Source organism: Halorussus litoreus, assembly GCF_003382685.1.
Taxonomy (GTDB): Archaea; Halobacteriota; Halobacteria; order Halobacteriales; family Haladaptataceae; genus Halorussus; species Halorussus litoreus.
Genome location: NZ_KZ859511.1, coordinates 1 through 49287, shown reverse-complemented (window position 1 = coordinate 49287; position 49287 = coordinate 1). Strand labels below are relative to the sequence as shown.

Sequence of the window (49287 nt, the reverse complement as noted above, 5' to 3'; positions counted from 1 at the left end):
GGACGGTCGCGCTGACGCGAATCGGTCCGAATCGGACCGATTCGCGTCAGCGCGACCGCTCGGTGGACCCGACCCCGCCGAATTCGCCGACTTAGCCGGACCTGCGCGTACGTTCTCCACGGCGATGCTCCCGCTCTCGGGTTCGACTGTTCGCGGTTGCGCCCACTCGAACCGGCACGCGTCGTTCGACATGATAAGCCTGGGCTGTGACGCCGTTACCACGAGCTAATCCTCACGTACCCTTGGTTATGCACCGGTTACGACACTTTCAGGGGTCGCCTGTGAGTGTATTCGTCGCAGCTCCGCTCGGTGTCGGAGCCATTCGTCGTGGCCCCGTCCGGCGTCGCCGCCGAGCGAAATCGCGGGGATTTTTGCCGCGGCGCGCCGCCCGACCACGTATGACCGGACTGTACTACGAGGAGTTCGAGGTCGGCGAGACCTACGAGCACGAGAAGCGACGGACCGTCAGCGAGGCCGACAACCAGCAGTTCTGCGACATGACGATGAACCAGCAGCCGCTCCACCTCGACGCCGACTTCGCCGCCGACACCCAGTTCGGCGAGCGACTCGTCAACGGCCTCTACACCATGAGCCTCGCGGTGGGGCTGTCGATCCCCGAGACCACCGACGGCACCATCGTTGCGAACCTGAGCTACGACGACGTCGAACACCCGAATCCGGTCTTCCACGGCGACACCATCCGCGCCCAGTCGACCGTCACCGACAAGCGCGAGACCAGCGACGGCGAGCGCGGCGTCGTGACGATGCGCGTCGAGGCGTTCGCGGTGAACCGCGGCGAGGACGGCACCGAGGCCGACGGCGAGACGTTGGTCTGCGAGTTCGAGCGGACAGTCCTCTCGCTGAAGCGCGAACACGCCGAGTGAACCTGTGGTCTGGTTCCCCGACTGCTCGGGACCGACCGTGAGGTAGTATCGCGGACGGCGAGAGATCGATGACCGTCGCCGCGAGTCGCATCCTTTCCAAGTCGAATCGGTCGTTACGGCGTTACTGCGACCGGTCAGAACGTCACTGGTGGACCCGAGCCTCGCTACGGACGCCCCTTATTTACCCACATACAATTTGCGAAAAAATTAACTTGTTAGAGGAGCTAACTCGCTTGTATGGATAGACGAACCCTGATGAAACGGGCCGGAACCGTCGGCGCTGCTGCCGTCGGCGGATCGGGACTCGCCTCGGCGAAGTCTTCGGAACCGACCCACGTCGCGTGGACGTTCGAGGACGGGCGCGAGGAAGTGATACCGAAGTCCGAGTTCGAGCGCCGGTCGGACACCCCGTCGTTATCGGAACTCGACACTACCGACGACCCGGGTGACCAATGTTGTTGCTGCGTGAATGGCCTACCGTGTACGCCCTGTTACGTTTGCGTGTGTTATTAGCCTGCTAACATCCCGTGCCTGACTCTCTGCAGAATCGTTCCGTTTCGTACCCACTGGCCAGCCTGTACGGCGAAGAGTACGGACATCCGGATCCAGTGTTCCACGGCGACGTCGTCCCTTCCCAATCCTGTCAGGTAACGACCGCGTACAGCGAGAGATTCACCAGCGCGGCCGCCAGCCACGGCACCGCGAGCCCCGCAGGAACCAGCAGCGCGTGTCGACCCGTGACCAGCCGTCGACAGGCGACGCCGACCCCGACGGCTCCAAGCTTCATGCCGACCATCGCCGCGAACCCGAACCGGTGGATGGCGGTTCGCGCGACCGGGTTCGACTCCGTCAGGCCGATCTGGAGGCCGTAGTAGGTCGTCAGCAGGTCGGCGAGCAGTCCCACTCCGACGAGAAGCCAGAGCGCTCGCTCGACTCGCCCGACGCCCGACAGCGTGGTGATCGCGCGATTCCGGGTGGCGGTCAGCGTCGAGGAATACTGTGGGTCAGAACTCATAGGGGATCAGAACGCACGGTCGGTCACCGTCGCGGCGCGTCGTCACGAACCGGACCACGACGGGACCGGCTATTGTTATACGGCTCTTTAGCGACCGACACGCGGGCTTACCGGCGCATACGACGTGGTTGGACGTGATGAGCCAGCCCGCATCGACCCTCTCTCTCCGCCGCGCGGACTCACACAGTCCTATTTTATTTCGCGAAAGCAATAGAAACTCTAGAATACTGGCTTTGAGCGACAGACTAGAATTTTATTATCTCTCAGTTATTGTATTTTTGTGCTATGCAACGAAGGCAACTCCTCAAAGGTATCGCGGCAGGGAGCGCACTGACCGTCGGCATGGGTTCCGCGGCCGGTCGACGGCCAGCGAGCCGCCGAACCGCAGCCGACCTCGACGCGGTCCGCGTCGTTCGTCGGGACGAAGTCGTCCGGCGAGTCGAGGATCCGAGCGAGGACGACCTCGCCCGGCTCTGGGACGAGATCGGCGAGGACGAGTACGTGAGTACGCCGGACGACTGCGAGATCGTCGAGTGCTGTAGCGACTGTTACGACTGCTGTATGTGCGGTACGTACTGCTAAGTCCGGGCACCACCTCAGTCGAAACAGTCGGAGCCGCCCGACTCCGCGTCGCTCGGGCGGACTCCGCTTACAGAATCGTTCCGTGCTTCTTGTCCGGAAGTTCCTTCTCGATGCCCTCGTAGAACGCGAACCGATTCTGCAGTTCGGTTCGGAGCGTGCTCGGCGGCACGATCTCGTCGATGACGACCTCGCTGGCCATCCGATGGACGTCGATGTCCTCGCGGTACTCCTCGCGAAGTTCTTGCTCCATCTCCGCGCGCTCCTCGGGGTCGTCGATCTCCGAGAGCTTCCGGGCGTAGACTGCGTTGATGGCGGCTTCCGGTCCCATGATGGCGATCTCGCCGGAGGGGAGGCCGAGCACGCTCTCGGGGTCGTATGCCGGGCCGCCCATCGCGTAGATGCCAGCGCCGTACGCCTTCCGGACGACGACGGTCTGCTTGGGCACGGTCGCGGAGGACGTTGCGTAGATGAACTTCTTGCCCTTCTCCAGAATCGCATCCTTCTCGACCTGCGAGCCGGCCATGAAGCCAGGCGTGTCACAGAGATAGAGCAGCGGGACCTCGTAGGCGTCGCAGGTCCAGATGAACTCCGCAGCCTTCTCTGCGGCGTCGGGGAAGATGGCCCCTGCGCGCTGAGCGGGCTGGTTGGCGACGATGCCGACCGGCCGACCGTCGATGCGCGCGAACGCGGTGATGATCTCCTTTCCATACTCGGGCTTGAGTTCGAAGTAAGAATCCTCGTCGACCACGCGGTCTATCAGGTCGGTCATGTCGTAGCCCTTGTTGGGTTTCTCGGGCACGATGGAGTCGATTCCCTCGGGGGACTTCACGGGTGGCTTGCCCTCGCTCTTCGGAGGGGTATCGTCGGCGCTGTCGGGCAGATAGCTGATGAGGTCGGCAACCAGTTCGCGGGCGTGCTCCTCGTCGTCGGCCACGAGGTCCGCGCTCCCCGACTCTCGGGCGTGCACGTCCGGGCCACCCAACTCTTCGAGTTCGATATCCTCGCCTGTGACCATCTGGACCATCCGCGGGGAGGCGATAGCCATCGCGGACATGTCCCGGACCATGATGGTGAAGTCCGCGAAGACCGGGGTGTAGGCCGCCCCGGCGATGCAGGGGCCGTACAGCACGCAGATCTGTGGCACGCGTCCGGAGAGCATCGAGTGGTTGTAGTAGTACTTCCCGATGCCCTCGCGGTTGGCGAAGAAGCCGGTCTGCTGGTCGATGCGACCCCCGGAGGAGTCCATCAGGTAGAGCACGGGTTTGCCGGTCTTCAGCGCGCGCTGTTGCATCCGGAGGAACTTCTCGACGCCCTTCTCGGCCATCGACCCGGCTTTGACGGTGAAGTCGTTGGCCATGTAGTGGACCTCACGGCCCTCGAACTCGGCCGCGCCGGTCAGGAGGCCGTCGCCGGGCAGTCGGTCGTCGTTGCCTTCCTCGACCTCCGGGCTGTCGGGGTGCCACGCGTCGAAGTTGGCGAACTTCCCGTCCTCGAACAGTTGACCGTCCTCCCCGAACCAGAGGTCCAGTCGGTCGCGCACGAACAGCTTTCCTTGCTCTTCGAGGCGCTCCTTGTACTTCTCGGGGCCGCCCAACTCGATGTCCTCGATCTCCTTCCAGAGCGCTTCCTCGCGCTCGGTCGGTCCGAGGTCGTCGGTGGTGTCGGTCCCCTCGGTTGCGGACGCTCCGGAATCGCCACCGGTCGCCGACGGCACGACCGGCGATTCGCGGACTGCGGCGGGCGAGTCGGCGTCGCCCACGAACACCGACACCTCGTCGCGGACGTGCTGGGCGAGCGCTTCCGCGATGGCGGAGGCTTCCTCGTCGGTCGCCCCGTCGCTGATGCGTACTTTCATACGCCCGAGTGCGTCCAGCGATTTCAAACCGTTTTCCCTTTGGCTCCGGCAGAAATTGATGTCGTCCGGGTGACTTCTATTGTTATCCGTGACGACGTGCGGTTGAGAACTTGCAACTCGTCTCTCGAACGGTTGATTTTCGATTCCGGCGCGCGCGAGACGAGGACCGCAGGCCGGAACGAAGTGGAGGCCGAGAACCGCAGGAGGTCGGGGAGGTGTGAGGATGCGCTGCTGTGCGGTGTCTCATATACCTCGGCAATAGCTAGCTTCACGCTGATTTTCATTGCTTCGAGTAGGCTAGCTACTGCTTGCGCCTCGGCGTGACCGCAACCGCACCGCGACCGCACAGCACGGGCAGAGCAAAGCTCTGCAGAGCCTGTCCTCGCGTCGCTCGCCAAGACGCCAGCACGCGCCGGAAGCGAAGGAGAACCCAGCGCGCGTCAAGATAGAGGAGCAGCGCACGCGAAGTAGAACGGCCAAAACCAGTACACTCCGGATGGAGTGAAAAGCCGACTCCTCTCGGGCGGTAACTACTCAGGTGTCGTCCTTCTGGACCGTCTCGCGCCCGATGAAACGGGGGCGCTCGTCGATGTCGAGGAAGTTGTTCACGTCCTCGCGGGCCTCCTTGGCCTTGCCCTTGTCCGGGTCGTAGTCTCGCGACCCCTCGCTGCCGAGCGCGTCGTGGAGCTTGTCGAGATCCTCGAAGTAGAGTTCCGCGATGCCGTCGAACTCCGCGTTCTCGGGGTCGGTCGGTAGCACCGTGGCGTACCGGACCACGCCGTCGATCTCGCGGGCGATGGGCGTGTGGTTGGTCTGCCAGTAGTCGACGAACTCCTCGTGAGTCATCCCCTCCTGGCGGACGAGGAACGCCGAGTGCTTGTACAGGCCGTCCGTGTCGCCGTCGACCTCGTCCTTCTGGACGATCTCCTCGCCGATGAATCGCGGGCGCTCGTCGATGTCGAGGAAGTTGTCCACGTCCGCGCGGGCCTGCGCGGCGACCTCTTTGGTCGGGTCGTAGTCTCGCGAGCCCGGCGAGCCCAGCGCGTCGTGGAGGTCCTCGAGGTTCTCGAAGTAGAGTTCGGCCAGCCCGTCGAACTCCGCGTTCTCGGCGTCGGTCGGCAGCACGGTCTGGTAGCGCGTGACGCCCTCGATGTCCCGCGCTATCGGGGTGTGTTCGTTCTGCCAGTGGTCGACGAACTCCTCGTGGGTCATCCCCTGCTTGCGGACGAGCAGCGCGACGTGCTTGTACATAGTTGTACTGTCGGAACGAGCGATGATAAAACACCCGGAGCGCGGTCATTTCCACGGACCGAGACGTTCGACCGGCGTCCGACCGCCGTTTCACCTACTTTCATTATCTCGCTCGAAGTACCTTCGCCCATGAGTTTCTATCAGCGCGACTTCATGGAGGGAACGCGCGGCACGATGGGCGTCGACTGGGAGGAGCGCATCGACTTCCAGCGCATGCGACGCGAGCGTAAGGAGCGGGCGCTCGAACGTATGCGTGAGCAGGAGCTCGGAAGTATGCTCCTCATCAACGACCCGAACGTCCGGTACGTGACCGGGTTGGCGATGACCGGCGGGAGCGGTGCCGACCACTACACCCTCCTGACCGAGGACGGCGACGTGGTCCACTGGGACACCGCCGACCACGCGAGCAACCAGCGATTCAACTGCCCGTGGCTCGACGACATTCGGTACGCCGCGCCGGGCCTCGGCAACGTCCCGCGAGCCTCGGGCAGCAACTCGGCCCGGAGTTGGCTGAAGGGCAAGATGGCCGACCTCGTGGTCGACGCGATGGAGGAGTACGGCGTCCAAAAGGAGCCGATGGGCATCGACGTGGGCAACGCGGCCCTGATCTCGAAGTTCGAGGAGCGCGGCGTCGACGTGCGGACGAGCGAGTGCACCCAGGCGATGGAGGACGCCCGGAAGGTCAAGACCCGCGACGAGATCGAGTGCCTGCGAATGGTCGCGGCGCTCTGCGAGGCCGGGTTCCAGCGCATCACGGAGACCGCAAAGCCCGGAATGCGCGAGTCGGAGGTCTGGGGCGAGGCCACCAAAGAGCTGTGCCGACTCGGCGCGATGGTCCAGGGGGGATACGTCACCTCCGGGCCGAACACGTGGCCCAAGCATCAGGCCAACACCACCGACCGCGTCATCCGGCCGGGCGACCTCGTGTACGCCGACTTCTACAACATCGGTTTCATGGGGTATCGCTCCTGTTACTACCGCACGTTCAGCGTGGGTGAACCGACGGAGGCCCAGCAAGAGGCCTACCGGAAGGCCCGCGACGACCTCTACGACGTGCTCGAACGCATCGAGCCGGGGGCCACGACCGACGAGATCTGTCAGGGGTTCCCGGACGAGGAGGGCGAGCATATGGACTGGTACGGTGCCGAGGACTTCTGGGAGATGACCACCAACCACTGGGCGCACGGGCTGGGCCTCCAGCTGTACGAGGTCCCACTCATCTGGCGCGGGCTCTCGCCCGACCACCCCATCGAGATCGAGGAGGGGATGACGATGGCTGTCGAGACGATGCGGCCCGCCGACCGGCAGGGCGTCCGCGTCGAGGAGATGGTCGTCGTGCGCGAGAACGGCGTCGAGATCCTGAGCCAGTGGCCGGTCGAGGAGATCACGACCATCGAGCACTGAGAAGACCTTTCAGACGAGCGGTCCGCGACTGCCGACTCACCACCCCCGGTGTTCGAGCCAGTCGGCGAGGCGCATCTTCGAGTCGGCGAGTTTCCTCGGTCCGGTGGAGACGTACGCGACTCCCGCGGGTCGTGGTCTAAACCGTTGGAGGAAACGCGTCCCGTCTGATTGCTACCCTCACTCCGTCCCCTCCTCGGGCGGCAGCACCGTCGAGATCCGGGCGTTCTCCTTCAATCGGATGCCGCCCGGAGCGACCGAGAGAGGCATTCGACCAAGTTCCGAAAGTTGCAGCGTCGGGTGGAACGCGCCGCGCTCGCACATCGCGGTACGGGTTTGGACCGTAAGAGGTCTATCTGCCGTGAGGTTCTCGTTGTACTCGACGAGGTACTGGCCGCCCTCCAGACGCCACCACTGGTAGTCGTCCTCGTCGTCGCGCCACACCTTTTCGTGGGCCGAGACGTTGGGACGTTCGAGTTCGTCCCCGCCGAAGTCGACCCGTCCGGGAGTCTCGACGCGGAGAACTTCCGCGACCGTCAGATCGAGACCGCGGTCGGTCACCTGCGTCCCCTCGTGGAGCAGTCCGTCGACGAGCGTCGTGAGCTGGCTCGGGCGCATGATCTCTCTCACGCTCGCCACCGGCAAAAGTACGGGCCTCGCGCCGATTCGATTTCGAAGCTATCGAATATCCGGCTCTGTTGAGATCCTATACTTTAGACATATTATCGCTTGAAACAGCTGGTCTCTGAGCAGTGTGTATCGTCCATTAGATATATGTGTTCACTCGCTTAAAAGAACATATGAGTACTCTGTGGCAAGTTGGATATATCATAGCCGTCGTCCTTGGCCTTACATACGCTATAATTCCGAAGAGAATTCACACGTTTGGATTTGAGTTCCTTCGGCGTTCATCTTCCGACAAATCTGAAGAATCCACCCCTGTTTGGCTTTATCGCGGATTAGGTGTGCTATTTTTGTGTATCGGCCTAACAGGATTCCTCTAAGCGGTAGTTCACCTGTACTGACCACAGCCGGTCAGAATGTATCACTCCCGAAGGATTTCAACAGAGCCGAATATCCGTATTCAGTATCAATACCATATATAAGATATGTTATAAATACGTTAATCAGGTATCGCAAGTTGGTATGTGGTAGCACGACAATCAACCTGAAACGTGACCGAATCGTCGTCGCCGCGCTCGGGTTCTCCTCGTGATGCTCGCGGCGATGTTCGTGGGCGGTACCGTGGGACAGATACTCTTCTCGTACACCATCACCTCCTTCTTCGGCCTGTAGGTCCTGTTGGGCGTCCAATCGACCGCCGAACGCAACGGGTGGCGGCCGTTTCTGCTGACGATGGGTGCGCTCGTGGGCGTGCTGGCGGTCGTGTTCGCGGCGCTGTGGCACTTCCACCACCTGAATCCGGCGTACACCGACCCGGTGTACTGGCTCGGGTTCCCGCGCGCCTAAATAAAAAATGTAGCAGGAGATGAGAAGTAGTCAGAACTCAAAGACAGTCCTGAAGCCGAACCCGTCTCCACGCTTACGGAATCGAAGCCCGTTTATCTGCCTCGCGTCTATCCCCGGCCATGAAACCGCCTGGAGCCGACACCGTCCTCGTTCGTCACGCCGACGTCGGCGTGAAGAGCGGGAAGGTCCAGACCGAGATGGAGCGTCGGCTCCGGGACAACATCGAAGCCATCGTCCGCGACCGCGGGGTCGACGCCACGGTCGAGCGCCGGTGGTCGCGCATCTTCCTCCACAGCGACGAGGAGGGCGTCGAGGCCGCGACCGAGGCCGCCAGCGACGCGTTCGGCGTCCAGTCGGTCAGCCCCGCGGTCGTCGTCCCGCCCGAGGAAGACGCCATCGTGGAGGCGCTGGCGCGGACCGCCAGCGAGTACGCCAGTGCAGGGGAGTCGGCAGACGCCGCGGACGATACCTTCGCAGGCGACACCTTCGCGGTGGACGCCCGGCGCGCGGGGACCGCGGACGCTCACCCGTTCACGAGCAAGGACCTCGAAGAGTCGGGCGGCGCGGCCGTCTTCGCGGAACTCGACGACCCGGAAGTCGACCTCGACGACCCCGACACCACATTCTACGTGGAGTGTCGCGAGGACGAGGCGTACGTGTTCACCGAGCAGCGCTCCGGTCCCGGCGGGCTCCCGCTGGGCACGCAGTCGACGGTCGTCGCGCTGGTCAGCGGCGGTATCGACTCGCCGGTCGCGGCGTGGGAGATCATGAAGCGCGGATCGCCCATCGTCCCCGTCTACCTCGAACTCGGCGACTACGGCGGCCCGGACCACGAGGCGCGCGCGACCGAGACGGTCCGGCGGCTGGCCGACTACGCGCCGAACTACGAGATGCCGCTGTGGCGGGTGCCCGCGGGCGACGTGATGGCGCTACTAGACGAAGAGGTCGGTCCCGCGCGAATGCTGGTCTACCGGCGATTCATGTACCGCGTGGCCGAGCACGTCGCCCGCGCCGAGAACGCGACGGGCATCGTGACCGGCGAGGCCATCGGTCAGAAGTCCTCCCAGACCACGCGGAACCTCGCCGCGACGAGCGTCGCCACGGACCTGCCGATCCACCGACCGCTGCTCACGATGGACAAGGCCGACATCACCGACCGCGCGCGAGAGATCGGCACGTTCCGCGACTCGACGATTCCGGCGGGCTGCAACCGTATCGCGCCGGACTACCCGGAGACGAACGCGACGCGTGAGATCGTCGACAACGCCCAGCCCGAGGAGCTGTACGACCGCGCGAAGGAGGCCGCGGAGAACGCGACGAAAGTCGACTTCTGAGGTCGCGAACTGGGTCGGTGGTCGGCGGCTCGCGCTGTAGTTCATCGTTTCACCGTGGCGTGCGCTGATGTGGCCTTTCGGCCCAGCGCGCGCTGGTTTCCCTTCCGCCGGGTACGAGCTGGTCCACCTTCCGCCCGGCGCGTGCTGGCGGACCCTCGTGGTCCGCCAAAACGCGCGAGGGAGGCGGTCGCGTTCATGCGACCGCCGAGGCTGGGGGGTCTGAGAGGCTCTCGCGGTGCGGTTGTGGTGCGGCGCAGTGCAGTTGCGGCCTCCCCTAGGTCGAGGCAGAAGCTAGCTCTACTCGTCCTCCCCAGTTCGACAAGCTACACTCCCCAGACTTCTTGGGTTCGTTCTGATGTCCCGATTCTACACTGTCGACGCCTGAGGACCCACCGAAGAACGAAATCGCTTTACCTGACTGCCCCCATCCACGAGGTGTGACTCGGGTCTGTCTCGTCGGCACGGAGGATGTGGACCTTCGCGCCGAACTCGTCTCGCGGGAGACCGCCCGCGAAGCCCTCGCGACCTACGATCTTCAGCAGCCGTACCGCAACACCGTGGCGGTCGAGACCATCAGCCTCGGTGCCGCGGTGGCGCTGTGCAACGACCTGAACTGGTACCTCGTGCGGTTCGCCGCGGACGCGCTCGTGCGCGAACCCAGCGTGAGCGACTCGGAGTGGCTCTCGCGCGAACTCGCGGCGGCGGTCCGCGACGGCGAAATCGACGCCGAGGAAACCGACGAGTACCTCAAGGTGTACGGGCTGACCGAGGACGGGGAACTCGTCGAACCGATGTACCTGACCCGGCGGGACGGCGAGATTCCGGACTACGACCTGCGGGAGGTGGCCGACACCGTGGTCGTCCGCGTCGCGGAGTCGGAGTTCGGCGGATAGATCAGACTCAACCGCTAGATCTCGGCTTCGCCGACGTACTCGGCGAGTTCGTTCACTTCCTCGCGAATCTCGGACGCTGCCTCGGCCCGGCAGCCGAAGCAGACCCACTCGCGGTACTCGCCGCCGTCGTCCCGTTCCGGTCGAGAGCGTCGTTGCGGGTCGGCGACCGGCGCGGCGTCGAGCGCGCGGTCCGAGAGGCCGGTCTCGACCGCGACGAGACCGCGGTACTGGGTCGCGTCGTCGACGCTCGTCCGCTGGATTTCGCAGTTGCGGCCCTTGTACGTCCATCGCTTCGCGGTCTGCCAGAGTAACATCGTGATATCGCTCTGGCTACGTCGAAGCGGGGACTACCAAGTACTTTCTGGTAGCTCTGGCGGAGAAAAGAACGATGATTGTAACTGATCGAGTATCCCCGGGCTACTCGAACATCCCGGTCGAGAGGTAGCGCTCGCCGCTGTCGGGGAACACGGTCACGACGAGCGGGCAGTCGTCGTAGCCGTCGATTTCCCCGCCGTCCGAGGCCAGCAGTTCCTCGACCTCTCCGGGGGCCTCCGGGCAGTTCAACTGCGGTTCGGCGATGCGCTCGGCGACCCGTTGGGCCGCGAGCGCGGCCGCGCCCGAGGACTGGCCGACGAGGATGCCCTCCTCGCGGGCGAGCCGCCGGGCCTCGCGCTCGGCGTCCTCCAGCGCGACCGTCTCGACCGAGGTGAGCAGGTCGGTGTCGAGTACGTCGCTGACGAAGCCCGGACCCATCCCCTGGAAGTCGTCCGCGCCGGACTCGCCCGTGGAGAGGACCGCGTTCCGTTCGGGTTCGACTGCGACGACCTCCATCTCGGGGAACTCCTCCAGCAGTCGGCTCGCGGTGCCGGTGATGGTGCCGCCGGTGCCCACGCCCGCGACGACGGCGTCGATCTCGCGGCCCTCGACCTGTTCGAGGATCTCCTCGGCGGTAGTCCGGTAGTGAGCCTCGGCGTTCGCCGGGTTCTCGAACTGGCCCATCTGGACCGCGCCGTCGGTGTCCGCGATCTCGGTGGCACGCTCGCGGGCGTCGTCCATGTCGCCCTCGACGAGTTCGAGGTCCGCGCCGTAGGCCTTCAGGAGTTGGCGGCGCTCGGGCGACTTCGAGGCGGGCATCACGATCGTGAGGTCGTAGCCCCGCGCTGCCGCGGCCACCGCGAGCCCGATGCCGGTGTTCCCGCTAGTCGGTTCGACGAGGCGGTCGCCGGGCGAGATGGCTCCCTCGCGCTCGGCGGCCTCGATCATGGCCCGAGCGGGCCGGTCCTTCGCGGACCCGCCGGGGTTGAACCCCTCCAGTTTGGCCGCGACGGTCGCGCCCTCCGGAGCGGCGGTCCTGACGAGGGGCGACCCCACCGCGTCGAGGATGGACTCGTCCATTGATTCTCGCTACGCACTCGGCGTATAAACGAGTGACGCCCTCCGGCAGTTCGTGCCGGGAAGTTTCCAGAACGGAACCGGACTGGCCTTTAAATGTCTATGTTACGTGACGGGGTCGATTTATGGGGGGTAGGAGGTTCGAATCTACCGATTACAGTTCCGTCGGGTGGCGAAGGTTTATAAACCAAAATCGGACAGAGTACACTGCTGTTTTCACTTTCACCGCGCGGGGCAAACCGTCTTACGTACCCGGCCCCAAACGACCGGCAAGAATGGAGGCGCGCGAGCTGTTGGCGCGCGGGGGGTTCGACTACGACGCCGAGACGGTGGCGCTCGACGACGCCGACGTGCTGGCGTCGCTGGAGCCGGAAGTCCGAGAATGGTGGATCGAGCAGTTCGGCGAGTTCGTCCCCGAGAACGGCGGCCTGTTCACGCCGCCGCAGAAGGAGACCATCCCGCTCGTCCGCGACGGCGAGAACGCGCTCGTCGCGTCGCCCACGGGCTCGGGCAAGACCCTCGCCTCCTTTACGGCCATCCTGAACGAGCTGTTCCGCCGGGAGCGCGAGGCCGATGACGGGCTCGACAACTCGGTGTACTGCCTGTACGTCTCGCCGCTGAAGTCGCTGGCCAACGACATCCACCGGAATCTGGAGGTCCCGCTGGCAGGCATCCGCGAGAAGGCCGAGTCCCGCGGGGCCGACGTGGGTGAAGTGCGCCACGCCATCCGGCACGGCGACACCGACTCCAGCGCTCGCCAGAAGATGCTCGAGGAGACGCCCCACATCCTCAACACCACGCCCGAGACGCTGGCCATCCTGCTCAACTCCCCGAAGTTCAAGCAGAAACTGGAGACCGTCGAGTACGTCGTGGTCGACGAGATCCACAGCCTCGCGGACGGCAAACGCGGCACCCACCTCGCGGTGAGTCTGGAGCGACTGGAGAACATGGCCGAGTCGTCGCCGACCCGCATCGGCTGCTCGGCGACCGTCGAACCGCTCGACGAGATCGCGGAGTTCCTCGTCGGCTGCGAGACGGACGAGCAGCCAGCCGACGAGGAGCCGCGAGCGACGCCCCGCGACTGCGAGATCGTCGACACCCGATTCGTCCGCGAGTTCGACGTCGAACTCCAGTGTCCGACCGACGACCTCATCGACACGCCCCGCGACGTGGTCAACGCCCGGTTCTACGACCAGCTTCACGACCTGATCGGCGAGCATACCAACACGCTCGTCTTCACGAACACGCGGTCTGGCGCGGAACGCGTCCTCCACGAACTCCGCGAGCGCTTTGGTGCGTACGACGAGGGCAACTCCGGCTGTCACCACGGTAGCCTCTCGAAGGACGCCCGCCAGTCCATCGAGCAGGACCTCAAGGAGGGCAGCCTCGACGTGGTGACGACTTCCACGAGCCTCGAACTCGGCATCGACATGCCCCACGTCGACCTCGTGGTGCAGATCGGGTCGCCCAAGTCGGTCGCAGCCCTGCTCCAGCGCGTTGGGCGGGCGGGCCACCAGCTCGGCGAGACAGTGACGGGACGGGTCGTGGCACTCGACCGCGACGAACTCGTCGAGTGCGCGGTGATGCTGAAGAAGGCCGAGGAGGGGTTCGTGGACCGCGTCTTCGTGCCCGAGGAAGCGTACGACGTGGCGGCCCAGCACGTCTACGGAATGGCGATAAACGACGTGCGCCCCGAGAGCGAGGTCCGCGAGACGCTCCGGCGGGCGTACCCCTATCGGAACTTCGCCGACGACCAGTTCGAGACGCTGTTTCGCTATCTGACCTCCGACTACGACGGCCTTGAGGACAAGAACGTCTACGCCAAGATCTGGCGCGACGAGAACGACCCGCCGGACGGCGAATACCACTACCCCGAGTTCGACGTTGGCGAGCCTTTGATCGGCAAGCGCGGCCGACTCGCCCGGGTCATCTACATGACCAACATCGGGACGATTCCGGACTCGTTTACCTGCGACGTGTTCACCCGCGCCGACGACGAGTGGGTCGGCAACCTCGACGAGGAGTATCTCGACACCCTCGAGAAGGGCGACGTGTTCGTGCTCGGCGGACAGAACTTCGAGTTCCGTTACCGGCGCGGGTCGAAGGTGTACGTCGACTACACGAGCGCTCGACCCACCGTCCCCTCGTGGTTCTCCGAGCGACTGCCCCTCTCGTACGACCTCGGGCGCTCGATCCTCGAATTCCAGGGCGAACTCCTCGAACGGTTCGAGAAGCGGGGCAAGCCCGCGGCCCGCGTGTGGCTCCGGCAGTTCCCGCTTGACGAGAACAGCGTCCGGGCCATCGCGCGGATGTTCGACGAACAGCGCCGGTACGCCGGTCCACAGAGCGTCAGCACCGACGACCGACTCGTTGTCGAGGTCGAACTCGACCGCGACGAGTACGAGCGCCACTACTACGTCCACTCGAACTACGGCCGGCGGTTCAACGACGGCCTCTCGCGCGTGGTCGCGTACCGGTGTGCGAACGCCGCCAACACCAACGTCTCGGTCGCGGTCGCCGACCACGGGTTCACCGTGTCGATGCCGCTCAACCGGAAGGTCGACGTGGCCGAGATACTGCGCGACGTTCCTCCCGACGAGGTCCGAAGCGACCTCCGGGCCGCGCTCGGCGGCACCGAACTCCTCCAGCGGTACTTCCGCATCAACGCCACTCGGTCGCTGATGATCCTCAAGCGGTACAAGGGCTACGAGAAGTCCGCCAGCGAACAGCAGGTCTCCAGCGAGATGCTGCTCGGGTTCGCCGAGGATCTGGAGGAGTTCGCGGTCATCGAGGAGACTTACCGGGAGATCATCGAGGATAAGCTGGCCGTCTCGGCCATCGAGGACGTGCTCGCCGACGTGCGGGCAGGCGAGGTGTCGGTGGTCCAGCACCGCGTCGACACACCGACTCCGAAGGCGTTCGGCCTCGCCACGCTGATGGCCAGCGACGTGGTGCTGGCCGAGGACGAGAGCGCCGTGCTCCAGGAGTTCCACGAGCGCGTCCTCGACGAGATCGGCGGCGAGTACGGGGACGCGGGCAGTGCGTCGGTAGCGAAGTGATAGCAATCCCTCTTCGGTGCCCGACCTCGTTCTTTCTTCGAAGCTCGGCCCCGATACTTCTTCGAGCCCCGAGAGTGTCGAACTAACGTTCCTGGTTCGCTGACGAAAGTGACTTCTTTCCGGTCCGTTTTCGTGATACCGATGACCGCTATCGAACAGGTGCGGTTTCTCGCCGCGTCCGAACACCGCGCCGAGGCGCTGCGATCACTCGTCTCGGCACCGCGCTCGCCCGCGGACCTGTGTCGGGCCCACGACGTGTCGCGCGCCACGGTCCATCGGACGCTCGACTCGTTCGAGGAGTTCGGCTGGGTTCGGCGTGGCGACGACGGCTACCGCGCGACCGCCGCGGGCCGCATCGTCCTCCGGCGGTTCGAGCAGGTCCGGGACACCGTCGCCGAGGTAGAATCGCTGAGTGACTTCCTCGGGGAGTTCGAGCGCGCCCACGACCTCCCGATGCCGCTGAACGACTACCGCGTCGAGACCTCGACGCGCACCGACCCGCACGCCGCGACCGAGTTCTTCATCGAGGCGGTTCCGACCGACGCGTCGCGGCTCGACGCGCTCCTGCCGGCAGTGGTGCCCGCGTTCAACCGAGCCTGTGAACCCCTCGTCGAACGGGGCGTCACAGTCGAACTCGTCCTCCCGGAGTCGGCCGCCGAAACCTCCCAGCAGTCGTACCCCGACGACTTCGAGCAAGCCCGCGCGCTCGACTGCCTGACGCTGTCCATCTCGCCCGAGACGTTCACCTTCGGGCTCTCGGTGTTCGACGACGACGTGTTCCTCGGCGGGTACGACGACGGGGGCCACCTCCGAACGTGTCTCCACTCGACCGACGACGATCTCCGTGAGTGGGCGCTGTCGGTGTTCAAGCGGTTCCGGGACGACGCCGTCGTCGAGCCGACCACGGACGCCTGATTCGGCTCGGCGTCGGACCTGACTCGGCTCGGCGTCAGGTGAGCGTTTGCACCGTGAAACCGACGCGGGCCGCGTTTCGGACCCTGAAACGATTCCGGTCGGTGATTACTCTACTTGTGGCGGGGAACGTGGGACTGCGCCTCGAAACCGTTACCTGACATCTTCATTTTTCTCGCCGTCGAAGAACGCAGTTCTCGTCGCCGAAGAGCCCATTGATCCCCAATAGCTGCATCCTACCCCCGCCACTTTACCCCCTCGACGAAACTCCCTATCGAAAGCTATCGGTCACCTAGATGTCCACGGCGTAGCTCTCGCGCTCCTCCGATTGGACCGCGAACTCGGCGAGCAGGTCCGCCGCCGCGTCGAGATCCTCGGTGTCGATTACTTCCACCGGCGTGTGCATGTAACGGTTTGGCAGGCCGACGTTCAGCGAGGGGATGCCGCCCTGCGAGGTGTAGAAGGCGTCCGCGTCGGTGCCGGTCGCGCGGCCGGAGGCCTGCAACTGCACGGGGAGGCCGGCCGCGTCCGCGGCCTCGCGGGCGACGCGCACGACCTTGGGATGGTTCGACGAGCCGCGGGCGACGACAGGCCCGCCGCCGAGTTCGACCTCGCCGTGTTCGTCCTCCTGATCGCTCAGGTCCGGCGAGTCGACCGCGTGGGTCACGTCCACCGCGAGCGCGGCGTCGACCGACAGGTCGAAGCCGACCATCTTCGCGCCCTGTTTGCCCAGTTCCTCCTGGACCGTGCTGACCGCGTAGACGGTGGCCGCCGTGTCCCGCTCGGCCGCGCGGCGGGCGGCCTCCGCCGCGACCCAAATGCCCACGCGGTTGTCCATCCCGCGAGCCGCCATCCGGCTGCCGGCGAGTTCGCGGATTGAGGTCTCGACGGTGATGGGGTCGCCCACGTCGACGAGTTCGCGGGCCTCGGCCTCGCTCTCGGCTCCCACGTCGACGTGCTGCTCGGTCACGTCCTCGATCTCGTCCTCCTCGGTGTCTCGCAGGTGGATGGCGGTCTGGCCGACCACGCCGGGGACCACGCCGTCGTCGGTGTGGATCTCGACGTGCTGGCCCTTCGTGACCGTACGGTCCGACCCGCCGACCCGCGAGGGGTGGACGAACCCGTCGTCGTCGACGCTACTCACCATCAGGCCGATCTCGTCGGCGTGGCCCGTGAATGCGATGGCGGGGGCGTCGTCTCCGCCGTCGATTCGCGCGACCGCGTTGCCGTACTCGTCGGTCCGCACCTCGTCGGCGAACTCGGAGACGTACTCCACCCAGCAACGCTGGACGGCCGTCTCGAACCCGGACGGGCTCGGCGTCTCCAGCAGTCGTTCGAGGAACTTCCGGTGGTTCTCGTCCATATCCGGAGGAGTCGCCGACTGATAATGAATCCCACGAACTCGGTCGTCGGTGGGGATTTCGCGGGGCTTCAGGGGCGGTTAGAATGCGTTCTCGGCGCGCGCGAGACCATAGAATTTTATCGGCTACCGGCGAACGACGAACCATGCCGTACAGCTATCGACCCCACCACTTCGAGGACTTCGAGGAGGGCCAGACGTTCGAGAGCGTCGGCCGAACCGTCACCGAGTACGACTTCGTGCAACACTCCGCGTTCGCGGGCGACTGGACCGAACTTCACACGAACAAGGAGTACGCCGAAGACGAATACTTCGGCGAGCGCGTGGCCCACGGCCCGATGACGTTCGTGCTCGCGACGGGGTTCGTCTACCGGACCGGAATCTTGGAGCGGACCGTTCTCGCGTTCCTCGGGATGAACTACATGGACATCCCGAACCCGGTCCACATGGACGACACCATCAGCCTCGACATGGAGGTCATCGAGACCAAGGACATTTCCAGTCGAGACGACGCCGGGTTGGTCGTCATCGACACGACGATGACGAACCAAGAGGACACTGTGGTCTTCGAGGGCGACATGAAGTTCCTCATCAAGAAGGAAGCGGAAGGCGAGTAGCGCCGGAGCTACGGGAACCGAGAAATTTCCGCGGAAATTGCGGTAGTTCGGTCGGTTCTGCGATTTGGTCAGTTCTGCGATTTGGTCAGTACCGTACTCCAGTCGGGGTCGCGGTTTGACCGCGATTACGGTTCGACCGCGACTACAGGAACGCGAACTGCGTCGTCCATCGCTTCGTGCGACCGTTCCTCACGTCGGTTGCGGTTCGACCCGTTCTGATCTGGGATGGTACTCTCATAGTAACACGTCATTCGACCGGGAGGTATATGAAATTTCTCCGATAGAGGGCCTCATGGGATTGATTTGCAACCGTGACGGTCGTTGTCGCCGCGAACGCTCTCTTCTCGGCGGTGTCAGTTCGGGCGATTGCATCAGTCTTGGCGGTTCCGAGACGCCCGAGTGATACCCCGGTCGCTCGGACTGAGCGGGATCGTGTCAGCCGTAAGCAATCCCCACGGGGAATACCGAATACAGTCCTACGAATAGGGCCATACATCGGATATTGTCTGACTATTTTGCTATTATACAAAATCTTATCTGTGTAGGCGAGGTCCATCGACGTATGCCCAAGGACTTTCCGCTCCCGGACGACCTGCCGGTACCTGAAGACGACGGAGCCGCCGACCATCTTCGGGGGAGGGAACTGCCGGACCTGTCACTCCCGGCGACGGACGGCACGGCCGTCACCCTCGACGATTCGCCGGCTCGCACAGTCATCTACGTCTATCCGTTGACGGGGCGGCCGGACGAGGACGTGATTCCGGACGGGTGGGAAGACGTGCCGGGTGCCCGCGGCTGTACGCCCGAGTCCCGCGGGTTCCGGAGTCACTACGACGAGCTCCGCGATGCGGGAGTCGGGGAGGTGTTCGGCCTGTCCACCCAATCGAGCGAGTATCAACGCGAGGCCAGGACCCGTCTGGACCTCCCCTTCGAGATGCTCAGCGACGCCGAGCGGGAGTTGACGAACGAACTCGACCTGCCGTCGTTCACCATCGAGGGAGACGACTATCTGGAGCGGTTGACGCTGGTCGTCACGGATGGGCGTATCGAACACGTCTTCTATCCGATCTTCCCGCCGGACGAACACGCGAGCGAGGTTCTGGAGTGGGTACAGGAGAATCCTCGCTGAGAAGACGAGTGATGGACTCGACTTCGAGACGACGATGCTAACGCGATTCGACACGCGACGCGTCCGGTGGGCGATGTGGGGCGTTCTCGCGTTCGGGTACTTGCTCATGAGCTTCACCCGGGTCTCGACGGCGGTGCTGGCGGAGTCGCTAACCCGCGCGTTCGACATCACGGCGACCGAACTCGGCCTGCTCCACTCGTCGTTCTTCTACTTGTACGCCGCGATGCAGTTGCCCGCCGGATTGCTCGCGGACCGATATGGCCCGCGCCGCGTCGCTGGGGCGGGCACGTTCGTCATGGGTCTCGGTGCCGTCGCGTTCGCGACGAGCAACTCCTTTTTCGTTGGCTTTCTCTCTCGCGCGCTCGTCGGTCTCGGCGGGAGCGTCATCTTCCTCGCTATCCTCCGGTTCGCCGTGACGTGGTTCCGGGCCGACGAGTACGCGACCGTGACGGGCATGACCATCGGCGTCTCGGCCCTCGGCGGCATCGTCGCGACGACTCCGCTCGCTGTGGCTGCGTCCGTCGTCGGCTGGCGGGCGTCGATGCTCGCCGTCGGGGCGTTCTGCGTCGTCAGCGCCGTCGTCATCCTCCTAACGGTCCGGGACCGACCAGGCGATTCGGTCGACGAGGCGTCGTCCGAACTGGCCGCCGATGGTGAGACCACGTCACTCCGCGCGGACTTGCGGTCCGTCCTCGGCGGCCCGGACGTGTGGGTCCTCGGCGTCCTCGAGTTTCTGATTCTCGGCGTCAACTTCACCGTCGTCGGCCTGTGGGGCGTCCCGTACCTCGTCCACCTCTACGACCTCTCCGTCGCGCGCGCATCGCTGTACGTCCTCGCGGGCAACGTCGGCCTCCTCGTCGGCTCGCCGCTGTTCGGGTGGGTTGCAGACCGCATCGGTGCGCACACCGGACTGGTGTTGGTCTCGACGCTCACGTTCAGCGTCGTCTTCGCCACCCTCACGGCCCTCGGGACGCCACCGCTCGTCCTCGTCGGCGTGCTCTTCTTCGCGGCAATGTTCGTCAACGGCGGGGTCTCGCTCGCGTTCACCGTCGGGCGTCGCCGCCACTCCGACGAGGTGAGCGGAACGGTGAGCGGGACGATAAACAGCGTCGGCTACTTCGGTGCCGCGGTCGTGCCTGCGGTGATGGGCGTGGCGCTCGATGCCTTCTGGACCGGGAAGACGGTCGACGGCACGCCCGTCTACTCCTTCGTGGGCTATCGCGTCGCGTTCGGTATCGCCACGGTCGCCGGCGTCGTCGCTCTCGCGTGTGCGCTGTGGATTCACCGGACGCGCCAGCCTTCGACTGGAAGGCGAGCGTGACGAACGCACACTCGGACCAGACACGGTCGTATCGCCCTCGACGATCAGCACGATTTCTTCGCACTATTTTTCACGCCACTCCACCAACAGTTTCGCATGACCGAACTCGAGGTCGTCGCCGACCACCCCGACGAGTACCCGATCATCGACACCCACTGCCACCAGCCGACCGAGGAGTTCCTCCACGACGCCGGCGGGCTGATGATGGAGGACGCCGCGGACAAGTTCGGCGCGAGCATCGAGACCGACACCTACGACAGCCTGATCGAGGAGTACCACGAGGTGGGGATCGGGAAGGCGATCCTGCTCGGCTGGGACGCCGAGACGAACACCGGTAATCCGCCGGTGCCCAACGACTACGTGGCCGAGGTCCGTGACGAGTACGAAGACTTCTTCGTCGGGTTCGCGAGCGTGGACCCGCTGAAAGACGACTGCGTGCAGGAGGCCGAGCGCGCGGTAAAGGACCTCGACCTCTCGGGGTTCAAATTCCAACAGATAGCGCAGGGCTTCGACCCGAGCGCCCCCGAACACGAGGACCTGTTTGCGACCATCGAAGACCTCGGGGTCCCCGTGGTGTTCCACGGCGGCAACTCCACGCTGGGCGCGGGTGCGCCGGGCGGACGCGGGCTCAAGATCAAGTACGGGAACCCGATGCTGGTAGACGACCTGGCCGCCGAGCATCCCGACCTCCAGATCCTGCTCGCCCACCCCGCCTTCCCGTGGGAGAAAGAGCAGTTGGCCATCTGCCAGCAGAAGGGCAACGTCTACATGGACCTCTCGGGGTGGATGCCCCGGTACATCGACGAGCAGGTGCTCCACTACGCGAAGACGCTACTTCAGGACAAGGTGATGTTCGGCACCGACTACCCGATGATCGACCCGGAGCCGTGGCTCGACCAGTTCGCCGAACTCGACTTCCCGGACGAGGTCCAGCGCAAGATCCTCTGGGAGAACGCCGAGCAGTTCCTCGGACTGTAAGCTACTGGATGGAGCAGTCTCCGTGTCGGGCAAGCCGTCACAGAAATCGGTTGGGGGCAGTACGACTGTCGGAGTCCGCCTCAGCACGGGATGGACGGGAACTCCTCGCAGGTACAGAACGGAGTCAGGCTGATCTTGAACATCTAATTCTCACCTCCGGCAGAACGTTCGACAGGGTTTTACTTAAGTATTTTCACTAGCAATATTAAAATATAACCTGAGATTTAGAAATAAAGGAGTTGTGGGTGAACCCGAACGCCGTTCGGAACGTCTAGCGACCATCGCTACTCCCACAGAGCGAGTCCAAAACAAAAATCAGTCGTCGCGCTACTTACAGAACGGCTGGGTCAGGTCGTCACAGTTCTAACCGTTCTGGGTACCCACGTCGCTGCTCGTGATCGGACCGGTCGCCGTGATCGGACTCCCCGTTATCGGCCCGTCGGCAGTGATCGGTCCGTCGGCAGTGATCGGTCCGTCAGCGGTGATCGGTCCGTCAGCGGTGATCGGTCCGTCAGCGGTGATCGGTCCGTCCGCAGTTATCGGGTTGTCGGCGGTGATGGGGCCGTTTCCGGTGATCGGTGCGTCTGACGTGATGGGTCGGTCGGCGGCGTCTGCGCCGAACGCGGTTACGGGCGACGCGGTCAGACCGAACGCGACTACGACTACTGTCGATGCGAGGACGAGTTTGTACGTTGTGTTCATGCGGGTTTCCTCCATTGGACGGCAGTTTGTGAACCGTCTTGTTTTCAACAATCGGCCTGTTGAAGAATAAGTTTAATGGCCAAGATAGTGTATAAATTATCTATTCCGTATTCGCCAGGAACATTCAGTCGTCGTGCGATCGCGTGGGCGATTCGGCCACGTAATCGCGTTCATCAGCACGCACGTTCGTCTTCCGCGCTGGCTCGGCGTTCTCCGCTCACTCGCCGTCCGACCCCTCGTCGTCGACGACGGTCGTCCCGTCGTCACGCGCGTCGTGAAGGGCTACCTCGTGGCGAGTGTGTCGGACGTGAGTCTCGGCCCACCGAATCGCTGCGTCGCGCGCGAGCCGTTCGGCCTCCTCCGGGCAGTTCCGACACTGCGCGCGCCACGTCGCAACCTCGTCGGGGAAGTGGCCCGTGTGCCTGCGGTGGTCGAGCGCGAACTGCTCGACGGCGTGGTTGCCGACGCCGAGGTCGGCGACCTCCTCGGCGAGATCCCACTCTCGGTCGCACCGCTCGCACGTTATCGTCGGGGCCGCTCCGAAGTCGTCGTCGGCAGTCGAATCGTGGTCGGACACGCACTCGCCTACTCGCCACGGACATTTCAATGGCGTCGTCGAGCGCGGGCGGCCGCGGTGGACCGCGGTAGCCGCCGCGGTCCACCGCGGCCGCCCGTAGCCGAGTGTGGTAGAACGGACGGGCCTCAGTCGAACTCGGGGTCCCGACCCTCGAGGAACGCGGCGACGCCCTCTTCGTGCTCGGGCGTGGCGTACGCCTGCGACTGGACGACGTTCTCGTAGTCCAGCGCCTCGCGCCAGCCCCGGCCCGCGTTCTCGTGGATGGCGCGCTTGGCGAGGCCGATGGTCCGCGTCGGGCGCGCTCGTAGTGTGTCGAGCAGGTCCGCGACCCGTTCGTCGAGTTCCCCTTCGGGAACCGCCTCGTTGACGAGCCCCATCTCGGCGGCCTCGGTCGCGCCGAAGAACTCGCCGGTGAACGCGAGTCGCTTGGCGGTCCGGAGCCCCACGAGCTGTGGAAGCAGGAAGCTCCCGCCCGTGTCGGGGATCAGGCCCACGCGGACGAACGCGCAGCTGAACGACGCGGACTCGGCGGCGTAGGCGAAGTCCGACACCGCGGCGATTGCGAGCCCCGCGCCCACGGCGTCGCCGTTCACCTTCGCGACGATGGGGACCCGCGCCGACAACGCCTCCTCGACCACGCGCCCGAACGTCTCGGTCACGCGCTCGTAGGCTTCCTCGGGCGTCTCCTCGCGCTCGGCCATCGACTGAACGTCTCCGCCCGCGCTGAACGCCGCGCCCTCGCCTGTGAGGACAATGGCGTCGTGGGCGTCCGGGTCTGCCTCGGCGAAGACCTCGGCGAGTTCCTCGGCGATTTCGGGCGTGAACGCATTCATGACCTCGGGCCGGTCGAAGGTGACGGTCCTGACGCCGTCCTCGTCGGTGACGTGCATACGTCCACGGTCCGGTGCCACGACGATAAGGGTAACTCACGACGGTGGCGCGCGATAGGTCGCCGGCACGTGACGGGCCGATGTCGCAGGCGACCGAGCCACCGAAACGCCGAAGTCCTCGCCCGCCGAGGTTCGACCGATGAACGTCGACCTGTTCGGTCGGACCGTCGAACTCGACGCCTCGCGGCTCGACGCGTCCGAGTCGGACGCGTCGATCCGCGAGCAGGTTCGGGAGTACGCCGCGGGCGAGCGCCGCGCGTTCGACCTCGCGGTCGCGCTCCCCGACGGGTTCACCGGCGCGGTGATGGCCGAGATGCAGGCGATCCCGTACGGCGAGACGCGAACCTACGGCGAAATCGCGACCGCGCTCGACACCGCGCCGGTCGCGGTCGGCCGCGCGTGCGGGAACAATCCCGTCCCGCTCGTGGTTCCCTGCCACCGCGTCGTCGGAGTCGACTCGCTCGGCGGCTACTCGGCGGGCGACGGGACCGCGCTGAAGGAGCGACTGCTCGCGCTCGAAGGCGCGCCGGTCGTGGAGGAAGTCCGTAACGACGCCCACCGCAGCCCGGGCAGTTCGTGACGGCCTTCGAACCACTCGGAATTCGGCCACAATAATTAAGCTAGTACTGTCGAGAAACACGAGTGCTGTCACACCGGTTGCGCCGTGGCAGGCCATGACACATCAGCCGTCCGGCCCCGTCATCCACTCTCGGTCCGTCTGCAACGGTCTGAGCCGCGAGTTCCTTGCCCTCTCTCTCATTTAATCCGGAAACATATCTGCTGAACGGTAGATTTATAATTGTTTTCGGATACGTCGTCTCACGTGAAACTCGATCGCCGCACCTTCGTCGGAACCCTAGCGACGACGCTCGGTCTTGGTTCGGGGGCCGCAGGGGCTGAATCGACGAGTCGATCGGGAAGTCGCCATCCGTGGCCGACTCACGGCGGGTCGAACAGGCGAACCAGTTACCGACCGGACCTCTCTCCGCCGATGCAGGACCTGAACGTTGAATGGGAGACGCCCATCGGGACGCCGGGCAACCAGAGCGAGGACCACCGCGAACCGATAGTCACCGAGAACTACGTCGTTGCGCCGGGGTTCTCGAAAGCGGATTCGGGAAACGAGCCGGTCGTAGTGTCCGCGCTGGACCGCGAGGACGGTTCGACCGCGTGGACGGCGCGCGACGCGAGCGAGGGCGACAACGTCTCGACGATAGAGACGCTCGGTCAGACCGTCGTCGACGATACGGTCTACGTGACGCGCACGACGTACACCTTCATGCCCTCGGTCTACGCTGGCGCGAGCGTGTATGCCGTCGACCTGTCAGACGGACGTATCAAGTGGAGCGCGTCGGGGGACAGTCAGGAAGCACCCTTCGCGGGCGCACCCCTCGTGTACGACACCGAACAGGGCGACCGCCGCAGCGAACCGCCCGACAAGGTCATCATCGGACAGTCGTATCCATTCGACGGCCCGCTACTGGCCTTCAATCGTAACGACGGGAGTCGAGTCTGGAACTCGAAAGAGCAACCCGGTGGGAAGGGGTACGCCGCGACGAGTTCGCCCGCCTTGGGTCAGGACAAGGCCTACATCGGGTCGTGGAATCGCGGCGTCCTGCAGTTCAACCCGAACTCGATGAACACGCCGACGGGAGGCGTGAACGTCGCGCCGTTCAGTTCCGACCGAAGTTCAGTCTCCCTTCGGGTGTCGGTGACCCCCTCCCAAGAGCCCGACGACCCGACCGAGATAGTGGACGCCGACGGAACTATCGTGGCAAACCGCTCGGACGTGGTCAGGGCGTACTTCGTCGCGGACCCCGACGGTACGGGCGACCCATTCACCCGTCGGTGGGAGTTCGACCTCCACGATAACGACATCCTCTCGGTCTGGGAGGGCGAACACTCCGTCCTCAACGGCGACCCGATTCAGACGAAGAACCGCGTGGTCGTCCCCGTTGCGTCGGAAGCGGGAGTCACCGGTCGTCTGCTCTGCTTCGGCAAGCGAGAGGGGGAGCTACAGTGGAAGACGGACTTCGAGCAAGCGGTCTGGTGTGCCTCTGCCGACCGCTTCTTCGTCTACGCTTGTACGGGACGGAAGTTGGTCGTCGCGGACCTCCGAACTGGAACCGTCCAGTCGGAGGTCGAACTCGGCAAGTTGGGTATTCGCGGTCCGGTTCTTACGGACGAAGGGCTCTACGTATTGGCGTCGGACGAACGGAAACTGGACTCGGATCACTACGTGCTCAAGGTCTCGGGAACGCGCACGGAGATGACCACGAGGACCACGACCACGGCGACGACGACTCGCCAGACGACCGACGGAACCACGACGGTGGAAACCACGTCGGAGAAACCGACGCTGACGTCGAACGAGGACGACGAGTCGGCGACTGGCGTGCCGGGCTTCGGAATCGGAACCGGAGCCCTCGCCACCGGTGTCGGCCTAGCGACCGCGTGGTACCGCTCCCGGACGAACGGCGACGACGAGGAGTAGGACGGCCGCGCGGCTACTCGAACTTCTCGAACGGCTGCTCGCAGGCGTTGCAGTAGTGCATCGACCGACAGAGCGACGGCCCCTTCGGGTGCTCGCGCTCGGTGTCGGTCGAGCCGCAGTAGGGACACTCCGCCCCCGACTCCTCGCCCGACGTGTCGACGCTGGGGTCGAGTCCTCTCATGGTTCGTTGTCTCTCATCGTGAGTCACACGCTCAGTCCGAACTCCCGCAGGTCGTCCTTGCCGTTCTCGGTCACCATCTCGACCGACCACTCGGGGCTCCAGACGAGTCGGAGGTCCACGGACTCGACGCCGTCGACGCCCGACACGGCCGCCTCGATTTCGTCGGTCAGCATGTCCCGCGCGGGACAGCCGGTGTAGGTCAGCGTCATCACGACCTCGGCGTGGTGTCCCTCGTCGACTCGCTCCGTGGCCTCGACTCCGTATATCAGTCCGAGGTCCACGACGGAGACGGGCATCTCGGGGTCCTCCACCTCGTAAAGGGCATCCCAGATATCGGCTTCGACGCCCTCCGCGCCCTCGCCGGTCGCGGGCACCTCGTCGGCGACCGAACCGCCGGCGGTGTAGTCGGTGTACGCGCAGGCCGACGGCTCTTCGAGGGGGTCGATCTCCGCCACGTCGGTGCAGTCCCCGTCCGGTTCGAGGCTCGGGTCGAAGTCGGTGTCGAAGCTCATGATTCGGTAGTCACTCCGCCTCGTCCGGGTCGGGCATTATCTCGTGGGCCTCGGTGCGGCCGAGTTCGCGGTACGTGCGGGTCATCTCGTCGTGGAGGTCGGGCCAGTCGTCGGTGTGGTCGCCGTCGCGGCCGCGGTGGTCGGGCAGGAACGACTCGGGGTCCTCGCGGACGCCCTCCGGCGTGTCGAGGCCGAGCGCGCGGAGGAACGGGAGCACGCGGTCGAACCACTGCTCGCGCATCGAGTCGAGCGAATCGGTCCGAATACCGAGGTCGTCGATGCGAGCCTCCACGTCCTCGTCGACCGGTTCCCAGAGCGCGAGCGCCGCGGGGAGCAGTCGGTCGACCGCGTCCTGCAAGCGGGCCAGCCCCTGCTCGTCGGCGGCGAGTCGCTCCAGCCAGTTCTGGGCGTGCTCGCGGTGATAGTCCTCCTCGCCGAGCACTTTGCCGACGCGGTCGGCGATGCGCGGGTAGGCAGTCCCGTCGAGCGCTTCGAGCCGGAGCGCTTCGGCCTCGTCGTAGAGGTACGAGCGCACGATGGCGTCGGCCCAGTCGCCGTCCTCGAACGGGAGTTCGGCGAGCGTGGCGTGTCGGAAGTCGGCCGGGTCGCGCTCGAAGATGAGGTCGGCCTCGGTCGCGCCGAAGTCCTCCAGCAGGTCGTACCAGAGCCGGGCGTGACCGAACTCGTCCTGCGCGATGTTGGCGAGCGCGAGGTCGGATTCGAGGGTTGGCGCGCGGACCTGCCACTCGGTGTAGCGCTCGGCGATCACGAGTTCGTCGTCGGCCAGCCGGTAGAGGAGGGTCTCGACCGCCTCGCGCTCGTCGTCGCTCAGGTCGTCGGGCATCCCGAGACCGGTTCGCTCCGCCTGTTCGGTCGATTCAGCTTCTTCGGCAGCCATCAGTCGTCACCTCCGCGGGCGCGCTTGGCCTCGTCGGCCTCCTCCTGCTCGCTCTCGGAGTCGGCGACCTCCTCGGCGAACGCGGCGTCGAGGTCCTTGTAGCCCATCACCCACCGATACGACTTGTCGGTGGTGCCGCCGAACTTCGCGTCCTCGGTGTCGACCTCGCCGATCTCCTCTTTGGGCGCGACCCAGAGGCTGTTGGTCGGCTTCCGGCGACCGTGCTGGATCTGGGCGAACAGCTTGGCCATCTCCCGGTCGGGCGCGTGGACGTTGCCGCAGTGGGTGTGATACTCGCCGGCGTCCTCCTGTCGGAACACTTCCCAGATCATGGTCAGTCTGCCGCCTCCGGAGTTGCGTTCGCACCGGCGCTGGCTCGCTCCCAGTCGTCCAGACTCTCGCGGACCCACTCGACGGCCTCCTGGGTGCGCTCTCGCTTGCCGATCTGCTCGTGACTGCCCGGCGAATCGTTCTTCGCGATGGTGAAGAACTCCTCCCAGTCGAGGTCCTCTTCGACGACCTCGTAGGTGCCGTCGCCGTTGTCCCGGATGCGCGGTTCGTCCGGGATTTCGAGCCCGTACTTCTCGGCCTTCGGCACGTAGGCGTTGAGGAAGGCGTTGCGCAGTTCGTCGTTGGTCATCGTCTTCAGGCCCACGTCGGCCGAGAAGTCGTGGTGGGTCGACTTATCGTCGGTCGGCCCGAAGAACTGGATGATGCGGGGCCACCACTCGTCGAAGGCGTCCTGAAGCATCTCCTGTTCTCTCTTCGACCCGGTCGCCAACTCGCGCATGATGTCCTCGCCGTGCTTGACGTGGAACCCCTCCTCGAAGCACACCTTGTCCATCGCGTGGGCGTACGGCTCCCAGCTCGTGCGTTTGAGCGTGGCCTGTCGGCGCATCGCCGCGCCGTCGACGAAGAACGCGATCATCGGCACCTCGGCCCAGCTCTCCATCGGGTAGTGGAAGCAGTTGAGGAACTTGCCCTCGCCTTCGGCCAGTTCGTCGAGCATCTGCTCGCGGGACTTGATTCCCAGCGATTCGGCGGCCCGGTACAGCAGTTGGCCGTGGCCGATCTCGTCCTGCACCTTCGCCGAGAACGCCAACTTTCGGTCGAGGCTCGGCGCTTGCCGGATGAACGGCCGTTCCAGATACGCGCCCATGATCTCGCTGTTCGCGTGGAACTGGATCATCCGCGTGGCCGCCTTCCGGTACTCCTCCGGAAGGTCGTCTTTGGGACTGAACTCGCGCGGTCCCGCGCGCTGTTTTACCGCTTCGATGTCCATGCTCGGAAACTCGTCCCCGACCGGCTTACCGATTCACCCGCCCATAGACTGCTTTTATGTACTTTGCGCGTGAAAGACGATTATGAATCCGCGTCGAGGGCTTGCCGCCACTCCCCCGCGCTCGGCCGATGAATCCATCGGGAGCGCGCCGACTAACCTACCCACCAGTAGCACTCCGGCTGAGCAGACCACCGGGAGCGCGCCACTCGGCCAACCATCCTCGGGTGGGACTGAAAGGGGGCGCTCGCTCGCGTCCAGTTTAGTCGCCTCAGCGCGGCCACTATCTGGCGTCTGCGCGAGCGAAGCGAGCGCAGGCTCGTCAGAGCTTGCCTCTGACGGCGCGCGCAGTCCTGCGCGCGCCAGATATCCCGCTGAGCGACCGCGAGCGGGCGGGGGCTTTGTGAAATACGTTCGTCACAATTTTGCTGTTCGCTTGCCGGTCAGCTCCGAATCTGAACCATCGAATTCGATCGTTCCATCATGATCGACGAATGCCTCGTCGTCGAATTCAGCGTCACGGGCGACGACTGCCCGCTCGCAGATGCGACCCGCGAGACCGGCGCGACCATCGACGCCCGACCGCCGCAGCTCCGCCGCGACGGCTACGCACTTCTCCGATTCTCGGCGGGCGAAGGTGCCGACGACCTCGCCGCGGTTCTCGACGCGGACGAGCGCGTGCGATACCTCCACGCCTCGCGGACCGACAGCCGGACCAACTTCCGCTGTCTGTCGAAACACCCCTGCGTGGTCCACGAACTCGGCGACGCCGGATTCATGGCCGAGACGCTCCAATACCGCGAGGGCGTAGAGCGCTACACCGGCGCGGTCGTCGGCCACGACGTGCTGCAGGGCGTGCTGGCTGCCGCGGCGGAGACGGTCGGGGTCTCGCTGGAGCGGGTCTTCCCGCTCGGCGACGAGGACGACGACGCGGTCGCACAGCGCTGGGACCTCACGCCGGCACAGGAGGTCGCGCTCCGGACCGCGCTGGAGATGGGCTACTTCGCGGTCCCGCGGGAGACGACCGCGAGCGAGGTGGCCGCGGCGGTCGGCATCAGCAAGTCGGCGTTTCTGGAGCGGCTTCGGCGCGGGCAGGCCACGCTGTTCGGACAGATGTTCCAGGCGTAGCTCGGGGAGTCGACGGGCGAGCCGACTCAGAAACTGCTGTCGGCGTGCTCCCAGTCGTCGTAGTACTCGCGCTGGCGCTCCGTGAGTTGGTCGATTGTGACGTCGAGCGTGTCGAGCTTCCGGTCGGCGACCGCGCGGTCGAGCCGGTCCGGGATGGCGTAGACGCCCGGCGAGAGGCGTTCGTCGGCCGTGAGCATGTCGTGTGCAGCTACGAACATCATCGCGAACGTGGTGTCCATCACCTCTGCGGGGTGGCCCTGACTGTACGGACCGGTGAGATTCACCAGTCGCCCCTCCGCGAGCAGGTCGAGCCGTCGGCCCTCAGGCAAGTGATATCTGGTGACTCCCTCCTTCGGGTGGGAGATCGACTCCGCCATGGCTTCGAGGTCGTCGACCACGATCTCCACGTCGAAGTGCCCGGAGTTGGCGAGCATCGCGCCGTCACTCATGGCCTCGAAGTGCTCGCGGCGCAGCACGTCGCGGTTGCCGGTCGTGGTGACGAACAGGTCGCCCTCCGCGGCGGCCTCGCCCATGTTCGTGACGCGGTGGCCGTCCATGTGCGCCTCCAGCGCCTGCCGGGGGTCGACCTCGGTGACGACCGTCTGTGCGCCCATGCCGCGGGCCTTTCGGGCGACGCCCCGGCCGCAGTAGCCGTAGCCCGCGACGACCACGGTCTTCCCCGAGATGATGCTGTTTGTGGAGATGGCGACGTTGGTCAGCGACGACTCACCCGTGCCGTGGACGTTGTCGAAGAAGTGCTTCATCGGCGTGTCGTTGACGCCGTACACCGGGAACTCCAGCACGCCCTCCTCGTCCATCGCTTCGAGGCGCGTGACACCTGCGGTGGTCTGCTCGCCGCCGCCCAGCACCTGCTCGGCCACGTCCGGATGTTCGGCGTGTACCTTCGCGATGAGTTCACAGCCGTCGTCGAGGACGAAGTCGGGTTCGCGTTCGAGCAGCGCGTGCTGGGCCTCGTCGAACGCCTCGTCTGACATCCCCTCTTCGGCGAACGCGGTGATGCCCTCGACCGAGTCGAGCGCCTCGACCACGTCGCCGTGCGTGCTCTGGGGTTCGCTCGGTGCGAACAGCACCTCCGCCCCGGCAGCGCGAACCGTCTCGATGAGGACGCCGGTGTTGGATTCGAGGTGCGACGCCACGGCGACTGTGTAGCCGTCGAACGGCTCGGTCTCGCCGTACTCGTCGGCGAACGAGGCCAGCACGGGCATATGGTCGCGAGCCCACGCCAGCGGGTCGGCGGCGTCGGTCGCGTGGGAATCGTCCGTCGCGTCGGAGCGGTCGTTGGTCATGCCGGAGCAATTGCGGCCGAACTGGATAAATGTTGCACGTTGGGTTGTCCCGGAACTATCTGTTGGTGGCGCTGCTGAGCTATCGATTCTTGGCGCTGCCGAACTATCGGTTGCGGTGCGAACGCCGCTCGCCTGACTGCGTCCGGAACCGCACCGCATTTGTGGACGCATTGAATCGGAGACGGTATGTCCGATTCCGAACGCCCGTCGAACGACGCCGAACGGTCGACCACGGCCTCCGGGCGTGCGCTGGCGAACGCAGAGCCCGCGGCCACCGACAGTGATATGGTCGCGACACAGCTCTCGAACATCCACCAGACGCTCGAACTCATCGCGCTCCTGCTCGCCGTCCTCCTGCTCAGTGCGGGTTCCATCGGTGCCATCGCCGGCGGCTGCGCAATCGTCCTGCTGGTCGGAAACGCCGTCTTACGGGCGTTCGAGTGATCGGGACGGCCCAGAACCCCTGCTCCCCCGACTTTCGCTACCCCGTCTTGTACACGCCGCGGGCGTCCGCGACCTGTGCAGCGTCGTCGTCATCGTCCCCATCCTCCACGGCGTAAACATCCACGTCCACGACGCCCACGTCGCTCCCGCAGCGGACGACGTCGGCCTCCGCGCGGAGATCGCCGGTCCCGGCTTCGAGGTAGTCGATGCGCATGTCGATGGTCGGCACCGGCTGGTCGACCAGCGAGACGAGCGCGGCACCGCCGACGGTGTCCGCGAGGGTGAACGTGACCCCGCCGTGGGCCATCATGCGGTCGGCGTTCCACGACAGTTCCTCGCGCATCTCGACCCGGCCCTCGGCGTGGCCGTCCTCGACGGTGGTCACTTCGACCCCGAGCAGGTCGGCGAACGGCATCTCCTCGAAGAAGCTCTCGACGTCCATGCTCTCTGGTTGTGGTTGCGACCGGCTTAAGGATACTTTTTTGCTGACGGTTATACGAATCTCTCGAAATTGGAGCCCTCGAAACCAGAGGGTGAGAACGTTCTACGAATTACTTCGAACGGAGGGGCTAGCTACTGCCGAGGCATATGAGAGACCGCACCGCGTCCGCACAGCACCGCACCTCGTCCTCCCCAACCGCTTGCGCTTCTCGGCCTTCGGCCTGCGATGCTCAGCCCTCGCGCGTTTTGGCGCGACACAAGGTCGCGCCAGCACGCGCCGGGGTGGAAGGGAAAACGAGCGAGTGCTGCCGTGAGGAGGGACAAGGTTAGCGCGCGCCGACTGACTCGTGAACCCTGCTCCACCGACCCGAACCAACCACCGAAACCCCGTGCCGACGAGTCCAGTGACGTAGGTTTAAACGCGATGACGCGCAAGCACCGGGTATGACCGACGAAGGTGTCCGCTCGACCGGCTGGTTCGCGGGCGTCGAACGGGACGACGTCGAGGCGGGCGCGAGCCGGATCCGAGAGGGCCGCGCCGACGCTCCCAACGACTGGCCACGACTGGCCGTCGAGGCGGGATTCGCCGACGACGAGGACGACTACTACGCTGCGCTCCACGACGCCGCTGTCCGAGCCGCGCGCGAGGCCGCGGCCGAGCGCGAGCGGGCCGACGACCAGCAGCTGGTCCACGCCGTCCGGGCGATGGACGACCTCACCGAGCGCGCCAACGAACTCGCCGAGCGCGTCGCCGAGTGGGCCGGGAGCCGCTACCCCGACGCCGGAACCGGAGTCGACTACGCCCGGGAACTCGCCGAGCGCGACCCCGAATCGCCGACCGACGAGCGACTCGTCTCGCTCGCGCGCCGGACCGCCAACCTCGCCGACGAGGCCGACCAGCTCCGGTCGTTCGTCGAACGCGAGACGCCCGAGGTCGCGCCCAACCTCGCCGCGATGGCCGGGCCGACGCTCGCCGCACGACTCGTCTCGCTCGCTGGCGGCCTCGACTCACTGGCGAAAAAGCCCTCCGGGACCGTGCAGGTCCTCGGCGCGGAGGACGCGCTGTTCGCTCACCTCCGGGGGCGCGCGCCCTCGCCCAAGCACGGGGTCATCTTCACCCACGAGTACGTCCGCGGGACCCGCCCGGAGAAACGCGGATCGGCCGCTCGCACTCTCGCCGGGAAGCTGGCCATCGCGGCGCGCATCGACTACTATTCCGGCGAGCGCAAGCCGGAACTCGACGAGGAGTTGCGCGAGCGCATCGAACGCATCCGGGCCAAAGGCGAGGCCGTCGACGACGGAGCCACAGCGAACGGCGGAGGTGACGAGGAATGACGAACCAACTTCCGAACGGCGTCACCCGCCGCACCTTCGACGGCAGCGAGCGACTGGCGACGCGAGGAACGCCGGTGTACGGCGAACCCACCGACGGCGACTGGCGAGTGTGGGACGCCGGCCGGTCGAAGCTCGGCGCGATGCTCGAAAACGACCTCGACCTCGGGCTCTCGGGCGGCGAGACCGTCCTCTATCTCGGTGCCGCGAGTGGAACGACGGTCAGCCACGTCGCGGACTTCGCCGGGCCGACGTACGCCGTGGAGTTCGCGCCCCGGCCGGTCCGAGATCTGGTCGGGGTCGCGGCGGGACGCGAGAATCTGATTCCTCTGCTGAAGGACGCCCGCAAGCCCGAGACGTACGGCCACGTGGTCGAGGCGAACGTCGACGCCATCGTACAGGACGTGGCGACCCAAGGGCAGGCCCGCGTCGCGGTCGAGAACCGACGGTTCCTCGGCGACGACGGCCGGCTGCTCGCGGCTATCAAGGCCCGGAGTGAGGACGTGACCCGCGAACCTGAGGCGGTGTTCGAGGACGCGCTCGACGACCTCCGGGAGGCCTACGAGATCCTGGACACCGGGCGGCTGGAGCCGTACCACGACGACCACCTCGGCGTGGTGGCTCGGCCGCGATGAATCCGGAAGCGTCGACGTAACAGCCCGACAACTGCCCGACGACCTCCCGCCCGGTCTCGCCGGGTTCGGAACTATTTATACGGCGGGTTCCGAAGCTCCGAAAAATGGACTCCGGTTCCGCCGAGAGCTTCGCGGAGATGGGGACGCTGGGCATCGAAGAGGAGTTCTACGTCGTGGACGAGCGGGGCCGTCCGACGTCCGGAACCGACGAACTCGTCTACGAGCGCGAGCCACCCGAACTGCTGGAGGGGCGGCTCGACCACGAGCTGTTCAAGTGCGTCATCGAGACCCAAACCCGGAAGATAGACCGGCTCGGGAACGCGAACGAGGAACTCCTCGCAGTCAGAGACGCGTTGGCCGACCACGCGAGTTCGGCCGGGTATCGCATCGCTGCGGCGGGCCTCCATCCGGGTGCGAAGTGGCGCGAACTCGAACACGCCGAGAAGGAACGCTACCGCGCCCAACTCGACCGCATCCAGTATCCACAGCATCGGAACACGACCGCGGGGCTCCACGTCCACGTGGGCGTCGACGACGCCGACAAGGCCGTCTGGATCGCTAACGAGATCCGGTGGTACCTCCCCGTGATGCTCGCGCTGTCGGCCAACTCGCCGTACTGGAACGGCTTCGACACCGGGCTCCAGTCGGCCCGCGCGAAGATATTCGAGGGGCTGCCCAACACCGGGATGCCGACCGACTTCGACTCCTACGAGGCGTTCGCAGCGTTCGAGGAGACGATGCTCCGCTCGGACTCCATCAACGACCGCGGCGAACTCTGGTACGACGTGCGACCCCACACCGGCATCGGAACGGTCGAGGTCCGAACGCCCGACGGACAGGCCGACCCCGAGCGCGTGCTGGCGTTCGTGGAGTACGCCCACGCACTGGTCGAGGACCTCGCCGCGCGGTACGAGGACAGCGAGGACGGGTATCGCCACCGCCGGGAACTCCTCGACGAGAACAAGTGGCGCGCGATGCGGTACGGCCACGACGCCGCCTTCGTCCGCCGAGACCGCGACGGCGAAGTGGACCTCGGCGAGGTGGTCGACCGCGAGTGCGAGCGCCTCGGCGTCTCGGGCATCCGGGACATCTACGACGCGGAGAGCGGCGCGGCCCGACAGCGACGACTCCGAGAGGAGGAGGGCGTCGAAGCGCTGTTCGAATCGCTGGTGCTTGACGGAACGTAGGTCGAATCGCTGGTGCTTGACGGAATTCAGGTCGTGGGGGCGCGCCGGCGCGCGCGCGCCGGGCGCGCGGGGGGGGGGGGGGCGCCCCCCCCCGTAGTTGGCGGCAGGGGATCGAACGTTACACAAATTTCGGACCGACGCCGAGAACCCGGGAAGCACCGCCCGTAAGCAAGGTTTTTACGCGTCGGCGGCTTTTGTCCTCGTTGAAAGGACATGTCCGGGGAGAATGCAGACGACGACCGACCAGCGGTGAACGTGGACGAGGACGCCGTCGAGGAAACCGAGATCGACGACGTCGACGACGACGTGAAAGTCGAAGAGGAACTCGAAGTCGACGAAGAGGGCGACGTGACCGAGGAGGTGACGGTCGAGGACGAGACGACTGGCGAGGAGACGGTCGCCTTCGAGGAGGAAATCGCGAGCGGCGAGGAAGCAGACGGCGAGGAGACGGGCTCCGAACGCCTCGCCAAGGGGCGCGAGCGCCTCGAAGAGGAGGCCGACCGCGCGGTCGACCAGTTCGACGACGGCATCGTCGACCTGCTGTCGTGGGTACTTGACACCGAGACGCGGGCCCGCATCTACGTCTATCTCCGCCAGCATCCCCGCAGCACCAGCGAGGAGATCGCCGAGGGGACCGGCCTCTACCCGAGTACGGTCCGCGAATCGCTCGCGGAACTCCACGAGGAGGAGACGGTCGAGCGCCGCAAGCGCGAGAGCGAGGGCGCGGGCAACAACCCGTACGAGTACACCGCCATCGCGCCGAGTGACCTCGTCTCGGGCATCGTTGGGCAGATCCAGGACGAGCTCAACACCGTGTTCAACCTCGACGACCACATCGGAACCGACGAGACGAGCGAACTCGGCAAGGATTCCGGCGAGTCGACCGAACCGGTGAGCATCAGCGTCGAGGACGAGGAGCGCGACCCGACGGAGGGCGGCGAGTCGGCCGGCGTTGACGAGCCGGGCGACTTCGACGATTCGGCCGACGACGAGTCGGTCGACGGGGCGTAGTTCGGTCACTATTCCGAAGCCACTAAGCCTCGGGGTGCCCTTCGCGGGGGTATGAAGGTTGCCCTGGGCGGGACCTTCGATCCGGTCCACGACGGACATCGCGCGCTGTTCGAGCGTGCGTTCGAGCTGGGCGACGTGACGGTCGGGCTCACGAGCGACGAACTCGCGCCGAAGACCCGCCACGAGGACCGGTACGTCCGCCCGTTCGACGAGCGTCAGGCGGACCTCGAAGACGAACTCACGACTTTGGCCGACGAGTACGGCCGGGCGTTCGAGGTCCGCGAACTGACCGAACCGACCGGCATCGCCACCGAGCCCCAGTTCGACGCGCTGGTGGTCTCGCCCGAGACGAGAGACGGTGCGGAACGTATCAACGACATCCGCGCGGACCGCGATCTCGACCCGCTCGAAATCGAGATCGTCCCGCACGTCCACGCCGAGGACGGCGACATCATCTCCAGCACCCGCATCGTTCGGGGCGAGATCGACGAACACGGCCGACTCACGCCCGAGCGTGACGGCCGGGACGCCGAACGTGACGACCAGAACGCCGAACGCGACGGCCAGGACGCCGAGCGCGCGTAACTGTTCTCGCAATTGGGTCGGACTTCGTCACTCGGTCGAACTTCGTTCCCGATCAACCCAATCGCTCGCCGAGCGATGGCGCGGCGACGACGCCAGCCCCGGTGAGCGCGGTGCCGAGGAACGTCGCCGGGTAGGACGGCTCGACCGCGTACACCACGGCGAAGAGCGCGCCCGCGGCTCCGAAGATGGCGAGGCCGAGCGCTACCTCCCGGTGGCTCGACGGCTGCGCGGGAATCCCGTCGCCGACCGTACGCCACGCGAGCCAGCCGCCGAGCGCGCCGCCGATGGCGGCCACGCTGTCGAAGCTGAGGCTCACGAGCAGTCCGAGCAGCCCGACGGCGACCGCGACGCCCAGCACGCGCCCGGGGTCGGTTGCGCCGTCGGAGAACCGGTAGAGCGCGAGGAGGGTCACCGCGCCGAGCGCCGCGCCGACGATAACGTCGACCGCGTAGTGGACCCCGAGGACGAGCCGCGAGAGCGAGACGAGTGCGACGACCGCGGCGGCGACGCCGAACCGGGCGCGGGCCGTCCCGCGGTCGAGGACGAGCGCGAAGCCGCCCCACACCATCGTCGTCCCGAGCGCGTGACCGCTGGGAAAGCCCGGGCCTTCCGCGGTGGTCGCGTTCTCTAACAGCGCCGCGAGCGCCCGGGGAACGGCCTCCAGCGCAGGCGCTTGGCCGGCACCGGACGGTCGCGGGAGCAGAAAGACGTGCTTGAGGACGCCGATGAGCGCGACGTAGGTGAGCACGAGCGAGAGGACGAACAGGCCCTGTCGCCGACTCACGCCCCAGCGCGGCACGAACTCGCCGCCGACGTAGAGCACGCCGCCGAGGACGAAGAGGAACCAGACGTCGCCGAGTTGGGTCACCAGCCCGAACAGCACGACGAGTAGCCACTCCCCGTGGTTCGTCAGCAGTTCGGTGACTCCGACGCCTCGGCCGGCGCGCAGCGCGGCGTTCGTGAGCACGAGATGTGGTCGAAACCACGGACCGCTCCCGTGGTAGCTCTTACGGAGGAAACTACTCGGTCACCACGACGGCGGTTCGAGCCCGGCCTCGTCGAGCAGATCCTTCCAGCGCTGTTGGACCGTCAACCGCGCGACCCCCGCCGCGTCGGCGACCTCGCTCTGGGAGCGCTGGTCGCCCTCGATGAGCGCGCCGGCGTAGAGGCTGGCCGCGACGACCGCCAACCGGGAGTCGGCGTCCCGCTCGCTCGGGTCGTCCCACTCCGAGACGGTCGAGAGGAACAGGTCGGTCGCGCGCGAGCGGGCCTCGGTCGCGAGTTCCAGCCGGTCGGCGGCCTGCTGGAGTTCGGCGAGCCAGCGCTCGTTCTCGACCTGATCGCGGGCTCGATACACGCCGAGTCCTTGTGAGGGCACCGTCTTAAGCCCGGCGGGACCCCCAGCGAGTCGGGTCGGAACGACAGTTTCTTGTCGCCCTCGGCGGAACTGGCAGGTGGGCGCGGGTTGCCAAGCCAGGCCAACGGCGTAGCGCTTAGGACGCTATCCCGTAGGGGTCCGCCGGTTCAAATCCGGTCCCGCGCACTGAACGAATTTTCGAGCGGAGCGAGAAAACGAGTGAGAGAGCAGGACGGATTTGAACCCTGCACGTCGCAGCCCGGAAGCGCAGCGAAGCGAGCATCCCGGACCGTCTTGCTCCGGTTCAAATCCGGTCCCGCGCACTACGACCTTTTGCTGCACTCAGTCGAGGCGAGCTGTTCGCTCGCCTCTCCTTCGCTGGCAAAAGCTCGACCAAAAACACTGCGGTCGTCCCGTTGGTCCTCCCTTGGGCCGCTCGCTCACGTTCGTTCGCTCGCGGCGAATCGCTGCGCGCGGGTTCTCCGAACCGCTCGCTTGCGAATGCTAGCCAGAGGAGAACGAATTTTCGGGTGAATAGCGATCTACCGACGATATCGTCGGTCCACGCAGCTCACAGCCGGTACCCTTTTAAAGAGGCCGTCCGAACCGGTCGAGAAATGTCGAGCCTCTCGGACGCGTACGACCGCGATAGCCGCGAGCGGTCGGTCACGCGTGCCCTCCTGCTGCTCGCCGGCAGCGCCGTCGCGGCGGTCGGGTTCACCGTCACCGCGGCGAGCCTGATCGCGGGGCTGGGCGTCCCGGCGGCGACCGCGCTCGAGGTCGCCGCACTGCTCGGCGGCGCGCTCCCACTGGCCGCGTTCCTCGTTCCGCGAGCGCGAGCGAGCGCGGCCGGTGGGCCGCGCTCGCTCGCGCTCGCTGGCGTGGCGGCCGTGGCCGGGTGCGCGGGGCTCGCACTGTTCTGGGTCACGCTCCCGGCGGGCTGGACCGGCGACCTCGCCCGGTTGTCGCCCGTCGCGCTCGGCACCTACGCGGCCGGACTCGTCGCCGCGTTCGGGGCGCGACTCGCCGCGGACGCCGAGGAGTCGGATGGTGGGGGCTCGCGCCGTTCCGGCCGGACTCGCTCGGAGTCGGCGTCCCGGAACTCCGATTCACTCGGTAGCGTCTCGTCAGCCAGCCGCTTTGGTGGCGACGACTCAGAGCGAGTCGCTGGCGGCCGGAGCCGAGTCGCCGACAGCCCGAGCCGGGTCGCCGACTCCGGCGCGGTGACCGCGCCGGAGTCAGCGACCGGCGGGGACGGTCCGCCCGCCGCAGCGGTCGGCGACGGCGGCGAGCCCGACGACGACGTGAGGTTCTTCGACGACGAGGAGTCGTGACTCGTCGGTGGATGGACCTTGGTCTACTCGTGGTTGACCTCGGCCGACTCCTCTGCGAACTGGTAGCTGGTGGCAGACTCAGGTACCGAATCACCGCCCCGACCGAGGTCGCGCTGGCGAGTGACCGCCCGATTCGGTGACACGTACCCCCACAAACCTTTTCTCCGGCCGATGAGTCGTTTTGGGTAATGGCCGACGTGGACGAACTCCTGACGGATGTCACCGACGACCCCGACGCGATCTTTCTGTTCTCGCCGAGCGGTTCCTACTACGATCAGTACGCCGACCTCGACGCCGACGCGAACGTCGTCGTGGTCGCGCCCGAGAACACGGTCGGAGCCGACGCGTTCGTCGAACTCCCCCTGCAGTTCGACGACATCCGAGAGCGGGTCCGCTTCGGCATCGAAGGGGGCATGGAGCAGGGACTGGTCGACGACGGCGACGTGGTCGTCTGCACGCTGAGCATGTTCGAGGGGGGGACCGACACCGTCACGCGAGCGCGGGCGAGCGACTCGATGCACTCGGGGGTCTACGACCTGTTCGCCAACTCGCGGGCCGACCCGAGCGTCATCCGCGACGTGTTCGGGGTCGCAATCGAACTCGGCAAGAAGGGTCAGAAGGGCAAGCCAGTCGGCGCGCTGTTCGTGGTCGGCGACGCCGGCAAGGTGATGAACAAGTCCCGCCCGCTGAGCTACAACCCGTTCGAGAAGTCCCACGTCCACGTCGGCGACCCCATCGTGAACGTGATGCTCAAGGAGTTCTCGCGGCTCGACGGAGCCTTCGTCATCAGCGACGCGGGCAAGATCGTCTCGGCGTACCGCTACCTCGAACCCTCCGCCGAGGGCGTCGACATCCCGAAGGGGCTGGGCACCCGACACATGGCCGCCGCGGGAGTCACCCGCGAGACCAACGCCACGGCCATCGTGCTCTCGGAGAGCGACGGCCTCGTCCGGGCGTTCAAGGGCGGCGAACTGGTGCTCGAACTCGATCCGGAGGAGTACTGATGGCGGCGCTGCAGTTGGACTGGAACCTGCTCCTCCGCGAGGAGTTCCAGTTCGTACTCGCGCTGCTCATCCTCGTCGCGGGCGGGATCGCGGGTTACGTCATCGGTCGGCTCAACCATCGGATTCTGACGGCGGCGGGGGTGCCGGAGGCCGTCGAGCGCACGCCGTTCGAGCGGACCGCCCAAAGTTTGGGCACCGACACGGTCACGCTTGTCGCCAGGCTGAGTTCGTGGTTCATCTACGGCGTGGTCGTGCTCATCGCGCTCAACGTGGCCGAACTCCTGAACGCCAGGCTGTTCTGGAGCGGCGTGCTCACGTTCATCCCGGACCTGTTCATCGCCATCCTCGTGTTCATCGTCGGCTTCGTCGTTGCCGACAAGGCCGAACTCGTCGTGAGCGAGCGCCTGCGGTCGGTCAAACTCCCCGAGGTCGGCATCGTCTCCCGGACGGTCAAGTACACCATCGTCTTCCTCGCGGCGCTGGTCGCGCTCGCGCAGGTCGGCGTGGCGGTGACCGCGCTGCTCATCCTGCTCGCGGCCTACGCGCTCGCGGTCATCCTCTTCGCCGCGGTGGCGCTCAAAGATCTCCTGCGCTCCTCGGCGGCGGGGGTCTATCTCCTGCTCAACCAGCCGTACGGCATCGGCGACGAGGTTCGCGTGGGCGAGGACCGGGGCATCGTCCAGGAGGTCGACATGTTCGTCACACGCATCGAGAGCGACGGTGAAGAGTACATCGTCCCGAACAGCCGGGTGTTCGAGGACGGCGTGGTCCGAATCCGGGACTGAACTGTGCCGGGAACGCCCGACCCCGTTCTCGGCAGTCGACTCCTCACGGTCGCCGTCGCGGCCCTTCTCGGAGCGGCCGTCGCGCTCGCACCGGTGTTCCTGTCGTTCGCGCTCCGCGAGTCGCGCGCCGGCCCGACGGCGCTCGCGGTCGCCGGCGGACTGGCGTACGCCCTGCTCTGTCTCGGCGCGTGGGCAGGCGCGCGACTCGCGACCGACGCGTTCGTCTCCAGTATGGTCGCCGATCCGCTCACTCTCGTCGGATGGCTGCTCGGCGGACTCGTCGTGTTCGGCGCACAGGCTGGGATTCCGTACTACCTCTACGCGCGCTGGAGACTGGTCGTCCCGCTCGCGGCGCTGTTCGGGGCGACCGTCCTCGTGCTGTTCGCGTTTCTCGGGGTTCGCGGGGAGTCCGACCCGCTCGCGCTGTACGTGCTGTTCTTCGGCCCGATGGTGGTTCTGGGAAGTAGTGTGCTCGCGCTGGCCGAGTTCGGGGTCCGACGGTACGTTCTCGGCTGGATGTGAGTGAGCCGTGGTATACGCGCAAATGACCGACGAGAAGGGATATCCGACGGAAATAGCTCCCTCGTCGTCTCTCAGGCCCGACAGACGGCCAGCATGTGCTCGGAGAAGTCCACCGCAGTCCGGTCCTCGCGGAGCGTCCGGACGAGCTCGCGGACAGATTCGACCGCCTCCTCGTCGGCCTCTGCGAGTTCCCGTTTCATCCGGTTCGCGACGTTCTCTAAACCGACCAGCGTTTCCACCTCGAAGCCAGCGGCTTCCAGTTGGGTTTCGAACTCGTCGGCGCGGAAGCCGTGACACTCCGCCCAGCCGTCGCCGTCGGCGTACTCGGCCGTGCGCTCGGCGGTGTAGTCGCCGTCCTCGGCGATGGGTGCGAGCAGGCCGTGCTCGTCGTCGAGGCAGAACTTGAGGATGTCCCGAAGCATGGCGAAGCGGCCGATGACCGAGACGAAGACGGGTGCACGCGGCTTCGCCACGCGCCGGAGTTCGGCCGTCGCCGTTGCACGCTCGTCGTCGTCCACGACGTGGCTGAGGGGGCCGCCGAGACAGCAGACCGCGTCGAACGAGTCGTCGGCGAACCGGAGGTCGCGAACGTCTCCTCGCTCGGCCGCGACGCGGTCGGCGACGCCGCGCTCGGCAGCCTTCTCGCGGGCGAGTTCGACCTGTTCGGCCGAGAGGTCTACGAGCGTCACGTCGTAGCCCCGTTCGGCCAGCCAACAGGCGTACCGGCCCGCCGCGCCGCCGGCGTCGAGGACGCGAACAGGGTCCGACTCGTCGGTTCGCGCGGCAGCGTCGGGCAGATGTTCGGCAAGATAGTCGGCCGTGTTCTCGAACTCCATCCGGGTCACGGGGTCGCGGTCGAGGCGTTTCCACTCGCGTTCGGCGAACTCGTCGTAGTAGGTCTGGGGGTCCATGCGTCCCGTTTCTACCAGACCAATGAAAAGCGACTCGGTGGTGTGGGCCACGGTATCGAGGTCTCCGCTACGCGGCCGACTCGCCGTCGGACTCCCCGTCGCCGTCCCGTGCTGGCGTCAGGTAGTAGCCGTACGGCACCAGTACGACCCCGAGCGGGCCAGCCGCGAGGAGTGCGACTCCCGTCAGGACGCCGACGATAGGGTTCCCGACGACGCTCGCGAGGAATATCGCGAGGACGCCGACACCGACGCCCCCGCCGACGAGCGCGGCGTACCGCTTGCGGCGGAGCGCCACGCCCGCGACCAGCCAGAGTGCAACCGCAAGGGCGAACGCCGGTTCGACTCCGTAGTTGATCAGCAGGGACCCCGACTCGGTCGTCGCCGTGACGAGCCACGCCGTCGGGACCGCGAGTCCAGCGACTAAGAGCCCGCACCGGCCGTCCAGCGGTCGGTCGCCCCGGCGGGCGAGCAGCGCGAGCAGGCCGAGCGCGACGCCGAGGTACGCCCGCCCGGCGCTCGTCAGCACGAGGACGAACGGCGTGGCGAACAACTGGAGTGTAGTGCGCCCGGGGTTCTCCAGTCCGATGACGTAGTAAGTGCCGTCGTCGACGACGACCCTGTCCTCGACGACGAGGTCGTCCTCGACCTCGGCTCCGTCGACGACCCGCTGTGCGGCGGGGGAAGCCTGCTCGTACGGAACGGCTAGCTCGGACAGCGCAGTCTCGGCCGCGACCGGTTCGGTTCGGATGGTGACCGAACTGTCGTTCGCTCCGGTCGTGGCGTTCCACCGGTAGTACGACCCCTCGTAGACGGCGTACCGGTAGTCGGTGTCGTCGAGTGCGACGTACAGCTCTGTCGGGTGGTCGTCGCCGTCGTAGCGCCCGGTCTCGAACGCAGTTTCGACCGCGCTCCGGGACTCCGGCGGGTCGTCGTTCACCAAGGACTCGGCGTCGAGGACGGCGTGGACCCGCGACGCAATCGCGTCTGAGTCGTCCGCCGACGAGACTTCAGTGGCGACCTGCGTAGTATCGATTTCGGTGGCGTGGACGGCGAACAGCGACGACAACGCGAGTCCGGCGACGAGGAGGGCGACGACGGCCGCGACCCTGCGAGACGGAAGCATACGTTCGGGTCGCCTGCGACGACTCTTATTCTTTTCACTTCCGAGTCACTTGACGCTTCGCTTCACGTCTGAATCACTCGACAGACCGTTTCTCCCGCATCATCCGACGCCTCCTTCGTCCGGGCCACTCCGCATCCAGCTCGGGCTCGACCTGGAACCGACAGAATGAGGTATCCCACCCGAATATTTGCCGGCAAGAATGTTCGACAAGGTAGTCGTCGCCAACCGCGGCGAGATCGCGGTCCGCGTGATGCGGGCGTGCGAGGAGCTTGGTATCGACACCGTGGCAGTGTACAGCGAGGCCGACAAGGACTCGGGGCACGTGCGGTACGCCGACGAGGCGTACAACGTCGGCCCGGCCCGGGCGGCCGACTCGTACCTCGACCACGACGCAATCGTCGACGCCGCGCTGAAGGCCGACGCCGACGCCATCCACCCCGGCTACGGCTTCCTCGCGGAGAACGCCGAGTTCGCCGGCAAGGTCGAGGAGACCGAGGGCGTGACGTGGGTCGGCCCCTCGGCGAGCGCGATGGAGCAGCTCGGCGAGAAGACCCACGCCCGCAAGACGATGCGGGAGGCCGACGTGCCCATCGTCCCCGGCACGACCGACCCCGTCGAGGAGCCCGAGGAGGTCACCGAGTTCGGCGACGAACACGGCTACCCCATCGCCATCAAGGCCGAGGGCGGCGGCGGCGGTCGCGGGATGAAGGTCGTCCGCGGCCCGGAAGAGGCCGACGACCAGCTCGAGTCCGCCCGACGCGAGGGTGAGGCGTACTTCGACAACGCGAACGTCTACCTCGAACGCTATCTGGAGAATCCGCGCCACATCGAGGTCCAGATCGTCGCCGACCATCACGACAACGTCCGGCACCTCGGCGAGCGCGACTGCTCGCTCCAGCGCCGCCACCAGAAGGTCATCGAGGAGGGTCCCTCGCCCGCGCTCACCGACGAACTCCGCGGGGAGATCGCCGAGGCCGCCCGCCGCGGTGCCGACGCCGCGGGTTACACCAACGCGGGCACCTTCGAGTTCCTCGTCGAGGAGGACACCGAGCGCGAGGACGGCGAGCTGTTGGGTCCGGACACCAACTTCTACTTCCTCGAAGTCAACACCAGAATCCAGGTCGAGCACACCGTCACCGAGGAGCTGACCGACATCGACATTGTGAAAGAACAGCTCCGGGTCGGCGCGGGCGAGGAGATCAGCTTCGACCAGAGCGAGGTCGAACTGGAGGGCCACGCGATGGAGTTCCGCATCAACGCCGAGAACGCCGCCGAGGAGTTCGCGCCCGCGACGGGCGGCCAGCTGACGACCTACGACCCGCCGGGCGGCATCGGCGTCCGGGTCGACGACGCGCTCCGGCAGGGCGACGATCTGGTCACCGACTACGACTCGATGGTCGCGAAGCTCATCGTCCACGGAAGCGACCGCGAGGAGTGTATCGCCCGCTCGCAGCGCGCGCTGGCCGAGTACGACATCGAGGGCATCCCGACCATCGTCCCGTTCCACCGGCTGATGCTCACCGACGAGGCGTTCGTCGCGGGCACCCACACCACGAAGTACCTCGACCACCACCTCGACCCCGAGCGCATCGACGAGGCTCAGGAGAAGTGGGGCACCGAATCCGGAGGGGCCACGGCCTCCGACGACGAGGAGGTCGTCGAGCGCGAGTTCACGGTCGAGGTCAACGGCAAGCGCTTCGACGTGAACCTGGAGGAGCGCGGCGCGGCCGCGATTCCGGCGGCGGGCGACGCGAGTGGCAGCAGTTCGGGCGGCCAGAAGCCCCAGCCAGCGGGCGGCGAGGGCGGCGATAGCGACGGTAGCGGTGCCGCCGCGGACGCCGAGGGCGAGAGCGTCACCGCCGAAATGCAGGGCACCATCCTCGACGTGAACGTCGCGGAGGGCGACGAGGTCGCGTCGGGCGACGTGGTCTGCGTTCTGGAAGCGATGAAGATGGAGAACGACGTGGTCACCTCGCGGGGCGGCACCGTGACCCAAGTCGCGGTGAGCGAGGGCGACAGCGTCGACATGGGCGACGTGCTGGTCGTCGTGGAGTAACGACTGTCGGTCGTCGGTAGTCGTTTTCCGACGCCTCGTTTTTCCAATAATCCGCACTGGGGGACCGAGTCCACCGGGACGCACTCGGTGAGACCGTCCATCGGGATCGCCCGGCCGAACAGGCCGCGCAGGTGGGACTGAAAGGGCCGTCCGCTCGCGTTCATTTTAGTCGTCTGAGCGACCCCTATCCGACGCAACTACGTCCGTCGGATATGTCGCTCAGCGACCGCGAGTGGGCGGGGGCTTTCGGAAAAGAAAACATCGAACCGTTCGCTTCGCCGGCGAAAAGACTCGCAGCGAGCGTAGAAACAGACACAAAAACGCCTTACTCCCGCCCGCAAGCACACCATTCTTCTCCCTCGACTGAGTACCCCTTCGCATGAACGACACGCGCAGGGCCGTCCTCGACCGGCTCGCGGACGGTCCGGTTCCCGGCCCCGCCCTCGCCGACGACCTCGGCGTCTCGCGCAATGCGGTGTGGAAGCACGTCGAGGCGCTCCGCGACGCCGGATTCGAGATAACGAGCGACGACGCGGGCTACGCCCTCGAATCGGTCCCCGAGTACGGGGGAGCGGCGGTCGAGTTCGGCCTCGACGCACCCTTTTCGGTGGAGTACCACGACGCGGTCGCGAGTACGAACTGCCGCGCGCGGGAACTCGCCCGCGACGGTGCTGCGGACGTGGCGGTGCTCGCCGACGAGCAGACCGGTGGGAAGGGCCGACTCGACCGCGAGTGGTCCTCGCCCTCGGGCGGCGTCTGGCTTAGTCTGGTACTTCGGCCCGACCTCCCGCCGGCCCACGCGCCAGCGCTCACGCTCGCGGCCGCGGTGGCGGTCACGGACGCGGCGCGCGAGGCGGGCGTCCCCGCCCAGATCAAGTGGCCGAACGACGTGCTCGTGAGCGAAGCGAGCGGAGCAACGCGCGAATCGACTGCCGAGACCGAAAGCAACGCCTCGGAAGAGACCGCAGACCGCGGCGGGCTGAAACTCGCGGGCGTCCTGACCGAGATGGAGGGCGAGGCCGACCGCGTCTCGTGGGTCGTCCCCGGAATCGGGGTGAACGCCAACGTCGCGGCCGAGGCCCTCCCGGCGGACGCGACCAGTCTACAGAACGAGGTCGGAGAGATCGACCGCCGGGCCTTCGTCCAGCGACTGCTGGAGCGGTTCGACGACCTCCGCGGCGACCCCGAGGCCACGGTCGCGGCGTGGCGCGAGCGGTCGGCCACGCTCGGCCAGCGCGTGCGGGTGGTGACGCAGAACGGCGATGTGGTCGGCGAAGCCGTGGACGTGGCGGTCCCCGGCGCACTGATCATCGAGACCGACGAAGGGCGCGAGCGGGTCCACGCTGGCGACTGCGAGCATCTCCGGCCGGTGTAGTTACTCGACCGCGACTTCCCCTTCGTCGGCCGACTCGCTCTCCGACTGTGCCTCTGTCCCGTCGAAGTCCTCGTCCTCGCCGTCGACCTGCACCGTCAGGACGGGGACCGAACAGGCGCGGACCACGCCCTCGGCCACGCTGCCGAGGAGGAGGCGGTCGATGCCGCCCCGGCCGTGGGTCCCCATTACCACGAGGTCACAATCGTTGCCCTCGGCGAACTCCACGATGCGCCTGCTCGGCGACCCATCCAGCACGTGGGTCGCGACCGCGACGCCGTACTCGGCTCCGATGTCCTCGACGCGCGAGAGCGCGGTCTCGCCCTCCTCGCGCAGCACGTCGCCGACGCCCTCCCACGAGGTCTCCATCGGCAGTCCGGTGAACGTCGCCGAGTTGACGACGTAGACGGCGTGGAGTTCCGCGCCGTGGGCGGCCGCCAGTCGGGCGGCGTGGCTCACGGCTCGCTCGGTCCCGGCTGAGCCGTCGGTCGGCACGAGAATACGGTCGTACATCTATTTGTTGTGTGATAGCACGCCACGGGGCTTAACTGTTTCCTGCGACGTGTCGGTCGTCTGCCCCGGAGGTCACAGCACCACGCGCTCGACGTCGCTCGCGCCCGCACGGCGGACCACCGCGCGGACTGCGTCCTGCGCCCCGGCGAGGTTGTCCGAATCGCCGTCGAGCACGAGGAGTTTGCCGGGACGGCCCTCCTCGATCACGCCCCAATCGAGGCCCGCGATCTTCGCCCCGTTTCGGGTCGCCATCCGGAGCACCTCGGTCGCGCTCACGTCGGCGAGCTTCGCCGCGAACTCCATCTCGCGGAACATCGACGGGCTGTTGAGCATCACGTTGTCGGTGCCGAGCGCGACCGTGGTCCGGTCGACGAGTTCCGCGATGGGCGGGACGCCCACGCCGGTCACGAGGTTCGAGCGCGGGCAGACCGCCACCGGGACCTCGCTGTCCTCGATGCGGTCGAGGTGGAGCGATTCGGGGTGGACCACGTGGACGAGGAAGTCGGGGTCCAGGTCGAGCGCGGGGTTGATGTCCATGGCGTCGCGCTCGCCGGCGTGGATGCCGAACAGCTTGCCCGCCCGGGCGGTCGCGGTGCGCTCCCGCGAGAACTCGCCGTCGCGAGCCCCGCTCGCGCCGAACCCCTCGCTGGCCTCCATCGCCTCGACGGTCTCGCGGCCCAGAATCACGGGCTCGACGTCGAGGCCTTCGACCGCTTCCCGGAGCGCGTACACGCCTTCGACGCCGCCTTCGCGGAATTCGAGGAACGACGCAGTGCCGGTCTCCTGCATGAAGGTCGCCGACCGGTGCATGGCCGCGACCTTCTCCTCGCGGGAGGCCTGCCGGAGCAGCCGGTGTTTGAGCCCGTCCGGCGGCGCGACGAGTTCGTCGAGACTCAGCCCGCCGCCGGCTTCCTTGGCGATAGAGTCGCCGATGTGGGTGTGTGCGTTGACGAACGCCGGAATGATAATCTGCGAGGAATCGACCGACGCCTCCTCGACCGCGGTGATCTCGCCGTTGCCCTCCGCGTCGTCCTTCACGACGACCCGGCCTTCGACCGGCTCGAAGTCGGGACCGCGGAGGACGGTTCCCTCGACTATCATGTGTTCGGGACGGGCCGGGACGCCCTTGAAGCTCCCTATTCGTTCATCGCGAGGCGAGGAGGATGATCGGCCCGTCGACCAGTCGGCGGTCGGTGATCAGCGGTCGGCGGTCGGCCGACCAGCGTTCGGCGCGCGGGGGGCCGCGGCGCGTTT

50 protein-coding genes and 1 tRNA gene are annotated in these 49287 nt (G+C 66.4%); 29 read left to right on the top strand and 22 right to left on the bottom strand.

Annotation, left to right across the window (positions count from 1 at the left end; all coding sequences use genetic code 11):
- Positions 1-398 precede the first annotated feature (398 nt).
- Positions 399-884 (top strand): MaoC family dehydratase, encoded by a 486-nt coding sequence (locus DPQ64_RS05410; protein ID WP_115863340.1) that lies wholly within the window; start codon positions 399-401, stop codon positions 882-884.
- Between the two features lie 643 nt (positions 885-1527).
- Here the strand turns inward: DPQ64_RS05410 and DPQ64_RS05400 are convergent.
- Positions 1528-1899 carry a DUF5658 family protein gene (locus DPQ64_RS05400; RefSeq protein ID WP_232820494.1) on the bottom strand — a complete coding sequence of 124 codons (372 nt, stop codon included), beginning with the start codon at positions 1897-1899 and terminating at the stop codon, positions 1528-1530.
- Positions 1900-2184: 285 nt separating this feature from the next.
- On the opposite strand from DPQ64_RS05400, the gene DPQ64_RS05395 reads away from it, so the two are divergent.
- The gene (locus DPQ64_RS05395; protein WP_115863338.1) at positions 2185-2481 is read left to right on the top strand and encodes a hypothetical protein; all 297 of its coding nucleotides are present in this window, start codon (positions 2185-2187) and stop codon (positions 2479-2481) included.
- 67 nt (positions 2482-2548) lie between these two features.
- Here the strand turns inward: DPQ64_RS05395 and DPQ64_RS05390 are convergent, their stop codons facing one another.
- The gene (locus tag DPQ64_RS05390; protein WP_115863337.1) at positions 2549-4336 is read right to left on the bottom strand and encodes an acyl-CoA carboxylase subunit beta; all 1788 of its coding nucleotides are present in this window, start codon (positions 4334-4336) and stop codon (positions 2549-2551) included.
- A gap of 534 nt (positions 4337-4870) precedes the next feature.
- Complete coding sequence (locus DPQ64_RS05385; RefSeq protein ID WP_115863336.1) at positions 4871-5587, bottom strand: EthD domain-containing protein; 717 nt, start codon at positions 5585-5587, stop codon at positions 4871-4873.
- Positions 5588-5716: 129 nt separating this feature from the next.
- On the opposite strand from DPQ64_RS05385, the gene DPQ64_RS05380 reads away from it, so the two are divergent.
- Positions 5717-6991, top strand: coding sequence for a M24 family metallopeptidase (locus DPQ64_RS05380; RefSeq protein WP_115863335.1), 1275 nt, complete (start codon positions 5717-5719; stop codon positions 6989-6991).
- Positions 6992-7168: 177 nt separating this feature from the next.
- On the opposite strand, the gene DPQ64_RS05375 is transcribed toward DPQ64_RS05380, so the two are convergent.
- On the bottom strand, positions 7169-7606 hold the full coding sequence (locus tag DPQ64_RS05375) for a dCTP deaminase/dUTPase family protein (RefSeq protein ID WP_115863334.1): 438 nt from the start codon (positions 7604-7606) through the stop codon (positions 7169-7171).
- A gap of 684 nt (positions 7607-8290) precedes the next feature.
- Here DPQ64_RS05375 and DPQ64_RS18590 point away from each other — a divergent pair.
- From DPQ64_RS18590 to DPQ64_RS05360, 3 genes are all read left to right on the top strand, one after another.
- A complete protein-coding gene (locus DPQ64_RS18590) occupies positions 8291-8458 on the top strand; it encodes a hypothetical protein (protein WP_157971592.1) in 168 nt (55 codons plus the stop codon).
- Positions 8459-8577: 119 nt separating this feature from the next.
- On the top strand, positions 8578-9792 hold the full coding sequence (locus DPQ64_RS05365; RefSeq protein ID WP_115863332.1) for a tRNA sulfurtransferase: 1215 nt from the start codon (positions 8578-8580) through the stop codon (positions 9790-9792).
- 437 nt (positions 9793-10229) lie between these two features.
- A complete protein-coding gene (locus DPQ64_RS05360) occupies positions 10230-10685 on the top strand; it encodes a DUF5804 family protein (RefSeq protein WP_115863331.1) in 456 nt (151 codons plus the stop codon).
- Between the two features lie 14 nt (positions 10686-10699).
- On the opposite strand, the gene DPQ64_RS05355 is transcribed toward DPQ64_RS05360, so the two are convergent.
- Positions 10700-10999 carry a hypothetical protein gene (locus DPQ64_RS05355; protein ID WP_115863330.1) on the bottom strand — a complete coding sequence of 100 codons (300 nt, stop codon included), beginning with the start codon at positions 10997-10999 and terminating at the stop codon, positions 10700-10702.
- Between the two features lie 103 nt (positions 11000-11102).
- Positions 11103-12080: a PLP-dependent cysteine synthase family protein gene (locus DPQ64_RS05350; protein ID WP_115863329.1), complete on the bottom strand. Its 978-nt coding sequence runs from the start codon at positions 12078-12080 to the stop codon at positions 11103-11105.
- A gap of 272 nt (positions 12081-12352) precedes the next feature.
- Between DPQ64_RS05350 and DPQ64_RS05345 the strand changes: the two genes are divergently transcribed.
- Positions 12353-15136, top strand: coding sequence for an ATP-dependent helicase (locus DPQ64_RS05345; RefSeq protein WP_115863328.1), 2784 nt, complete (start codon positions 12353-12355; stop codon positions 15134-15136).
- Between the two features lie 141 nt (positions 15137-15277).
- On the top strand, positions 15278-16051 hold the full coding sequence (locus DPQ64_RS05340; protein ID WP_115863327.1) for a helix-turn-helix transcriptional regulator: 774 nt from the start codon (positions 15278-15280) through the stop codon (positions 16049-16051).
- A gap of 289 nt (positions 16052-16340) precedes the next feature.
- Here DPQ64_RS05340 and DPQ64_RS05335 read toward each other — a convergent pair whose 3' ends face one another.
- On the bottom strand, positions 16341-17411 hold the full coding sequence (locus tag DPQ64_RS05335) for a M20/M25/M40 family metallo-hydrolase (protein WP_115863326.1): 1071 nt from the start codon (positions 17409-17411) through the stop codon (positions 16341-16343).
- Positions 17412-17554: 143 nt separating this feature from the next.
- On the opposite strand from DPQ64_RS05335, the gene DPQ64_RS05330 reads away from it, so the two are divergent.
- The 5 genes from DPQ64_RS05330 to DPQ64_RS19870 all read left to right on the top strand — a co-directional run bounded on the left by DPQ64_RS05330 (position 17555) and on the right by DPQ64_RS19870 (position 22225).
- Positions 17555-18025, top strand: a complete 471-nt coding sequence (locus tag DPQ64_RS05330) for a MaoC/PaaZ C-terminal domain-containing protein (protein WP_115863325.1) — start codon at positions 17555-17557, stop codon at positions 18023-18025.
- A gap of 562 nt (positions 18026-18587) precedes the next feature.
- Complete coding sequence (locus tag DPQ64_RS05325) at positions 18588-19154, top strand: peroxiredoxin (protein ID WP_115863324.1); 567 nt, start codon at positions 18588-18590, stop codon at positions 19152-19154.
- Positions 19155-19188: 34 nt separating this feature from the next.
- A complete protein-coding gene (locus tag DPQ64_RS05320) occupies positions 19189-20475 on the top strand; it encodes an MFS transporter (RefSeq protein ID WP_115863323.1) in 1287 nt (428 codons plus the stop codon).
- 96 nt (positions 20476-20571) lie between these two features.
- Complete coding sequence (locus DPQ64_RS05315) at positions 20572-21453, top strand: amidohydrolase family protein (protein ID WP_115863322.1); 882 nt, start codon at positions 20572-20574, stop codon at positions 21451-21453.
- Positions 21454-21847: 394 nt separating this feature from the next.
- Entirely contained in the window at positions 21848-22225 is a 378-nt protein-coding gene (locus DPQ64_RS19870) for a hypothetical protein (RefSeq protein ID WP_157971591.1), read from the top strand.
- 147 nt (positions 22226-22372) lie between these two features.
- Here DPQ64_RS19870 and DPQ64_RS05305 read toward each other — a convergent pair whose 3' ends face one another.
- Both DPQ64_RS05305 and DPQ64_RS05300 read right to left on the bottom strand, forming a co-directional pair.
- Positions 22373-22732: a hypothetical protein gene (locus DPQ64_RS05305; RefSeq protein WP_115863320.1), complete on the bottom strand. Its 360-nt coding sequence runs from the start codon at positions 22730-22732 to the stop codon at positions 22373-22375.
- Positions 22733-22857: 125 nt separating this feature from the next.
- On the bottom strand, positions 22858-23622 hold the full coding sequence (locus DPQ64_RS05300) for an enoyl-CoA hydratase/isomerase family protein (protein ID WP_115863319.1): 765 nt from the start codon (positions 23620-23622) through the stop codon (positions 22858-22860).
- A 139-nt stretch (positions 23623-23761) separates the two neighbouring features.
- Here DPQ64_RS05300 and DPQ64_RS05295 point away from each other — a divergent pair, with 139 nt between their 5' ends.
- Both DPQ64_RS05295 and DPQ64_RS05290 read left to right on the top strand, forming a co-directional pair.
- The gene (locus DPQ64_RS05295) at positions 23762-24202 is read left to right on the top strand and encodes a methylated-DNA--[protein]-cysteine S-methyltransferase (RefSeq protein ID WP_115863318.1); all 441 of its coding nucleotides are present in this window, start codon (positions 23762-23764) and stop codon (positions 24200-24202) included.
- A gap of 243 nt (positions 24203-24445) precedes the next feature.
- Positions 24446-26116 (top strand): outer membrane protein assembly factor BamB family protein, encoded by a 1671-nt coding sequence (locus tag DPQ64_RS05290; protein WP_157971590.1) that lies wholly within the window; start codon positions 24446-24448, stop codon positions 26114-26116.
- 13 nt (positions 26117-26129) lie between these two features.
- On the opposite strand, the gene paaE is transcribed toward DPQ64_RS05290, so the two are convergent.
- From paaE to paaA, 5 genes are read right to left on the bottom strand one after another with little or no spacing between them, the layout of a single operon-like run.
- Positions 26130-26297 carry a 1,2-phenylacetyl-CoA epoxidase subunit PaaE gene (paaE, locus tag DPQ64_RS19130; protein ID WP_198662020.1) on the bottom strand — a complete coding sequence of 56 codons (168 nt, stop codon included), beginning with the start codon at positions 26295-26297 and terminating at the stop codon, positions 26130-26132.
- Positions 26298-26320: 23 nt separating this feature from the next.
- Positions 26321-26809, bottom strand: coding sequence for a 1,2-phenylacetyl-CoA epoxidase subunit PaaD (gene paaD, locus DPQ64_RS05285; protein WP_115863316.1), 489 nt, complete (start codon positions 26807-26809; stop codon positions 26321-26323).
- Between the two features lie 10 nt (positions 26810-26819).
- Positions 26820-27707 (bottom strand): 1,2-phenylacetyl-CoA epoxidase subunit PaaC, encoded by an 888-nt coding sequence (gene paaC / locus DPQ64_RS05280; protein ID WP_198662019.1) that lies wholly within the window; start codon positions 27705-27707, stop codon positions 26820-26822.
- A complete protein-coding gene (paaB, locus tag DPQ64_RS05275; RefSeq protein ID WP_115863315.1) occupies positions 27707-28039 on the bottom strand; it encodes a 1,2-phenylacetyl-CoA epoxidase subunit PaaB in 333 nt (110 codons plus the stop codon). The genes paaC and paaB overlap by 1 nt, the downstream gene beginning before the upstream one ends.
- A 2-nt stretch (positions 28040-28041) precedes the next feature.
- A complete protein-coding gene (paaA, locus tag DPQ64_RS05270) occupies positions 28042-28989 on the bottom strand; it encodes a 1,2-phenylacetyl-CoA epoxidase subunit PaaA (RefSeq protein WP_115863314.1) in 948 nt (315 codons plus the stop codon).
- Between the two features lie 480 nt (positions 28990-29469).
- Here paaA and DPQ64_RS05265 point away from each other — a divergent pair, with 480 nt between their 5' ends.
- Positions 29470-30114, top strand: coding sequence for a helix-turn-helix domain-containing protein (locus DPQ64_RS05265; protein WP_115863313.1), 645 nt, complete (start codon positions 29470-29472; stop codon positions 30112-30114).
- A 26-nt stretch (positions 30115-30140) separates the two neighbouring features.
- On the opposite strand, the gene DPQ64_RS05260 is transcribed toward DPQ64_RS05265, so the two are convergent.
- On the bottom strand, positions 30141-31421 hold the full coding sequence (locus DPQ64_RS05260; RefSeq protein WP_115863312.1) for an adenosylhomocysteinase: 1281 nt from the start codon (positions 31419-31421) through the stop codon (positions 30141-30143).
- 186 nt (positions 31422-31607) lie between these two features.
- On the opposite strand from DPQ64_RS05260, the gene DPQ64_RS05255 reads away from it, so the two are divergent.
- Positions 31608-31865, top strand: a complete 258-nt coding sequence (locus DPQ64_RS05255) for a hypothetical protein (RefSeq protein ID WP_115863311.1) — start codon at positions 31608-31610, stop codon at positions 31863-31865.
- Between the two features lie 37 nt (positions 31866-31902).
- On the opposite strand, the gene DPQ64_RS05250 is transcribed toward DPQ64_RS05255, so the two are convergent.
- Positions 31903-32307 carry a PaaI family thioesterase gene (locus tag DPQ64_RS05250; RefSeq protein WP_115863310.1) on the bottom strand — a complete coding sequence of 135 codons (405 nt, stop codon included), beginning with the start codon at positions 32305-32307 and terminating at the stop codon, positions 31903-31905.
- Between the two features lie 443 nt (positions 32308-32750).
- Between DPQ64_RS05250 and DPQ64_RS05245 the strand changes: the two genes are divergently transcribed.
- The 5 genes from DPQ64_RS05245 to DPQ64_RS05225 all read left to right on the top strand — a co-directional run bounded on the left by DPQ64_RS05245 (position 32751) and on the right by DPQ64_RS05225 (position 37056).
- On the top strand, positions 32751-33641 hold the full coding sequence (locus DPQ64_RS05245) for an NOP5/NOP56 family protein (protein WP_115863309.1): 891 nt from the start codon (positions 32751-32753) through the stop codon (positions 33639-33641).
- Positions 33638-34273 carry a fibrillarin-like rRNA/tRNA 2'-O-methyltransferase gene (locus DPQ64_RS05240; protein WP_115863308.1) on the top strand — a complete coding sequence of 212 codons (636 nt, stop codon included), beginning with the start codon at positions 33638-33640 and terminating at the stop codon, positions 34271-34273. The genes DPQ64_RS05245 and DPQ64_RS05240 overlap by 4 nt, the downstream gene beginning before the upstream one ends.
- A gap of 104 nt (positions 34274-34377) precedes the next feature.
- Positions 34378-35460, top strand: a complete 1083-nt coding sequence (locus DPQ64_RS05235; protein WP_115863307.1) for a glutamate--cysteine ligase — start codon at positions 34378-34380, stop codon at positions 35458-35460.
- A gap of 414 nt (positions 35461-35874) precedes the next feature.
- Positions 35875-36471 carry a winged helix-turn-helix domain-containing protein gene (locus DPQ64_RS05230; RefSeq protein ID WP_198662023.1) on the top strand — a complete coding sequence of 199 codons (597 nt, stop codon included), beginning with the start codon at positions 35875-35877 and terminating at the stop codon, positions 36469-36471.
- A 51-nt stretch (positions 36472-36522) separates the two neighbouring features.
- Entirely contained in the window at positions 36523-37056 is a 534-nt protein-coding gene (locus DPQ64_RS05225) for a phosphopantetheine adenylyltransferase (RefSeq protein ID WP_115863306.1), read from the top strand.
- 52 nt (positions 37057-37108) lie between these two features.
- On the opposite strand, the gene DPQ64_RS05220 is transcribed toward DPQ64_RS05225, so the two are convergent.
- On the bottom strand, positions 37109-38023 hold the full coding sequence (locus tag DPQ64_RS05220; protein ID WP_232820492.1) for a phosphatase PAP2 family protein: 915 nt from the start codon (positions 38021-38023) through the stop codon (positions 37109-37111).
- A 60-nt stretch (positions 38024-38083) separates the two neighbouring features.
- On the bottom strand, positions 38084-38413 hold the full coding sequence (locus tag DPQ64_RS05215) for a transcription initiation factor IIB family protein (RefSeq protein WP_115863305.1): 330 nt from the start codon (positions 38411-38413) through the stop codon (positions 38084-38086).
- A 101-nt stretch (positions 38414-38514) separates the two neighbouring features.
- Here DPQ64_RS05215 and DPQ64_RS05210 point away from each other — a divergent pair.
- The 5 genes from DPQ64_RS05210 to DPQ64_RS05190 all read left to right on the top strand — a co-directional run bounded on the left by DPQ64_RS05210 (position 38515) and on the right by DPQ64_RS05190 (position 42058).
- Positions 38515-38599, top strand: a tRNA-Leu gene (locus DPQ64_RS05210).
- A gap of 431 nt (positions 38600-39030) precedes the next feature.
- Entirely contained in the window at positions 39031-39747 is a 717-nt protein-coding gene (locus DPQ64_RS05205) for a DUF7139 domain-containing protein (RefSeq protein ID WP_115863304.1), read from the top strand.
- Between the two features lie 188 nt (positions 39748-39935).
- Entirely contained in the window at positions 39936-40751 is an 816-nt protein-coding gene (gene dacZ, locus DPQ64_RS05200) for a diadenylate cyclase DacZ (RefSeq protein WP_115863303.1), read from the top strand.
- Positions 40751-41536 (top strand): mechanosensitive ion channel domain-containing protein, encoded by a 786-nt coding sequence (locus DPQ64_RS05195; protein WP_115863302.1) that lies wholly within the window; start codon positions 40751-40753, stop codon positions 41534-41536. The genes dacZ and DPQ64_RS05195 overlap by 1 nt, the downstream gene beginning before the upstream one ends.
- Positions 41537-41539: 3 nt before the next feature.
- Positions 41540-42058 (top strand): hypothetical protein, encoded by a 519-nt coding sequence (locus DPQ64_RS05190; RefSeq protein WP_115863301.1) that lies wholly within the window; start codon positions 41540-41542, stop codon positions 42056-42058.
- Positions 42059-42129: 71 nt separating this feature from the next.
- Here DPQ64_RS05190 and DPQ64_RS05185 read toward each other — a convergent pair whose 3' ends face one another.
- Both DPQ64_RS05185 and DPQ64_RS05180 read right to left on the bottom strand, forming a co-directional pair.
- Entirely contained in the window at positions 42130-42969 is an 840-nt protein-coding gene (locus DPQ64_RS05185) for a class I SAM-dependent methyltransferase (RefSeq protein ID WP_115863300.1), read from the bottom strand.
- Between the two features lie 67 nt (positions 42970-43036).
- Entirely contained in the window at positions 43037-44092 is a 1056-nt protein-coding gene (locus tag DPQ64_RS05180) for a hypothetical protein (RefSeq protein ID WP_115863299.1), read from the bottom strand.
- A 199-nt stretch (positions 44093-44291) separates the two neighbouring features.
- On the opposite strand from DPQ64_RS05180, the gene DPQ64_RS05175 reads away from it, so the two are divergent.
- Together DPQ64_RS05175 and DPQ64_RS05170 are read left to right on the top strand one after the other, a co-directional pair.
- Positions 44292-46148: an acetyl-CoA carboxylase biotin carboxylase subunit gene (locus tag DPQ64_RS05175; RefSeq protein WP_115863298.1), complete on the top strand. Its 1857-nt coding sequence runs from the start codon at positions 44292-44294 to the stop codon at positions 46146-46148.
- 379 nt (positions 46149-46527) lie between these two features.
- Complete coding sequence (locus DPQ64_RS05170) at positions 46528-47523, top strand: biotin--[acetyl-CoA-carboxylase] ligase (protein WP_115863297.1); 996 nt, start codon at positions 46528-46530, stop codon at positions 47521-47523.
- On the opposite strand, the gene DPQ64_RS05165 is transcribed toward DPQ64_RS05170, so the two are convergent.
- Positions 47524-48033, bottom strand: a complete 510-nt coding sequence (locus tag DPQ64_RS05165; protein ID WP_115863296.1) for a universal stress protein — start codon at positions 48031-48033, stop codon at positions 47524-47526.
- A 72-nt stretch (positions 48034-48105) separates the two neighbouring features.
- Complete coding sequence (locus DPQ64_RS05160; protein WP_115863295.1) at positions 48106-49134, bottom strand: amidohydrolase family protein; 1029 nt, start codon at positions 49132-49134, stop codon at positions 48106-48108.
- Positions 49135-49287: the final 153 nt, after the last annotated feature.

Coding starts and splice junctions, on each gene's coding strand:
- paaE (WP_198662020.1), bottom strand. CDS start 26,297: ATGAGAGGACTCGACCCCAGCGTCGACACGTCGGGCGAGGAGTCGGGG.
- paaD (WP_115863316.1), bottom strand. CDS start 26,809: ATGAGCTTCGACACCGACTTCGACCCGAGCCTCGAACCGGACGGGGAC.
- DPQ64_RS05350 (WP_115863329.1), bottom strand. CDS start 12,080: ATGGACGAGTCCATCCTCGACGCGGTGGGGTCGCCCCTCGTCAGGACC.
- DPQ64_RS05170 (WP_115863297.1), top strand. CDS start 46,528: ATGAACGACACGCGCAGGGCCGTCCTCGACCGGCTCGCGGACGGTCCG.
- DPQ64_RS05325 (WP_115863324.1), top strand. CDS start 18,588: ATGCCCAAGGACTTTCCGCTCCCGGACGACCTGCCGGTACCTGAAGAC.
- DPQ64_RS05240 (WP_115863308.1), top strand. CDS start 33,638: ATGACGAACCAACTTCCGAACGGCGTCACCCGCCGCACCTTCGACGGC.
- DPQ64_RS05235 (WP_115863307.1), top strand. CDS start 34,378: ATGGACTCCGGTTCCGCCGAGAGCTTCGCGGAGATGGGGACGCTGGGC.
- DPQ64_RS05260 (WP_115863312.1), bottom strand. CDS start 31,421: ATGACCAACGACCGCTCCGACGCGACGGACGATTCCCACGCGACCGAC.
- paaB (WP_115863315.1), bottom strand. CDS start 28,039: ATGATCTGGGAAGTGTTCCGACAGGAGGACGCCGGCGAGTATCACACC.
- DPQ64_RS05255 (WP_115863311.1), top strand. CDS start 31,608: ATGTCCGATTCCGAACGCCCGTCGAACGACGCCGAACGGTCGACCACG.
- DPQ64_RS05160 (WP_115863295.1), bottom strand. CDS start 49,134: ATGATAGTCGAGGGAACCGTCCTCCGCGGTCCCGACTTCGAGCCGGTC.
- DPQ64_RS05205 (WP_115863304.1), top strand. CDS start 39,031: ATGTCGAGCCTCTCGGACGCGTACGACCGCGATAGCCGCGAGCGGTCG.
- DPQ64_RS05175 (WP_115863298.1), top strand. CDS start 44,292: ATGTTCGACAAGGTAGTCGTCGCCAACCGCGGCGAGATCGCGGTCCGC.
- DPQ64_RS05265 (WP_115863313.1), top strand. CDS start 29,470: ATGATCGACGAATGCCTCGTCGTCGAATTCAGCGTCACGGGCGACGAC.
- DPQ64_RS05250 (WP_115863310.1), bottom strand. CDS start 32,307: ATGGACGTCGAGAGCTTCTTCGAGGAGATGCCGTTCGCCGACCTGCTC.
- DPQ64_RS05195 (WP_115863302.1), top strand. CDS start 40,751: ATGGCGGCGCTGCAGTTGGACTGGAACCTGCTCCTCCGCGAGGAGTTC.
- DPQ64_RS05295 (WP_115863318.1), top strand. CDS start 23,762: ATGAACGTCGACCTGTTCGGTCGGACCGTCGAACTCGACGCCTCGCGG.
- DPQ64_RS05300 (WP_115863319.1), bottom strand. CDS start 23,622: ATGCACGTCACCGACGAGGACGGCGTCAGGACCGTCACCTTCGACCGG.
- DPQ64_RS05330 (WP_115863325.1), top strand. CDS start 17,555: ATGCCGTACAGCTATCGACCCCACCACTTCGAGGACTTCGAGGAGGGC.
- DPQ64_RS05185 (WP_115863300.1), bottom strand. CDS start 42,969: ATGGACCCCCAGACCTACTACGACGAGTTCGCCGAACGCGAGTGGAAA.
- DPQ64_RS05180 (WP_115863299.1), bottom strand. CDS start 44,092: ATGCTTCCGTCTCGCAGGGTCGCGGCCGTCGTCGCCCTCCTCGTCGCC.
- DPQ64_RS05410 (WP_115863340.1), top strand. CDS start 399: ATGACCGGACTGTACTACGAGGAGTTCGAGGTCGGCGAGACCTACGAG.
- DPQ64_RS05340 (WP_115863327.1), top strand. CDS start 15,278: ATGACCGCTATCGAACAGGTGCGGTTTCTCGCCGCGTCCGAACACCGC.
- DPQ64_RS05385 (WP_115863336.1), bottom strand. CDS start 5,587: ATGTACAAGCACGTCGCGCTGCTCGTCCGCAAGCAGGGGATGACCCAC.
- DPQ64_RS05315 (WP_115863322.1), top strand. CDS start 20,572: ATGACCGAACTCGAGGTCGTCGCCGACCACCCCGACGAGTACCCGATC.
- DPQ64_RS05380 (WP_115863335.1), top strand. CDS start 5,717: ATGAGTTTCTATCAGCGCGACTTCATGGAGGGAACGCGCGGCACGATG.
- DPQ64_RS05335 (WP_115863326.1), bottom strand. CDS start 17,411: ATGGACGAGAACCACCGGAAGTTCCTCGAACGACTGCTGGAGACGCCG.
- dacZ (WP_115863303.1), top strand. CDS start 39,936: ATGGCCGACGTGGACGAACTCCTGACGGATGTCACCGACGACCCCGAC.
- DPQ64_RS05365 (WP_115863332.1), top strand. CDS start 8,578: ATGAAACCGCCTGGAGCCGACACCGTCCTCGTTCGTCACGCCGACGTC.
- paaA (WP_115863314.1), bottom strand. CDS start 28,989: ATGGACATCGAAGCGGTAAAACAGCGCGCGGGACCGCGCGAGTTCAGT.
- DPQ64_RS05165 (WP_115863296.1), bottom strand. CDS start 48,033: ATGTACGACCGTATTCTCGTGCCGACCGACGGCTCAGCCGGGACCGAG.
- DPQ64_RS05375 (WP_115863334.1), bottom strand. CDS start 7,606: ATGCGCCCGAGCCAGCTCACGACGCTCGTCGACGGACTGCTCCACGAG.
- DPQ64_RS05320 (WP_115863323.1), top strand. CDS start 19,189: ATGCTAACGCGATTCGACACGCGACGCGTCCGGTGGGCGATGTGGGGC.
- DPQ64_RS05390 (WP_115863337.1), bottom strand. CDS start 4,336: ATGAAAGTACGCATCAGCGACGGGGCGACCGACGAGGAAGCCTCCGCC.
- DPQ64_RS05345 (WP_115863328.1), top strand. CDS start 12,353: ATGGAGGCGCGCGAGCTGTTGGCGCGCGGGGGGTTCGACTACGACGCC.
- DPQ64_RS05355 (WP_115863330.1), bottom strand. CDS start 10,999: ATGTTACTCTGGCAGACCGCGAAGCGATGGACGTACAAGGGCCGCAAC.
- DPQ64_RS05400 (WP_232820494.1), bottom strand. CDS start 1,899: ATGAGTTCTGACCCACAGTATTCCTCGACGCTGACCGCCACCCGGAAT.
- DPQ64_RS05245 (WP_115863309.1), top strand. CDS start 32,751: ATGACCGACGAAGGTGTCCGCTCGACCGGCTGGTTCGCGGGCGTCGAA.
- DPQ64_RS05225 (WP_115863306.1), top strand. CDS start 36,523: ATGAAGGTTGCCCTGGGCGGGACCTTCGATCCGGTCCACGACGGACAT.
- DPQ64_RS05395 (WP_115863338.1), top strand. CDS start 2,185: ATGCAACGAAGGCAACTCCTCAAAGGTATCGCGGCAGGGAGCGCACTG.
- paaC (WP_198662019.1), bottom strand. CDS start 27,707: ATGGCTGCCGAAGAAGCTGAATCGACCGAACAGGCGGAGCGAACCGGT.